Annotated in this window: 50 protein-coding genes, 2 pseudogenes and 1 riboswitch (2 of these 53 only partly in view); of the genes and pseudogenes, 28 read left to right on the plus strand and 24 right to left on the minus strand. The window is 72.6% G+C overall.

The window, feature by feature from the left end:
- Together AB0G63_RS04745 and AB0G63_RS04750 are read left to right on the plus strand one after the other, a co-directional pair.
- Positions 1–1,545, plus strand: the 3' portion of a protein-coding gene (locus tag AB0G63_RS04745; protein WP_360744237.1) for a helicase C-terminal domain-containing protein. 975 nt of this gene lie to the left of the window's left edge; only the last 1,545 of its 2,520 coding nucleotides appear in the window; its start codon lies off the left edge, out of view; it ends in the stop codon at positions 1,543–1,545.
- A 240-nt stretch (positions 1,546–1,785) separates the two neighbouring features.
- Entirely contained in the window at positions 1,786–3,429 is a 1,644-nt protein-coding gene (locus AB0G63_RS04750; protein WP_360744240.1) for a DNA repair helicase XPB, read from the plus strand.
- Between the two features lie 173 nt (positions 3,430–3,602).
- Here AB0G63_RS04750 and AB0G63_RS04755 read toward each other — a convergent pair whose 3' ends face one another.
- Together AB0G63_RS04755 and AB0G63_RS04760 are read right to left on the minus strand one after the other, a co-directional pair.
- A complete protein-coding gene (locus tag AB0G63_RS04755; RefSeq protein WP_360744243.1) occupies positions 3,603–3,980 on the minus strand; it encodes a hypothetical protein in 378 nt (125 codons plus the stop codon).
- An 88-nt stretch (positions 3,981–4,068) separates the two neighbouring features.
- Positions 4,069–4,230, minus strand: a complete 162-nt coding sequence (locus AB0G63_RS04760) for a hypothetical protein (RefSeq protein ID WP_360744246.1) — start codon at positions 4,228–4,230, stop codon at positions 4,069–4,071.
- A 412-nt stretch (positions 4,231–4,642) separates the two neighbouring features.
- Here AB0G63_RS04760 and AB0G63_RS04765 point away from each other — a divergent pair, with 412 nt between their 5' ends.
- Positions 4,643–6,685, plus strand: coding sequence for a UvrD-helicase domain-containing protein (locus AB0G63_RS04765; RefSeq protein ID WP_360744249.1), 2,043 nt, complete (start codon positions 4,643–4,645; stop codon positions 6,683–6,685).
- 73 nt (positions 6,686–6,758) lie between these two features.
- A complete protein-coding gene (locus tag AB0G63_RS04770; RefSeq protein WP_360744252.1) occupies positions 6,759–6,974 on the plus strand; it encodes a hypothetical protein in 216 nt (71 codons plus the stop codon).
- Between the two features lie 49 nt (positions 6,975–7,023).
- Here the strand turns inward: AB0G63_RS04770 and AB0G63_RS04775 are convergent, their stop codons facing one another.
- From AB0G63_RS04775 to AB0G63_RS04790, 4 genes are all read right to left on the minus strand, one after another.
- Positions 7,024–7,716 (minus strand): copper homeostasis protein CutC, encoded by a 693-nt coding sequence (locus AB0G63_RS04775; RefSeq protein ID WP_360744255.1) that lies wholly within the window; start codon positions 7,714–7,716, stop codon positions 7,024–7,026.
- Between the two features lie 121 nt (positions 7,717–7,837).
- On the minus strand, positions 7,838–8,515 hold the full coding sequence (locus AB0G63_RS04780) for a maleylpyruvate isomerase family mycothiol-dependent enzyme (protein ID WP_360744258.1): 678 nt from the start codon (positions 8,513–8,515) through the stop codon (positions 7,838–7,840).
- Between the two features lie 218 nt (positions 8,516–8,733).
- Positions 8,734–8,937 carry a DUF397 domain-containing protein gene (locus AB0G63_RS04785; RefSeq protein ID WP_360744261.1) on the minus strand — a complete coding sequence of 68 codons (204 nt, stop codon included), beginning with the start codon at positions 8,935–8,937 and terminating at the stop codon, positions 8,734–8,736.
- The gene (locus AB0G63_RS04790; RefSeq protein ID WP_360744264.1) at positions 8,934–9,419 is read right to left on the minus strand and encodes a DUF5753 domain-containing protein; all 486 of its coding nucleotides are present in this window, start codon (positions 9,417–9,419) and stop codon (positions 8,934–8,936) included. The genes AB0G63_RS04785 and AB0G63_RS04790 overlap by 4 nt, the downstream gene beginning before the upstream one ends.
- 205 nt (positions 9,420–9,624) lie before the next feature.
- On the opposite strand from AB0G63_RS04790, the gene AB0G63_RS04795 reads away from it, so the two are divergent.
- From AB0G63_RS04795 to AB0G63_RS04815, 5 genes and pseudogenes are all read left to right on the plus strand, one after another.
- Positions 9,625–10,269: a hypothetical protein gene (locus AB0G63_RS04795; RefSeq protein ID WP_360744267.1), complete on the plus strand. Its 645-nt coding sequence runs from the start codon at positions 9,625–9,627 to the stop codon at positions 10,267–10,269.
- 350 nt (positions 10,270–10,619) lie between these two features.
- Positions 10,620–10,958, plus strand: coding sequence for a hypothetical protein (locus AB0G63_RS04800; protein ID WP_360744270.1), 339 nt, complete (start codon positions 10,620–10,622; stop codon positions 10,956–10,958).
- Positions 10,959–11,040: 82 nt separating this feature from the next.
- Positions 11,041–11,745 carry an ABC transporter ATP-binding protein gene (locus AB0G63_RS04805; protein WP_360744273.1) on the plus strand — a complete coding sequence of 235 codons (705 nt, stop codon included), beginning with the start codon at positions 11,041–11,043 and terminating at the stop codon, positions 11,743–11,745.
- Positions 11,746–12,083: 338 nt separating this feature from the next.
- Complete coding sequence (locus tag AB0G63_RS04810) at positions 12,084–14,015, plus strand: FtsX-like permease family protein (RefSeq protein WP_360744276.1); 1,932 nt, start codon at positions 12,084–12,086, stop codon at positions 14,013–14,015.
- A 29-nt stretch (positions 14,016–14,044) separates the two neighbouring features.
- Positions 14,045–14,213: pseudogene (locus AB0G63_RS04815) on the plus strand (metal-dependent phosphohydrolase); the annotation flags it as partial.
- 31 nt (positions 14,214–14,244) lie between these two features.
- Here the strand turns inward: AB0G63_RS04815 and AB0G63_RS04820 are convergent.
- Together AB0G63_RS04820 and AB0G63_RS04825 are read right to left on the minus strand one after the other, a co-directional pair.
- Positions 14,245–15,156 (minus strand): transferase, encoded by a 912-nt coding sequence (locus AB0G63_RS04820; protein WP_360744279.1) that lies wholly within the window; start codon positions 15,154–15,156, stop codon positions 14,245–14,247.
- Positions 15,135–16,421, minus strand: coding sequence for a glycosyltransferase family 4 protein (locus tag AB0G63_RS04825; RefSeq protein WP_360744282.1), 1,287 nt, complete (start codon positions 16,419–16,421; stop codon positions 15,135–15,137). Before AB0G63_RS04825 ends, AB0G63_RS04820 begins: the two co-directional genes overlap by 22 nt.
- A 119-nt stretch (positions 16,422–16,540) precedes the next feature.
- On the opposite strand from AB0G63_RS04825, the gene AB0G63_RS04830 reads away from it, so the two are divergent.
- Entirely contained in the window at positions 16,541–17,629 is a 1,089-nt protein-coding gene (locus tag AB0G63_RS04830; RefSeq protein WP_360744285.1) for a GNAT family N-acetyltransferase, read from the plus strand.
- Here AB0G63_RS04830 and AB0G63_RS04835 read toward each other — a convergent pair.
- Both AB0G63_RS04835 and AB0G63_RS04840 read right to left on the minus strand, forming a co-directional pair.
- Positions 17,599–17,892 carry a DUF4031 domain-containing protein gene (locus AB0G63_RS04835; protein WP_360744288.1) on the minus strand — a complete coding sequence of 98 codons (294 nt, stop codon included), beginning with the start codon at positions 17,890–17,892 and terminating at the stop codon, positions 17,599–17,601. The two genes, AB0G63_RS04830 and AB0G63_RS04835, sit on opposite strands and share 31 nt — an antisense overlap.
- Positions 17,889–18,275 carry a hypothetical protein gene (locus tag AB0G63_RS04840; protein ID WP_360744291.1) on the minus strand — a complete coding sequence of 129 codons (387 nt, stop codon included), beginning with the start codon at positions 18,273–18,275 and terminating at the stop codon, positions 17,889–17,891. The genes AB0G63_RS04835 and AB0G63_RS04840 overlap by 4 nt, the downstream gene beginning before the upstream one ends.
- A gap of 57 nt (positions 18,276–18,332) precedes the next feature.
- Between AB0G63_RS04840 and AB0G63_RS04845 the strand changes: the two genes are divergently transcribed.
- The 6 genes from AB0G63_RS04845 to AB0G63_RS04870 all read left to right on the plus strand — a co-directional run bounded on the left by AB0G63_RS04845 (position 18,333) and on the right by AB0G63_RS04870 (position 27,663).
- On the plus strand, positions 18,333–19,367 hold the full coding sequence (locus tag AB0G63_RS04845; protein ID WP_360744293.1) for a MurR/RpiR family transcriptional regulator: 1,035 nt from the start codon (positions 18,333–18,335) through the stop codon (positions 19,365–19,367).
- A gap of 81 nt (positions 19,368–19,448) precedes the next feature.
- Positions 19,449–20,384 carry an N-acetylmuramic acid 6-phosphate etherase gene (gene murQ / locus AB0G63_RS04850; protein ID WP_360744296.1) on the plus strand — a complete coding sequence of 312 codons (936 nt, stop codon included), beginning with the start codon at positions 19,449–19,451 and terminating at the stop codon, positions 20,382–20,384.
- Between the two features lie 316 nt (positions 20,385–20,700).
- Positions 20,701–26,064 (plus strand): type I polyketide synthase, encoded by a 5,364-nt coding sequence (locus AB0G63_RS04855; RefSeq protein ID WP_360744299.1) that lies wholly within the window; start codon positions 20,701–20,703, stop codon positions 26,062–26,064.
- Positions 26,065–26,382: 318 nt separating this feature from the next.
- A complete protein-coding gene (locus AB0G63_RS04860) occupies positions 26,383–26,952 on the plus strand; it encodes a hypothetical protein (protein WP_360744302.1) in 570 nt (189 codons plus the stop codon).
- A 174-nt stretch (positions 26,953–27,126) separates the two neighbouring features.
- On the plus strand, positions 27,127–27,267 hold the full coding sequence (locus tag AB0G63_RS04865; RefSeq protein WP_360744305.1) for a hypothetical protein: 141 nt from the start codon (positions 27,127–27,129) through the stop codon (positions 27,265–27,267).
- A gap of 216 nt (positions 27,268–27,483) precedes the next feature.
- Positions 27,484–27,663: a hypothetical protein gene (locus tag AB0G63_RS04870; protein ID WP_360744308.1), complete on the plus strand. Its 180-nt coding sequence runs from the start codon at positions 27,484–27,486 to the stop codon at positions 27,661–27,663.
- A 110-nt stretch (positions 27,664–27,773) separates the two neighbouring features.
- On the opposite strand, the gene groL is transcribed toward AB0G63_RS04870, so the two are convergent.
- From groL to thrC, 4 genes are all read right to left on the minus strand, one after another.
- On the minus strand, positions 27,774–29,396 hold the full coding sequence (gene groL / locus AB0G63_RS04875) for a chaperonin GroEL (RefSeq protein ID WP_324783477.1): 1,623 nt from the start codon (positions 29,394–29,396) through the stop codon (positions 27,774–27,776).
- A gap of 378 nt (positions 29,397–29,774) precedes the next feature.
- Entirely contained in the window at positions 29,775–29,978 is a 204-nt protein-coding gene (locus AB0G63_RS04880) for a cold-shock protein (RefSeq protein WP_004986573.1), read from the minus strand.
- 441 nt (positions 29,979–30,419) lie between these two features.
- Positions 30,420–30,695 carry a MoaD/ThiS family protein gene (locus tag AB0G63_RS04885; protein WP_264928251.1) on the minus strand — a complete coding sequence of 92 codons (276 nt, stop codon included), beginning with the start codon at positions 30,693–30,695 and terminating at the stop codon, positions 30,420–30,422.
- Between the two features lie 175 nt (positions 30,696–30,870).
- The gene (gene thrC / locus AB0G63_RS04890; protein WP_360744312.1) at positions 30,871–32,154 is read right to left on the minus strand and encodes a threonine synthase; all 1,284 of its coding nucleotides are present in this window, start codon (positions 32,152–32,154) and stop codon (positions 30,871–30,873) included.
- 18 nt (positions 32,155–32,172) lie between these two features.
- Positions 32,173–32,330, minus strand: a riboswitch (SAM riboswitch).
- A gap of 157 nt (positions 32,331–32,487) precedes the next feature.
- On the opposite strand from thrC, the gene AB0G63_RS04895 reads away from it, so the two are divergent.
- Both AB0G63_RS04895 and AB0G63_RS04900 read left to right on the plus strand, forming a co-directional pair.
- On the plus strand, positions 32,488–33,432 hold the full coding sequence (locus AB0G63_RS04895) for a glucosyl-3-phosphoglycerate synthase (protein WP_360744315.1): 945 nt from the start codon (positions 32,488–32,490) through the stop codon (positions 33,430–33,432).
- 654 nt (positions 33,433–34,086) lie between these two features.
- A complete protein-coding gene (locus tag AB0G63_RS04900; protein WP_360744318.1) occupies positions 34,087–35,478 on the plus strand; it encodes a trehalose-6-phosphate synthase in 1,392 nt (463 codons plus the stop codon).
- Here the strand turns inward: AB0G63_RS04900 and otsB are convergent.
- From otsB to AB0G63_RS04915, 3 genes are all read right to left on the minus strand, one after another.
- Positions 35,466–36,335 carry a trehalose-phosphatase gene (gene otsB / locus AB0G63_RS04905; RefSeq protein ID WP_360744321.1) on the minus strand — a complete coding sequence of 290 codons (870 nt, stop codon included), beginning with the start codon at positions 36,333–36,335 and terminating at the stop codon, positions 35,466–35,468. The genes AB0G63_RS04900 and otsB overlap by 13 nt on opposite strands.
- Before the next feature lie 390 nt (positions 36,336–36,725).
- On the minus strand, positions 36,726–36,959 hold the full coding sequence (locus AB0G63_RS04910; RefSeq protein ID WP_324783482.1) for a DUF3263 domain-containing protein: 234 nt from the start codon (positions 36,957–36,959) through the stop codon (positions 36,726–36,728).
- Between the two features lie 33 nt (positions 36,960–36,992).
- On the minus strand, positions 36,993–38,261 hold the full coding sequence (locus AB0G63_RS04915; protein WP_360744503.1) for an extracellular solute-binding protein: 1,269 nt from the start codon (positions 38,259–38,261) through the stop codon (positions 36,993–36,995).
- A 110-nt stretch (positions 38,262–38,371) separates the two neighbouring features.
- On the opposite strand from AB0G63_RS04915, the gene AB0G63_RS04920 reads away from it, so the two are divergent.
- The 3 genes from AB0G63_RS04920 to AB0G63_RS04930 all read left to right on the plus strand — a co-directional run bounded on the left by AB0G63_RS04920 (position 38,372) and on the right by AB0G63_RS04930 (position 41,648).
- Positions 38,372–39,313 (plus strand): ROK family protein, encoded by a 942-nt coding sequence (locus AB0G63_RS04920; protein WP_360744325.1) that lies wholly within the window; start codon positions 38,372–38,374, stop codon positions 39,311–39,313.
- On the plus strand, positions 39,313–40,593 hold the full coding sequence (gene nagA / locus AB0G63_RS04925) for an N-acetylglucosamine-6-phosphate deacetylase (protein ID WP_360744328.1): 1,281 nt from the start codon (positions 39,313–39,315) through the stop codon (positions 40,591–40,593). The genes AB0G63_RS04920 and nagA overlap by 1 nt, the downstream gene beginning before the upstream one ends.
- A gap of 125 nt (positions 40,594–40,718) precedes the next feature.
- Complete coding sequence (locus AB0G63_RS04930; RefSeq protein ID WP_360744331.1) at positions 40,719–41,648, plus strand: 1-phosphofructokinase family hexose kinase; 930 nt, start codon at positions 40,719–40,721, stop codon at positions 41,646–41,648.
- A gap of 140 nt (positions 41,649–41,788) precedes the next feature.
- Here the strand turns inward: AB0G63_RS04930 and AB0G63_RS04935 are convergent, their stop codons facing one another.
- Together AB0G63_RS04935 and cdgB are read right to left on the minus strand one after the other, a co-directional pair.
- The gene (locus tag AB0G63_RS04935) at positions 41,789–42,727 is read right to left on the minus strand and encodes a carbohydrate-binding protein (protein ID WP_360744334.1); all 939 of its coding nucleotides are present in this window, start codon (positions 42,725–42,727) and stop codon (positions 41,789–41,791) included.
- 120 nt (positions 42,728–42,847) lie between these two features.
- Positions 42,848–44,500, minus strand: coding sequence for a diguanylate cyclase CdgB (gene cdgB / locus AB0G63_RS04940; protein WP_360744337.1), 1,653 nt, complete (start codon positions 44,498–44,500; stop codon positions 42,848–42,850).
- Positions 44,501–44,932: 432 nt separating this feature from the next.
- On the opposite strand from cdgB, the gene AB0G63_RS04945 reads away from it, so the two are divergent.
- Complete coding sequence (locus AB0G63_RS04945) at positions 44,933–45,424, plus strand: flavin reductase family protein (RefSeq protein WP_360744506.1); 492 nt, start codon at positions 44,933–44,935, stop codon at positions 45,422–45,424.
- 652 nt (positions 45,425–46,076) lie between these two features.
- On the opposite strand, the gene AB0G63_RS04950 is transcribed toward AB0G63_RS04945, so the two are convergent.
- Together AB0G63_RS04950 and arfB are read right to left on the minus strand one after the other, a co-directional pair.
- Positions 46,077–46,955, minus strand: coding sequence for a sigma-70 family RNA polymerase sigma factor (locus tag AB0G63_RS04950; protein WP_360744340.1), 879 nt, complete (start codon positions 46,953–46,955; stop codon positions 46,077–46,079).
- A gap of 236 nt (positions 46,956–47,191) precedes the next feature.
- Positions 47,192–47,629, minus strand: coding sequence for an alternative ribosome rescue aminoacyl-tRNA hydrolase ArfB (gene arfB, locus AB0G63_RS04955; RefSeq protein ID WP_360744343.1), 438 nt, complete (start codon positions 47,627–47,629; stop codon positions 47,192–47,194).
- 155 nt (positions 47,630–47,784) lie between these two features.
- On the opposite strand from arfB, the gene AB0G63_RS04960 reads away from it, so the two are divergent.
- The 3 genes and pseudogenes from AB0G63_RS04960 to AB0G63_RS04970 all read left to right on the plus strand — a co-directional run.
- Positions 47,785–48,360, plus strand: coding sequence for a TerD family protein (locus tag AB0G63_RS04960; RefSeq protein WP_360744346.1), 576 nt, complete (start codon positions 47,785–47,787; stop codon positions 48,358–48,360).
- Between the two features lie 382 nt (positions 48,361–48,742).
- Complete coding sequence (locus tag AB0G63_RS04965) at positions 48,743–49,294, plus strand: GNAT family N-acetyltransferase (protein ID WP_360744349.1); 552 nt, start codon at positions 48,743–48,745, stop codon at positions 49,292–49,294.
- 189 nt (positions 49,295–49,483) lie between these two features.
- Positions 49,484–49,848: pseudogene (locus AB0G63_RS04970) on the plus strand (M4 family metallopeptidase); the annotation flags it as partial.
- Between the two features lie 36 nt (positions 49,849–49,884).
- On the opposite strand, the gene AB0G63_RS04975 reads toward AB0G63_RS04970, so the two are convergent.
- Entirely contained in the window at positions 49,885–51,369 is a 1,485-nt protein-coding gene (locus tag AB0G63_RS04975; RefSeq protein ID WP_360744509.1) for a M1 family metallopeptidase, read from the minus strand.
- Positions 51,370–51,376: 7 nt separating this feature from the next.
- On the opposite strand from AB0G63_RS04975, the gene AB0G63_RS04980 reads away from it, so the two are divergent.
- Positions 51,377–51,877, plus strand: a complete 501-nt coding sequence (locus AB0G63_RS04980; RefSeq protein WP_351894224.1) for a hypothetical protein — start codon at positions 51,377–51,379, stop codon at positions 51,875–51,877.
- A gap of 15 nt (positions 51,878–51,892) precedes the next feature.
- Here AB0G63_RS04980 and AB0G63_RS04985 read toward each other — a convergent pair whose 3' ends face one another.
- The gene (locus tag AB0G63_RS04985) at positions 51,893–52,579 is read right to left on the minus strand and encodes a pentapeptide repeat-containing protein (RefSeq protein WP_360744352.1); all 687 of its coding nucleotides are present in this window, start codon (positions 52,577–52,579) and stop codon (positions 51,893–51,895) included.
- Between the two features lie 233 nt (positions 52,580–52,812).
- Between AB0G63_RS04985 and AB0G63_RS04990 the strand changes: the two genes are divergently transcribed.
- Together AB0G63_RS04990 and AB0G63_RS04995 are read left to right on the plus strand one after the other, a co-directional pair.
- Complete coding sequence (locus tag AB0G63_RS04990; protein WP_360744355.1) at positions 52,813–53,793, plus strand: zinc-binding dehydrogenase; 981 nt, start codon at positions 52,813–52,815, stop codon at positions 53,791–53,793.
- Between the two features lie 89 nt (positions 53,794–53,882).
- Complete coding sequence (locus AB0G63_RS04995) at positions 53,883–55,367, plus strand: MFS transporter (protein WP_360744358.1); 1,485 nt, start codon at positions 53,883–53,885, stop codon at positions 55,365–55,367.
- A gap of 132 nt (positions 55,368–55,499) precedes the next feature.
- On the opposite strand, the gene AB0G63_RS05000 is transcribed toward AB0G63_RS04995, so the two are convergent.
- On the minus strand, positions 55,500–56,021 hold the final stretch of the coding sequence (locus AB0G63_RS05000) for an FAD-dependent oxidoreductase (RefSeq protein ID WP_360744361.1). The gene runs 888 nt beyond the window's last position; only the last 522 of its 1,410 coding nucleotides appear in the window; its start codon lies off the right edge, out of view — the gene reads right to left on this strand; it ends in the stop codon at positions 55,500–55,502.

Genomic DNA, 56,021 nt, shown 5'->3' on the forward strand with positions numbered 1-56,021 from the left:
CTGGACGTGCCCGAGCCCGTCGCCGCCTTCTGGCTCGAACTCGCCTACGCGGCGGGCCTGCTCGCCTCCGACGGGGAGGCCGACGAGCGGTACGCGGCGACCCCGGCCCACGACGAGTGGCTGCAACGCCCGCCCGCCGAGCGCTGGGCGCAGCTCGCCCGGGCGTGGCTGACGGCGACCCGGACGCCGGGGCTGGTCGGCGGGCGGGACGCGAAGGACCGCACGCTGTCGGCGCTCGGGCCGGGGCTCGACCGGTCCGCGGCGCCCGAGGTACGGCACCGGGTGCTGACCCTGCTGGCCGGGCTGCCGGAGGGCACCTCGCCGTCCGCCGGTTCGGTGCTCGCCCGCCTGGACTGGGAGCGCCCGCAGCGCCGGGACGACGACCTGCGCGCCCGGCTGGCCCGCTGGGCGCTGTCGGAGGCGGAGACGCTGGGCGTCACCGGCCGGGGCGCCCTGTCCGCGCACGGGCGGGCGCTGCTGGGCGCGCCCGCGCCGAGGAAACCCGGGCCGGGACCGGAGCCGGAGCCGGCGGGCCCCGGCGACAAGCTGCCCGTGCACCACGTCCTCCACGCGCAGGCCCCCGTCGAGCCCCTCTCCCCCGCCGAGCAGGCCACCGCCGCGGCGGCCGCCGCCCGGCTGCTCGCCCCGCTGCTGCCGGAGCCGCTGGACCACGTCCTGCTGCAGGCCGACCTGACGGCGGTGGCGCCCGGCCCGCTCCAGCGGCCGCTGGCCGACCTGCTCGGCGTGCTCGCCGACGTCGAGTCCAAGGGCGGGGCGACGGTCTACCGCTTCACCCCGGCCTCGGTACGGCGTGCCCTGGACGCCGGCCAGACCGCCTCCGACCTGCACGCCTTCCTCGCCGCGCACTCCCGCACGCCGGTGCCGCAGCCGCTGGCGTACCTGATCGACGACGTGGCCCGCAGGCACGGCCATCTGCGGGTCGGCGCAGCCTCGGCGTACGTGCGCTGCGACGACGACGCGCTGCTGAACGAGATCCTCGCCGACCGGCGCGCCGCCGCCCTGCGCCTGCGCCGCCTCGCGCCGACCGTGCTGGCCGCCCAGGCCGCCCCGGCGGCCCTGCTGGAGGGGCTGCGGGCGATGGGCTTCGCGCCGGCCGCCGAGTCGGCCGAGGGCGACGTGGTGATCACCCGCGCCGACGCGTACCGCACCCCGCCGCGCACCGCGCCGGAACCGGTCCCGGAGGGCCCGCCGACGCCGGACGCCACGCTCCTCGCGGCCGCGGTCCGCGCCGTCAGGGCCGGCGACCTGGCGTCCACGGCGCCGCGCAAGCAGGCCCCCGCGGCGAACGGCGAGCTGCCCCGCACCGGTTCCGCCGAGACCCTGGCCACCGTGCAGGCGGCCGTCCTGACCGGCGAGACGCTGTGGATCGGGTACGTCAACGCCGAGGGCACCGCGAGTCAGCGCGTCATCGCCCCGATCCGCGTCGAGGGCGGCTTCGTGACGGCGTACGACCACACGGCGGACGAGGTCCGCACCTACCCGCTGCACCGCATCACGGGGGTCGCCGAACTCGCGGACGACTGACGGCGCTCGGGAGGCCGAGGGGGCTCGGGAGGCCGAGGGGGCTCGGGAGGCCGAGGGGGCTCGGGAGGCCGAGGTGGCTCGGGAGGCCGAGGTGGCTCGGGAGGCCGAAGGGGCTCGGGAGGCCGAAGGGGCTCGGGAGGCCGAAGGGGCTCGGACGACCGGTGGTGACCGGACGACCAGCGGTGATCACCGGCCGATAGGGCACACTGGACGTTTGGCCGCTCGGAAGGGGTCTCGCAGGTGAACGGTCCACTCATCGTCCAGTCCGACAAGACGCTGCTGCTCGAGGTCGACCACGAGCAGGCCGACGAGTGCCGTCGGTCCATCGCGGCGTTCGCGGAGCTGGAGCGCGCGCCGGAGCACATCCACACCTACCGGGTGACGCCGCTCGGCCTGTGGAACGCGCGCGCGGCCGGGCACGACGCCGAGCAGGTCGTGGACGCGCTCGTGCAGTACAGCCGTTACCCGGTGCCGCACGCGCTGCTGGTGGACGTCGCCGAGACGATGGACCGTTACGGCCGGCTGACCCTCAGCAAGCACCCGACGCACGGACTGGTGCTGACCAGCACCGACCGGCCGGTGCTGGAGGAGGTGCTGCGCTCGAAGCGGATCGCGCCGCTGGTCGGGACGCGCATCGACCCGGACACCGTCGCCGTGCACCCCTCCGAGCGCGGGCAGATCAAGCAGGTGCTGCTCAAGCTGGGCTGGCCGGCCGAGGACCTCGCCGGTTACGTGGACGGCGAGGCGCACCCGATCGAGCTGAACGAGGACGGCTGGGCGCTCAGGGCGTACCAGAAGCAGGCCGTGGAGAACTTCTGGCACGGCGGCTCCGGTGTCGTCGTGCTGCCCTGCGGGGCCGGCAAGACGCTGGTCGGCGCGGGGTCGATGGCGCAGGCCAAGTCGACCACCCTGATCCTGGTCACGAATACCGTCTCCGCCCGGCAGTGGAAGCACGAGCTGGTGAAGCGCACCTCGCTGACCGAGGACGAGATCGGCGAGTACAGCGGGACGCGGAAGGAGATCCGGCCCGTCACGATCGCCACCTACCAGGTGCTGACGACGCGGCGGAAGGGCGTCTACCCGCACCTGGAGCTGTTCGACTCCCGCGACTGGGGCCTGATCGTCTACGACGAGGTGCACCTGCTGCCCGCGCCCGTGTTCAAGTTCACCGCCGACCTCCAGGCGCGGCGGCGGCTGGGGCTGACCGCGACCCTGGTGCGGGAGGACGGCCGCGAGTCGGACGTGTTCTCGCTGATCGGCCCGAAGCGGTTCGACGCTCCGTGGAAGGAGATCGAGGCGCAGGGCTACATCGCGCCCGCCGACTGCGTGGAGGTCCGGGTCAACCTCACGGACTCGGAGCGGCTCGCCTACGCCACGGCCGAGACGGAGGAGAAGTACCGCTTCTGCGCGACCACCGCGACCAAGCGGAAGGTGACCGAGGCTCTGGTGCGACGGTTCGCCGGGCAGCAGATCCTGGTCATCGGGCAGTACATCGACCAGCTCGACGAGCTGGGCGAGCACCTGGACGCGCCCGTCATCAAGGGCGAGACGTCCAACGCGCAGCGGGAGAAGCTGTTCGACGCCTTCCGGGAGGGCGAGATCAGCGTGCTGGTGGTGTCCAAGGTCGCGAACTTCTCCATCGACCTGCCGGAGGCGACGGTCGCGATCCAGGTGTCGGGGACCTTCGGGTCGCGGCAGGAGGAGGCACAGCGGCTGGGACGGGTGCTGCGGCCCAAGGCCGACGGCCACCAGGCCCACTTCTACTCCGTGGTCGCCCGCGACACGATCGACCAGGACTTCGCCGCCCACCGGCAGCGCTTCCTGGCCGAGCAGGGGTACGCCTACCGGATCGTGGACGCGGACGAGATCCTCGCGGAGAGCTGAGCGGTCCGGCCGCTCGGAGCATCGGAGCGGTCCGGCCGCCCCGTCGGAGTCCGGGAGCGGTCCGGCCGCTCAGGGCCGGGCGGGCCGGTGGCTCACGGCCGCGCGGGCCGGTGGCTCACGGCCGCGCGGGCCGGTGGCTCAGGGCCGGGCGGGCCGGTGGCTCAGGGCCGGGTTCACGGTGCCGGAAGCGTGAACACCAGCACCAGGACGAACAGCGGCGGGAGCACGGTGACGACGGCGGCGACCACGCGGGCGGTCGACCAGCGGCGCTTCCAGGGCAGGGCCCACGCGGCGATGCAGGCGAGGACGGCCAGCGGGCCGCCGTAGGTGAGGATGCCGTAGACCACGTCGAGCTGCGTGATGAGTGCCGAGCAGTCGTCGTGGCCGCAGCCGTCGGTCGCCATGGCGGACATGCCGCCGATGAGGAGCGCGGCCGGGCCGAGGAACACGAACAGGACCGTCGCGATGAGCGGCGCCACCCAGGCCCGGCGGTCCCGCGCGTCCGCGTCCGGTCTGGGGAGGGGTTGTGCCGGGTTGTGCTGTGTTGTCATGCGCGCAGTAAAGCAGGCCCGTGGGCAGCGGGGCGCCGGTGCCCCTGCTCATCCCGCGGGTGGGCTCGTACTCAGTTCGGCGCGGGGGTCACTTACGGAGCACGCCCGGGTCCTCGCCGTACTCGCCGAGGACGGCGACGCTGAAGGCGGCGCCGACGAAGACCTTTATCGCGTGCAGGACTTCGGCGAGGCGGTGGAGGCGTGGGTGGTGGCTGTGCGAAGGGGCCGGGTGGAAGGTTGCTGCACTCATGTCTCCATGGTGGCGTTCCGGACATAAGGTCCGCATCGGTCCACGGAGCGAACCGCAGACGGCGCCGCGTAGTACCCCGGTCTGACCCGCTCCTCCACCGGGGCTGCCGCGTCCCCTAGGGGATCAGGGGATCAGAGGACCAAGGGACCAGAGGACCACGGAGTCGGGGGATCACCGGGCCGGGCGGCCGGGCTGCCGGAAAACCGGTTGGCGACCGCCCGCGGGCCTGGCCTAGAATCTCCGCTCTTGCCCGCCTCCCGAACACGGAGCGCCGCCGTCCGGACGGAAACCGGCCGGTATCCCGCAGCCAGTCACGCCCGCACGCCCGTCATGCCGAGTCATGCCGGTCGTGCCGGTCACGCATGTCACGCATGTCTCGCATGTCACGCCGCAGGCCTTCGGAGGCACCCCCTTGTCCACGCCCGTCGACGATCCCCTCTCCCGTGAGCGCTCCCACCTCGCCGCCTCCCGGGCCGCCCTGCGGGCCATGCGCGAGGACGTCGAGTCGCTCGACATCAGCGACGTCACCGCGAACTGGGTCAACGCCGAGGTGCTGGCCCGCCAGATCGGCGAACGCATCAAGGCGCTGGCCGACCTCAGCGACACCCCGCTGTTCTTCGGCCGCCTCGACTACCTGCACGCCCCCGGCGCCGATCAGGCCGAAGGGGCCGAAGGGGAGAGGTTCTACATCGGACGGCGGCACGTGCACGACGCCGACGGGGACCCGATGGTGATCGACTGGCGCGCGCCGGTCTCGCAGCCGTTCTACCGGGCGTCGAAGAAGGACCCGATGGACGTCGCGCTGCGCCGCCGCTTCGGCTACACCGGCGGCGACCTCACCGCGTACGAGGACGAGCACCTGTCCGACCCGGCCGAGGCGGCCCGCACCAGCAAACTGCTCCAGCAGGAGATCGAGCGCCCGCGCGTCGGCCCGATGCGCGACATCGTGGCGACGATCCAGCCCGAGCAGGACGAGATCGTCCGCAGCGGGCTGGGCGGGACCGTGTGCGTGCAGGGAGGTCCGGGCACCGGGAAGACCGCCGTCGGCCTGCACCGGGTCGCCTACCTGCTGTACGCGCACCGCGAGCGGCTGGCCCGCACCGGCACCCTCGTCATCGGGCCGAACCGGTCCTTCCTGCACTACATCGAGCAGGTGCTGCCCGCGCTGGGCGAGCTGACGGTCCGGCAGGCCACGGTCGACGACCTGGTCGCGCGCGACGTGGAGGTGCGCGGCACGGACGACGCGGCCGCGGCGGTCGTGAAGGGCGACGCGCGGATGGCCCAGGTGCTGCGGCGGGCCGTGTACGCGCACGTGACCATGCCGGCCGAGCCGGTCGTCGTGGTGCGCGGCTCGCGCCGCTGGCGGGTGCCGGCGTACGAACTGGAGGAGATCGTCCGCGAGTTGCTGGAGCGCGACATCCGCTACGGCGCCGCCCGCGAGGCCCTGCCGCAGCGCGTCGCGCACGCGGTGCTGGTGCAGATGGAGCGCTCCGGGGAGGCCCCGGACGACCGGGTGCAGGACGCGGTGGCCCGCAACAGCGCGGTGAAGGCGGCCGTGAAGGCGGTCTGGCCGCCGGTGGACCCGGCGAAACTCGTGCTGCGCCTGCTCACGGACGCGGACTTCCTCGCGGAGCACGCCGACGGCCTGCTGAGCGAGGACGAGCAGAAGACGATCCTGTGGGCGAAGCCGGTGCGGTCGGTGAAGTCGGCCAGGTGGTCGCCGGCCGACGCGGTGCTGATCGACGAGGCGCGGGACATCGTGGAGCGCACGCCCTCCCTCGGCCACGTCGTCCTGGACGAGGCGCAGGACCTGTCCCCCATGCAGTACCGGGCGGTCGGGCGGCGCTGCAGCACCGGTTCGGCGACCGTCCTCGGCGACCTCGCGCAGGGCACCACGCCGTGGGCGACGCGGAGCTGGGACGAGGCACTGGCCCACCTCGGCAAGACGGACGGCGTGATCGAGGAGCTGACGGCCGGTTTCCGCGTGCCGACGGACGTGATCACGTACGCCTCCCGGCTGCTGCCGCACATCGCGCCCGGCCTGACGCCGGTCGCGTCGGTCCGTGAGAACCCGGGCTTCTTCGAGGTCCGCCGGGTCACGGACACCGCCGAAGTGGTCGCCGCGTGCGAGGAGTCGCTGCGCAACGAGGGCTCGACCGGCCTGATCGCCGCCGACGCCCGCGTCCCGGCGCTGGCCGAGGCGCTGGCGGCGGCGGGCATCGCCCACCTGGCCCCCGGCGAGGAGACGACGGCCGAGACCCGCCTGACCCTGGTCCCGGCCTCGCTCGCCAAGGGCCTGGAGTACGACTACGTCGTCCTGGACGAGCCGCAGGCCGTGGTCGACGGCGAACCGGACGAACGCACGGGCCTGCGCCGCCTGTACGTGGCCCTGACCCGAGCCGTCTCCGGTCTGACCGTCACCCACACGGCCCCGCTCCCATCCCAGCTGACATGACCACGGACGCAGGGCCGGCCCGCGGGCACGCGACGGGTGATGCGCCGCGCACACCTACCGGGCCTGGATCACCATGCGCACGAACCCCGGGCCGGCCACCGAGACGCCCCGGCACCACCGTCTCAAGGGCGGCCTGGCACATGGCACCCACCGCGGGCAGACCTGCGAGCAGTGGCGGATCGAGGTGACCGGCGGCGGCCGCGTCTGGTACCTCCTCGACACCGCCCGGGAGGCCTGCTGGATCACCTTCGCGGGTACGGGGCACCCGCGAGCCACAGACCGGCACTGAATGCCGAGGGACCGGCACAGGACAGCGAGGGGGGCAGGCTTGCGCCGGCTCAGGCGTCGTCCAGGGCCGTCCGCCATTCGGCCACGGCCGCCTTCGACACCTGAGCCTGCCAGCCGCCCGGGCGCGCGGCGCTGCCGATGTGGAAGGCGTCGATCCCGGCGGAGCGCAGGCGCGGTACGTGGTCCAGGCGGAGTCCGCCGCCGACGAGGATCCGCTGCTCGTACCCGGGCTCCCCGCCCCGCTCCGCCTCGGCGAGCAGGGTGGGGAGTCCGTCGTCGACTCCCGCCGCCGACCCGGCCGTCAGGTAGGCGTCCAGCCCGGGCAGGCCGTCCAGTTGTTTGCGCAGGGCGTCGCGGTCGGCGGCGCGGTCGATCGCCCGGTGGAAGGTCCACGCGCAGCCGTCCAGCCCGGCGACGACCCGTTCGACGGCCGCCAGGTCGGCCTCCCCGGCGTCGTCGAGGAAGCCGAGGACGAACTCGTCGGCCCCGGCGTCCCGCAGCCGCCCGGAGGTCTCGACGAGCCGTTCGACGTCCCCGGCGGCGAAGCCGTCGCAGAGCCGCAGCATCACGCGCACCGGGATGTCGACGGCGGCGCGGACGGCGGCGACGGTCGTGGTCGACGGGGTGAGCCCGTCCGCCGACATGTCGGTGACCAGTTCGAGACGGTCCGCACCTCCGGCCTGGGCGGCGACGGCGTCCTCGGTGTCGAGGGCGATCACCTCCAGGACTGCACGCTTGCTCATGGGACCCCATTCGTCGGCATTCATCGGGCGGTTACAGGTCTAGTCCAATCACCCATTGAAGACTACGCCCCGCCCCCGTCGCCACACCGCCGTCCCTGAGCCGCCCCTCAGCCGCCGCCGTTCACCCGAAGATGTTCAGCTCCCCTTCCCCGGCCCCGGCCAGCTCGTACGACGCCCCGGCCGCCGAACGCCCCGCGTACAGCCGTACGAGGGTGGGGGCGTCGCCGATGAAGCGGGCGGGCGGGCGCTCCCCGCTCACGTCGCCCAGCCGCAGCGGCTCGTCCAGGTCGTCGAGGTCGGCGTGCAGCGGCGGCCGTCCCTCCTTCCGGGTCACGTAGGCCAGCAGCGCCAGCGCGGCCGGCAACGGCCGCCCGCCGTACGCCCCCGGCTCCCCCAGCGCCTCGCGCACGTCGCCGCCGTGCACCCATTCCCCCAGCGCGATCTTGTCCAGCAGCCCGCCGGACGCGGCGATCACCGGCCCGGCCTCGGTCATCCCGCGCTCCAGCTCGTCGACCACCTGCTGGTGCGTCCAGCCGGCCCGCTCGGCGATGTCGCGGTCGTTGGCCGCGGGCGAGAACACGTCCTTCTCGTACCGGCTCTCCACCACCCGCATCAGCGCGGAGGAACAGTGCGCCAGCACGTCCCGCACGCTCCAGCCCGGACACGCGACAGCCGGACGCGTGAAGTCCGCGTCCGGCCGGGCCCGCAGCAGCGGGATCAGCGCGTCACGCTCGGCGGCCAGCAGCCGCCCGGGCAGTTCGGGGTCTCGTACGTCGGAAACATCCGCAGGAGTCGTCATGGAGGTCACGCTAGTCCCGACACCGTGACATGTCCCGGACCGGAAACCGCGTCCCGCAGGCCCTGATTTACCGGAAAGCACTCGGGCCGCCCCCGAAGGAGCGGCCCCAGGACCTGGTGCAGCCATATGCACCTTGTTCTGTTTGCCACGGCCGATGCTGCCAATGCGGCCAGCCACGGCCAAGGCAAGCGTCACGCAGTGTTGACGTTGCTTTTCGGTCAATGACGACGGATGGCGTGGTCCACGAATGCGGACCAGGCGGCGGGGGCCACGCTGAAGGCGCCCCGGCCGGTGTCCTTGGAGTCGCGGACGTGGACGGAGCCGGGGAGGGCGGCGACCTCGACGCACTCGCCACCGGCGCCACCGCTGTGACTCGACTTGAACCAGTGGAGCGCCTGGGCCTGGAACTGCTCGGTGTTCATAGGTCTCCTTGCAGCAACTTCTCGATATGGCGCACGGATTCGGCAGGGGACAGCGCCTGTGCCCGCAGGATTCCATACCGCACGGCGAACCCACGTACGCTTTCCCGCTTGGTGATCACGCGCCCGTTGGCCTGACTCTCCACATAGGCGACCTGCTCCCCGCCCTCCGGGGTCATCATCGTGAACGGCCCGTCCGCGCCCGCGTGGTCGACCACCCGGGTCGGCATGACCTGGATCTCGACATGAGGGTTGTCGGCGACGAGCAGGATGCGCTCCAACTGGCCGCGCAGCACGCTCACACCGCCGAACGGCCGCTCCAGCACGGACTCTTCGATGACGAAACTGAGCGTGGGCGCCGGCTTACGCTCGTAGAGCTTGTGCCGGGCCATCCGCGCCGCCACCATCTGCTCGATCTCGTCATCGCGCCGTCGGGGCCGCCACACGGTGAACATGGTCCGCGCCTGCTCCACCACCTGCACCATGGGCTGCCCCTCTCCCTCAGCGACCGGCACCGGCCGACACTCATGGCGTCCCCGCGGCAACGCTGAGTAAGGGGACCGCTGCTGGGCACGGTACGCGTGGAGCGCCACCGCCACTCCCGTGAATGACCGGGACCCCCCCATCGAGTGCACCGGCCCCCGCGGCGGCGGGAGCGGGCGAGGGTGCGCGCCGGGGCAGAATGGCCGCATGGCCGATCTCGACGTCCTGCGTGCCCGTTTCGTCCGCACCTTGGAGGGGGTCCGGTCCGGGGCCGGCGGTCCCGACCCGTCGCCGTACGCCGCCAACCTCCTCGCCCGCTGGCAGGAACCGCAGCGCCACTACCACACGCTGGCCCACCTCACCGCAGTCCTCGACCACGTCGACACGCTGGAGGAGTACGCCGCCGACGCCGACATCGTCCGCCTGGCCGCGTGGTTCCACGACGCCGTCTACCTGCCCGACCGCTCCGAGAACGAGGAGCGCTCCGCCCGGCTCGCCGAACGCGCCCTGCCCGAGGCCGGGGTGGCGCCGGACCGGACGGCCGAGGTGGCCCGGCTGGTGCGGCTCACCGTCACGCACGCCCCGGAGCCCGGCGACGCGAACGGCGCGGTGCTGTGCGACGCCGACCTCGCGATCCTCGCCGCCCCGCCCTCCGCGTACGCCGCGTACACCGCCGCCGTCCGCGAGGAGTACCACTTCGTGCCGAACGACGCCTTCCGCGCGGGCCGTTCCGACATCCTGCGCCAACTCCTCGCTCTGCCCAGCCTGTTCCACACCCCGCGCGGGAAGCGGGAGTGGGAGGCGACGGCCCGCTACAACCTCACCGCCGAGCTGGAGATGCTGTCGCTCTGACTACCCGGCGCTCCGACTCCCCGGCTCACCCGACGGGTGTCACCTCGACGGACAGGTCGTTGTCGACCGCGCAGTAGGGACGCACCATCACATCCCCGACCGCTGCCGACGTCGCCTTCAAGAACACCCGCATTCAACGTCGTTGAGGAATGCCGACGTCTGATCAATAGTGATGAGGCCCGAGGCGCATGACGCGGCCTCGAAGTCGGTTGTTGCGCTCGCACACGGCCCGCCGTGAACAAGACGGTCGCTGACGAGCGCGCCAGCTGCCTCAACGAAAGCAGTGGGCGCGGCGTTGCCCCGCCGCGCCCACACTCACTATCGCAGTCCACCTCAGCAAAGGAGTCCTCATGCGAAAGCGTGCAGGCATAGTAGTGGGTCTCTTTGCCGCCTCTGCCCTCGTGGTCGGAGTTCCGTCCGCAGAGGCGAAGGTGTGCGCCTACAACAGCTGCTCATACGCCATCAACAGCTGGAAAGCTGCCAAGATCTGCGATGGCGACAAGGACGGCAACTATGTCGAGAGCAACTACTACCGCGACAGCGGTAGCCACGGAACCGTTTCGGAGCACAGCGGCGTGGGTCACTGCAACGCGAGCGGTGACAGTACCAACCTCGTCTACCGTCACCAGGCCCACCAGATCCGTGACTTTGCCCCGGACGCCTGGTCCAGCTTCGAGTACCGCTACTAGAAACTGACGGTGCTGGTGCGGGGCGTGAGGCCCCGCACCAGCACCGTGCAGGGTTGGTGAACCGAGGAACCGGAGTTGCCCTATGCCCCCCACATCCACCGGCGTTCACGCGCGGGATCTGCACTACGAGATCGCCAATCGAGTGATCCTGGACTCACTGACACTGCACGTCGCCAGCGGTGAAAGCGTAGCCATCACGGGACCCAGCGGATGCGGCAAGAGCACTCTGCTCAGCTGCCTCGCAGGGCTCACGCCCCCAATCCGCGGCACCGTCACCGTCGACGGCTACGAGGTCACCGCTCTGTCACCGGGGCGAAGGGCCGCCGTCCGTCTCAAGACCATCGGCATGGTCTACCAGTTCGGCGAGTTACTCCCGGAGCTGAGCCCTCTGGAGAACGTCGCTCTTCCCGCCCTGATGGCCGGCGCTCCCGCGGCGGAGACATATGCCTGGGCACAAGTGCTGCTCAACGATCTGGGGGTTGCCTCCGTCGCGGGCACAGACAGCGGATCGCTCTCGGGCGGGGAGCGCCAGCGAGTCGCGGTGGCCAGGGCCTTGATCGGCAAGCCACGCGTGATTCTCGCCGACGAGCCCACCGGAGCACTCGACGGCGAGACCTCCGACACCGTCGCTGATCTGTTGTTCACCCTTCCCGCAACGCACGACTGTGCTCTCATCGTCGTCACCCACAATCCGGACGTCGCCTCCCGGGCCGACCGCGAGCTCGCCATGCGTGACGGAAGGCTGCACCCAGCCCACGAGGGCAACAGCGCGGTGAGGCAGCGATGATCACGCCCACCGACGCCGAGATCGTCACCGGTTCACCTCGCGCCAAGTCCCCACTTCGTGTACCCACAGGGCGAGGAGGACGCCTCCGAGTCGCGCTGGCCGTCGGCCACCGCGCCGGTAAAGGAAGCGGCGGCGGACTACACCGAGCGTCGTTGGCGTGCGCGGCGTTCCTCGCGCTGTTGACCCTGTGGGTCTCGGCCGTGGCCCATACAGTGCACACAGAGCGCGACCACAGGATGACGGACCGCAATCCCATCCCGGTAGCCCAGAGTGACACTGGCGCCGCAGTGGCCCGATGGTGGGAGCGACCGGACACGGTCGGCGACCGCAGTGTGTCCGTGATCTTCGTGCGCGAGATTCGTGCAGGCACACCGCCCCCTCCGGGGCTGGACCGGTGGCCCAAGCCCGGTGAGGCTTTCCTGTCTCCGTCGCTCCTCTCGGCGGCTCCCGGAATGGAGCGCCGATACGGATCGTTCGCCGGAACCATCGGTCGAGACGGGCTTGCCGATGCCGCCGAACTCATTGCATACGTCAACCCGTCGCAGTCGGGATTCTTCAAGCAGGTCTTCGAGCCGAACTCCTACGTGCGCGGCTTCGGCAACCCAAATCAGGCAATGTTTTTCGTGAGCAGCCATCAGTTCGACCGCGGAATCGCCGAGCTGGATCTGCTCATCCTGCTCATGGCGGCCCTCCCGTGCACAGCCCTGATCCTTGTGGCAGTGCGCAGCCGAGCCGATACCCGGGACCGCCGTCTCGCGCTTCTCGACGCGCTGGGGGCGCCGACCCGCGTCCGCGCTCTCGTCCTGGCAGGGGAGTCGTGGAAGCCCATCGCGGCCGGAGCTGTCGCGGCGTTTGCCGTCCTCTCCGCCCTGTCGTGGACCTCACCCACCTTGCCGTTCACCGGCTACCAGGTGTGGTCGCACGACCTACGTGCGGCCCTGCCCAGCTTGCCCGCCCTGAGCCTCGGCGTCTTCGTCTGCTTGGTCCTGCTCACCGTCCTGGCGGGAATCCGCAGGCCCCGCAGGACTGGCACCAGGCCGACCCGGCAACACAATCGGACGGCCCGCTGGCCCCACGTCCTCTTCGTTCTCGGGCTGACCGTCGCCACCTGGGGATCCGAACACCGTCAGGTGGAGGGGCGTTTCGGCTTCGTCGCCGGTTCCGTCGTGGCGCTGATCGCACTTCCCTACTCGGCTTCACACCTAGCACGAGTGCTTGGCCACCGGCTCGCCGAACGAGGCGGCACCAAGGGAGATCCCGTACGCATCGTCGCCGGACGCTGGCTCGCGGCACGCCCGGCGACCCTGGCACGCCTCAGCGCCGCCCTCGTGGTCGGTCTCGGACTCGTCACCATCGGGCAGGTCCTGACAACGCAGTTCACCGGCCCGGCAGCTGAGGCATGGGATCGCTACCAGGCTTCCGGGGCCGAGCTCGTCCAGGTCCGCTCTCGCGACATACCGGCGACCGCCGCAGGTTTCACCACGGCCCTGGGTCCGGAAAATGTCCTCCGGTACTCGCCGGAACCGGGCACTTCAGCCGAGTCGCCGAGGGTGCGACTCACGGGCCCGTGCAAGAGTCTCCGCGCCCTCGGGCGGATGGCTTCGTGTCCCTCCACACCGAAGTCCGCAAGAGACGTCTTCACCCGGCTCACCGCGGCAGGCACGAATGTACTGCGGGACGGCGACCTGGTCAGCGCTCCCATTGCCTCCGTGTGCACCTGCCAGGCGCCGTCGGGTGGCGACAAGACTCTCTACGGCTTCCTGGTCCTCAACCCGGACGGCGATGCAGGGCTCGGCCGCATCAAACAGGCCGCCTACCAGCACCTGATCGGTCCCATGACCGCGTTGCCCGGCCAGTCCTGGTATCTCGGATCGGCCGCCCAGGCCGCCCAGACGCGCTGGCTGCTCGACATCGCTCTGATCGGGCTTGCCGCCCTCGCCGCCGCAGGCGCGTTGGGAGCGGCAGGAATCTTCCTGGAGCAGGCGCGTGCGCTCGGCCCGCTGTCCGCGTTCCGTACGGACCGGCGGTTCTACAGTGGCGTCGCTGCCTGGAACATGGCGATCCCGCTGAGCGTGGTCGGGGTGGTAGGTGCTGTGGTGGCAGCTCTACTCGGCGGCTTGCTGATCAACCTCGGGAAAGGAGGGTGGATGTCACTGCCGCTTCTTCTCGTGGGTCTGGCCGTGGTTGCGCTGGCAGGCTCGCTGGTCGCCCTGGTCTGTGGCGGCGTTGCCGCTCGCCATGCGGTCGCCTGGCAGCCACGAGGCGACTGATTCCTGGTCGACGCTGCCGACATCGCCGACAACGTGCCCTGCCCGAGGCCGGGGTGGCATCGGACCGGACCGCCGAGGTGGCCCGGTCCGGTGCGGCTCACCGTCACGTACGCCCCGGAGCCCGGCGACGCGAACGGCGCGGTGCTGTGCGACGCCGACCTGGCGATCCTCGTCGCCCCGCCCTCCGCGTACACCGCCACCGTCCGCGCTGTCGCTCCGACTCCCCGGCTCACCCCACGGGTGTCACCTCGACGGACAGGTCGTTGTCGACCGTGTAGTAGGGACGCACCACGACGTCCCCGACCGTTGCCGCCGGATAGACGAAGATCTCCTTACGGTCGGCCAGGTCGTCCAGCAGCCGGCCGATCCGGACGGCGGGGACCTCCGCGACCTCCGCGACCTCCGCGACCTGCGGGCGGGACGAGAACTGGACGGCGAGGTCCCAGACGTGGCTGCCGGCGCCGTTGCCGGCGGCCAACTCGCCGTAGTCCACAGTGAAGGAGAAGCGCCGGCCGTCGCTCCCGGCCCGGGGTTCCACCGTCCGCAGGACGCCGTCCCGGCCCCGCCGGCGCAGTCGTACGGCGGCTGTCCCGGGCAGCGGGCCGGCGCCGTGCAGCCGGGCCCTGACGGTCATCGAGCGGTCCGTGACCTCGATGCGCTCCACCTCCGCGTGGGCGGCGCGCAGCCAGGTCCGTACGGCGAGACAGCCGTCCTTGGTGGCGTACGGAATCCGCACGGCCACCGGCGCCGGCACCTCGCGGAGGGGGCCGCCGACCAGGGCCCGCAGGTCACGCAGGCCGGGGCGCACCCGCTGCGGCGACGCCCCCGGACCGGGGACGAGGTACACGTCCCACCGTCCCTCGGCGAGGGCGGGCCGCGGCTCCAGGACGGCGTGCCTGCGGTCGTCGCCGTCCGCCGGTTCCGGATCGAGGAGCCGCAGGGTCACCTCGGGCTGCCCCTTCTCGGGCTGCCCCTTCTTGGGGCGCAGCCGCAGCAGCAGGTACGGCGCCGGGGAGCCGGTGGCCGTGTCCGGCTGGAGCCGGAAGGTGATGCGGCCGTCCGCGTCGACCGTGCAGTCCGCGCGCGGTTGCGGACCGGGTGCGGTTCCGGGGGCCTCCGTCATCGCCGTGCCCTCCGCCATCGCCGTCCCCTCCGTACCGTGCACAGTGCGCTGCTGCCCAGTACGCGGGCGGCGTCCTGGGCGGCGTAGCCGCGGCCGGTCAGGGCGCGGCGTATGCGGGCCCGGTCACGTGCGGCCGGCCTACGCCCGCTCCTCCTCGCCGACAGCGCCTCCTCGATCAGGTCCTCGGCCTGCCGCACGACGGCGGCCGGCGCGAACCGCCGCGCGTTCTCCATGGCCGTACGCCCCATGCGGCGGCGTAACTCGTCGTCGCGGACGAGTTCCAGCAGCGCGGCGCCCAGCGCGTCGCGGTCCCCGACCGGAACCAGCCGGCCGTCGGCGCCGTCTTCGATGATCTCGCCGGGACCGTGCGGGCAGTCGGTGCTCACCATCGGCAGTCCGCACCGCATCGCCTCGACGATGGTCATGCCGAACGACTCGAAGTCGGACGCGGCCGCACCGATCGAGCCCTTGACCCACTCCGCCTCCAGGGGGGCCGCGGCGCCCATCAGGAAGACGTTGTCGTACAGGCCGAGGCGCTCGATGAGCCGCCGCAGCCGGCCGCGTTCCTCGCCCGTGCCGTAGATGCGCAGCCGCCAGTCGGGGCGTTCGGCGGCGACCAGGGCGAACGCCTCGATGAGCAGGTCGTAACGTTTCCCCGCGACCAGGCGGCCGGCCGCTACCACCACCTTGGCGGTGCCGTCGGAGGCCGGCAGCACCGGATCGGGGACGCTGTTGGGCAGGGCCTGCACGCGGACCCCGGGCAGCCACATCTTGCGCCGGTAGGCGGCCGCGTCCGCCTCCGTGACCGTGGTGAGCACGTCGAGCCCGCGGTAGGCCCGGCGCAGCGCGGTGCGCAGCCGGGGCGAGTGGCGGTCGAGGGCGAGGTGCTCCTGCCCGACCCGGACGACCCGGCGCGGGGCCTGCAGCGCGAGATGGACGTTGAGCCCCGGCCGGGTGCCGATCACGGCGTCGGCGTCGACGGACTCGAGGTACCGGCCGATCCGCTCGTCGGTCAGCTCGCTGTACTGCCGGTGGCGGTACTCCGCGGCGGGGAACACCCGCGCCGCTCTGAGATGCAGCGGATGTTCCTTCTCGTGCCGCAGATCCACCAGCGCCCGCAGGGACACCTTCGGGTCCAGGACGAGCTGCGGCTGCTCGCGGTGCCGCAGCACCGAGACGATCTCCACCTCGTGCCGTTCGGACAGCGCCCGGGCCAGGTTGAACGTCGTGGTGTTCGTGCCTCCGATCCCGTAGGCGTTGTGAATGAGGAAAGAAATCTTCATGGCGGACTAGATACCGGCAACTCGCTTGCCGGTTGCCGGTGTTACCGCTCCGTTGCACCGGCGGGAGGGCCGGTGGTAACTCGCGTGCGCGCCGGAGGCGTCCGCAATAGCGTGCCCCCATGGGAGACATGGGCGCAGAACGGGTGGAGCAGGCCGCGGCCGGCGCGGTGGCGCTGCTGCGGGCGGCCGCGGACCGCGACTGGGACGGGGTGCGGGCGGGCACGCTGGAGTGGAGCTGCCGCCGCACCGCGGAGCACATCGCGGGTGATCTCCTCGCCTACGCGGGGCAGTTGGCGGGGCGCGCGCAGGAGGCGTACGTCCCCTTCGAGATCGTGCTCGACGAGGGCACCGACAACGCGGGCGCCCTGGACGTGATCGAGACGGCCGGCGCCCTGTTCACCGCCGCGATCCGTACCACTCCGCGCGAGGTGCGCGCCTTCCACCCGTACCCGTTCCGCAGCGCCAACCGCGAGGGCTTCGCGGCGATGGGCGTCGCCGAGGTGCTGCTGCACACGCACGACATCGCGCTGGGCCTGGGTCTGCCGTACGAACCCGCCTCCGAGCTGCCGGAGTTCGTCCTCACCCGGATCTTCCCGCAGGTGCGTCCCGGCCCCGACGCCTGGCGCACCCTGCTGTGGGCCACCGGCCGCGGCGAGCTGCCCGGCCGCGCCCCGGTCACCGAGTGGCGCTGGCAGAACGACCTGGTCCTGCCCGCCGGCCGCCTCGTCCTCCAGGGCGTCACCCCGGCGGCCGCCGCCGACCTGGCCGCGGGCGGCGACGGCGGCTTCCCGTGGCTCGCGGGCGGCCCGTACGAGGGCACGCGGGACGCCGCCGGGATGATGCTCAAGGCGTACGAGACGGGCGTGCACCGGCCGGAGTTCGGCATGTTCGTCCTGGTGCGCCGGGAGGACGGCCGCGCGATCGGCGGCATGGGCTTCCACGGCGTCCCGGACGAGGAGGGCCGCGCGGAGATCGGCTACGACCTGGTCGAGGCCGCCCGCGGCAACGGTTACGCCACCGAGGCCCTGCGCGCCCTCGCCTCCTGGGCGCTGGCCCGCGACGACGTACGCGCGCTGCTCGCGGTCGTCGACCCGGACAACCTGCCGTCCCAGGCGGTCGTCACCCGCGCGGGTTTCCGCAGGGTGAGCGAGGACGGCGAGGACACGGACCGGCTCGCCTACGAGCTCGCCTCCGCACCGGGGAGCTGAGCCGCCCGCCGCTTCCGTCGCCGCAGACCCGCCGTCGTGAGGAGGCGTACCACCTCGCGGCTGCTGACCTGGACCGCGCCCGCGGCCACCGCGTCCGCGTAGCGGTGCGACGGGACGTCGTAGTGGTCGCGTTCGAAGGCGCGGCGGGGCAGGGCCAGGCCGTCGGCGAAGGCGCGCAGTTCCTCGTAGGAGACGTCGCTGATCAGGTGGGACCACATGCGTCCGTGTCCGGGCCAGGCGGGCGGATCGATGTAGACGGTCACCTGGGCGGCGTCCCGCCCGTGACCGGTCCGAGGGAGCCCACGGCCGCCACCCGTACGCCCGCCTTGTGGCACACCCAGTGCGGGTCGGCGCCGAGTTCCGGCTCGATGTCGAGGGCGTGCGGGTCGCCGGAGCCGCAGACCGGGCACAGCGGCCAGCGGCCGTGGCGTTCGAGCAGGGCGTCCTGGACGTCCTGGGCGACCAGCCCGGCGACGAACTCCGCGCCGTCCGGCCACTGCTCGACCCACCAGCGCCGCTGGACGACGGCGTCCTCGACGAGGGACACCACGTCGGCCTCGGCGACCCCGTCCGCGACCAGGTCGGCGAGCACCAGGGCGCGTGCCGCGTGCAACGCCTGCTCCAGGGGGCTGATGGTGGGGTCCATGTCTCCCATTGTGCGCAGGCTTGACCACGACACCGAGCCGAAAATATCTTTCAGGGTGTGACCCAGGACGCGAAGGAAATTTTCGCGACAGCCGCTCCGGGCGGGGCGACGGCACCCCCGGCGCACCCCGCGCACCCCGCGCGCCCGGCGCAACCGGCGCCCGCCGCGCCGCCGGCGCACCCCGCGCACCCCGGGCGCCCCGCGCCCGCCGCGTACCCCGCGCCACCCGCCCCCGCCGCCCTCGCGGCCAAGGTGCGCACGCTCGCGCCGTCCATGACCCGCTCCATGCAGCGCGTCGCCGAGGCCGTCGCGAGCGACCCGGCCGGCTGCGCGGCCCTCACGGTCACCGGCCTCGCGGAGCTGACCGGCACCAGCGAGGCGACCGTCGTCCGCACGGCCCGGCTGCTCGGCTACCCCGGCTACCGGGACCTGCGCCTCGCGCTCGCCGGGCTGGCCGCCCAGCAGCAGTCCGGCCGCGCCCCCGCCATCACCACGGACATCGCGGTCGACGACCCGATCGCCGACGTCGTGGCCAAGCTCGCCTACGACGAGCAGCAGACCCTCGCCGACACCGCGGCCGGCCTCGACACCGTGCAGCTGGGGGCCGCGGTCACCGCGGCGGCGGCCGCGCGCCGCATCGACGTGTACGGCGTCGGCGCGTCCGGGCTGGTCGCCCAGGATCTGGTGCAGAAGCTGCTGCGGATAGGGCTGATGGCCCACGCGCACAGCGACCCGCACCTCGCCGTCACCAACGCCGTGCAGCTGCGCGGCGGCGACGTCGCCATCGCCATCACGCACTCCGGGTCGACCGGGGACGTCATCGAGCCGCTGCGGGTCGCCTTCGAGCACGGGGCGACGACCGTGGCGATCACCGGGCGCCCCGACGGCCCCGTCGCCCAGTACGCCGACCACGTGCTGACCACGTCCACCGCCCGGGAGAGCGAACTGCGCCCGGCGGCCATGTCGTCCCGGACCAGTCAGCTCCTGGTGGTGGACTGCCTGTTCGTGGGGGTGGCGCAGCGGACGTACGAGACGGCGGCGCCGGCGCTGTCGGCGTCGTACGAGGCGCTGGCCCACCGGCACCGGCGGTAGCCCCCGCGCGTCCTCCTCACCGAGCAGCTGAGCAGCCGAGCAGCCGAGCACGCCGTACCCCCCACGAAAGAGCCGCCCGCCATGACCTCCACGCCCGACCCCCGTGCCCTCCGCGCCGAGCTGGAGAACCTGACCACCGAGGCGTTCCGCCCCGACCTCGCCGAGATCGACCGGCTCCCCACCCTCGACATCGCGCGGCTCATGAACGCCGAGGACGCCACCGTCCCGGCCGCCGTGGCCGAGCGGCTGCCGCAGATCGCCGCCGCCATCGACGCCGTCGCCGAGCGCATGGCGCGCGGCGGCCGCCTGGTGTACGCCGGTGCGGGGACCGCCGGGCGGCTCGGCGTGCTGGACGCCTCCGAGTGCCCGCCGACCTTCGACACCGCCCCGGGACAGGTCGTCGGCCTGATCGCGGGCGGCCCGGAGGCCATGGTCACCTCCGTCGAGGGCGCGGAGGACTCCGCGCGGCTCGCCCGGGACGACCTGGACGGCCTCGCGCTGACCCCCGCCGACACCGTCGTCGGCGTCTCCGCCTCCGGCCGCACCCCGTACGCCGTCGCCGCCGTGCGGCACGCCCGCCGGCTGGGCGCGCTGACCGTCGGCCTGGCCTGCAACCCCGGCAGCCCGCTCGCGGCCGCCGCCGAGCACGGCATCGAGATCGTCGTCGGCCCCGAACTGCTCACCGGCTCCACCCGCCTGAAGGCGGGCACCGCGCAGAAGCTCGTCCTGAACATGCTCTCGACGATCACGATGATCCGGCTGGGCAAGACGTACGGGAACCTGATGGTCGACGTGCGCGCCTCGAACGAGAAGCTGCGCGCCCGCTCCCGGCGGATCGTCGCCCTCGCCACCGGGGCGGGCGACGAGGAGATCGAGCGGGCGCTGACGGCGACCGGCGGCGAGGTGAAGAACGCGATCCTCACTCTCCTGGCCGGCGTCGACGGCCCCACGGCCGCCCGCCTCCTGGAGGAGTCCGGCGGCCACCTGCGCGCCGCGCTGGCATCCGCGGACGGCTGACCGGCCTGACAAAGCCGCGGTGATCAGCCGTCGGCCCCGCGACACCATGAGTTCATCCGGGTCCGGTTCGAGCCGGAGCCGTAATTGAGTAAACAATACTCAATTGACCAAGATGAAAAGACGCGGGAACTATTTCCCCGCCAAGCGGCGTCTGAGGTCCCGAGCGCATACGGAAGATCCTCGGGTCCAGACGGACGGGACCGATCGGAAAAGCCGATGAAGACGGTCATCGGCCGCGTCCGGTTCGCTTCATTTCCCTTTTCCGGGCCGGGATTTCAGGGGACCTGGCCCTCCAATAACTCACGGGGTGCAGTTGATGAAGGAACATGAACCGATCGCCATCGTCGGTATCGGTTGCCGCTTTCCCGGATCCAGCGGTCCGCGTGAACTGTGGGATCTGCTCACGGCGGGTGCGGATGCGATCTCCGAAGTTCCCGGCGACCGATTCGACATAGAGGAGTTCTACGACCCCCGGCCGGCCACGCCGGGAAAGACCACGACCCGGTGGGGCGGCTTCGTCGACGGCGTCGACGAGTTCGACGCGGGATTCTTCGGGATAGCGCCGCGGGAGGCCGGGAAGATCGATCCGCAGCACCGCCTTCTGCTGGAGGTCGCCTGGGAGGCCGTGGAGGACGCCGGTCTCACTCTCGAGTCGCTCAGCGGGAGCAGCGCCGGTGTCTTCATGGGGGTCGTGAACAACGACTTCGGGGACCGGCAGTTCGGCGGTGACACCGCCGAACTGGACGTCTACAGCGCCGCCGGGAGCGCCCGCAGCGGCGCCGCGGGCCGCATCTCCTACGCGCTGAACCTCAAGGGCGTGAGCGTCGCTCTGGACGCCGCCTGCTCCTCCGGCCTGGTCGCCGTGCACATGGGCTGCCAGTCCATCCGCACCGGATCGTGCGACGTCGCGCTGGCCGGCGGTGTCAATGTGATCCTGAACCCCGATCACAGCGTCAGTTTCTCGCAGGGCGGCATGATGGCTCCCGACGGGCGGTGCAAGGCGTTCGACGCCCGTGCCGACGGATATGTGCGAAGCGAGGGAGCCGGTGTAGTCGTCCTCAAACGGCTCACGGCCGCGCTCATGGACGGGGATCCCGTCTACGCGGTGATCCGGGGCGGCGCCTCCAACAACGACGGAGGCAGTGACCTGTTCATGAAGCCGAGCGTCGCGGGCCAGAGCGACGTACTGCGCCTGGCCTACCAGGACGCGGGAGTCTCCCCCGGCGCCGTCGACTACGTGGAGGCGCACGGTACCGGCACGTCGGTGGGTGATCCGGTGGAGCTGGAAGCCCTGGGCACGGTGCTGGGGGAGGGACGTCCGCAGGACCGGCCCCTGCTCGTCGGGTCGGTGAAGACCAACATCGGGCACCTCGAGGCGGCGGCCGGTCTCGCCGGCATCATCAAGGTGGCTCTGGCACTCAAGCACGGCAGGATCCCCGGCAACCTCCACTTCGAGACCCCGAACCCCGACATCCCGTGGGACCGGCTGCCCGTTCGCATCCCCACCGAGCTCCAGCCCTGGCCTTCGGATCCCGCCTCCCGGTTCGCCGGCGTCAGCAGTTTCGGCATCGCCGGCACGAATTCCCATCTCGTGCTGCAAGGACCTCCGGCGATGGAGTCGGCCGAGCCGGAAACGAATGAGGCGGACGAGGCGGACGAGGCGGACGAGGAGACGGGCCTCCCCCGCGATCTCATCGTCACCGTGTCGGCGCGGAGCCGCAGTGCTCTGCGCGCCACCGCCGGGCGGTACGCGCAGGCCCTCGTCGACAGCGACCTGACCCTGGTCGACGTGTGCCACACCCTGGCCAGGCGACGTACCCACCACGACTACCGGCTGGCGGTGCCCTGCGACAGCCTGGATCAGGCGCACGCCGTGCTGAGCGCGTTCAGCGAGGGACAGGTCACCGACGGCGCCGTCACCGGCACGGTGACGGAGACCGTCAACCGCGCGGTGTGGATATTCCCCGGTCAGGGGGCGCAGTGGCCCGGGATGGGAACGGACCTGCTCGGCGAACCCGCCTTCCGCGAGTCGATGCTGGCCTGCGCGGACGCGATGCTTCCCCACCTTGGCTGGTCGGTGGTCGACCGCCTCACCAGCGGCGAAGCGCTCGTCGACGTGGACGTCGTACAGCCGGTCTCCTTCGCTCTCCAGGTCTCGCTCGCCGCCCTGTGGCGTTCCTGGGGTGTCACTCCGGACGCGGTCATCGGGCACTCCCAGGGCGAGATCGCCGCGGCCCATGTGGCGGGCGCGCTGACGCTGGAGGACGCCGCTCTCCTCGTGTGCGGCCGCAGCCGCCTGCTGAAGTCGGTGACCGGGCACGGCACCATGGCCGCGGCGGCGATGTCCCTTCAGGACGCCGAGAAGGCACTGCTTCCCTACGACGGCCGGGTGGTCGTCGCTGCCGAGAACGGCCCCGAGTCGGTCGTCCTCGCCGGCGACACCGCCGCCGTGGACGAACTGGTCTCCGCGCTTCAGGCGCAGGACGTGTTCGCCCAGAAGGTGCGGGTCGACTACGCGTCCCACAGCTCCCACATGGACGTCCTCCGGGCAGAACTCGGTGACGTGCTCTCCCCCGTCGCGCCGAGGCCGGCGGCCGTCGCGATGTACTCCACCGTCACCGGAACGCTGCTGTCCGGTGAGGAGCTGACCTGCGACTACTGGATCAGAAACCTTCGGCAGCCGGTGCTGTTCCGTCAGGCGGTGGAGCGCGCGGCCGAGGACGGGCACACCGGCTTCCTGGAGATCAGCGCCCATCCTCTTCTCGTGCAGGCCACGCAGAAGACCGCCGAGTCACTGGGGCATTCGCCGCTGGTCGTCGGCTCGCTCCGGCGTGACGAGCCGGGCCGGCCCACCCTGTCCCGCACGCTGGCGGCCTGGCACACGGCAGGCCAGAGGGTCGACTGGTCGGCTCAGTACCTCCCGCGAGGCGAGCACGTCGCGCTGCCCGGCTACCCGTGGGAGCACGAACGGCACTGGAACCCCGCGGCCGAACGGTCCGTCCCGGCGGCACAGCCCTCGGGCGGAAGCCCTCTGACGGAGGGCACACCTCACCCGATCATGGGGCGTCCCACGCCGCTGGCGGTCGAGCCGGGGACGCTGGCCTGGACGTTCCGCCTCGGCCTGGCCACACTTCCCTACATGGCCGAGCACCGCGTGCACGGCACCACGGTGTTTCCGGCCACCGGATACGTCGAACTCTTCCTGGCCGCCGCCGACGAGGCCACCGGTGCCACGCGGAACGGGTATCCCGTCGAGATCCGGGACATCCGGTTCCTGGACACCTTCTTCTTCGACGAGGACAACTCCGCCCTCGTGCAGGTGCTCGCACGCCGACGCGACGACGACCTGGAACTCACATGCCACGTGGCCACGGAAGAGGGTACGGCCGTAAGCAAGTGGGTGTGTCTGGCGACCGCGCGGACACCCGCTGCCGCTGGTCCGCTTCCGTCGCCGGCGCCCTGTCCGAAGGTGCCCGAGGACGCCGTTCCGCTGCCGGTCGACGAGCACTACGGGGCGATGCGCCGGCGGGGTGTCGAGCATGACGGGCCGTTCAGGGCGATCAGCTCCGTGCGGCAGGCCCCGTCGCACGTCGCGACGCAACTGGACACCACTGTGTCCGGCGAATACCGCACCCCCCACTACCGGGTGCATCCCGCTCTCGCGGACAGCTTCTTCCAGACGATGATGCCGATGCTGCCGTCCCGGACGGGTGATGACAGCTACCTGCCGACATCCATCGACCGTGTCGTTCACCGCACCCCGGTCCCGCTCGGCGGCACTCTGCGGGCTCATGCCGAGCGCCGCTCCGCCGACGACGACGTGGACTTCCTCGTCGCCGACCTGACGCTCGCCGGTGAAGAGGAAGTCACCCTGCTGGAGGTCGAGGGGCTGCGCGTGCAGCGCCTGGAACGCGAGCTTCCCGAGGTGGCCGAGCGTCGCGCGAGCGACCTCGCCCACGTCTCCCGATGGGAGCGCCTGGCCCCGCTGCCCAAGCCCCGTGGTGCGAAGGCACAGCGCTGGATCGTCATCGGTGACGGGACGCCGGAGGCCGCCGGTCTGTGCCGGCTCATGCGCGAACGCAGCGGCGGATGCGAACTTCTCGCGGCAGACGGGCAGTCCCTGCGCGAGCAGTTGCTCATCGCCCTGAAGGAGGGGTCCTGGGCCGGTGTCGTGCATCTGGCTGCGCCGGCGACGGATGCCCAGGGCGACCTCGACCAGACCGCTACGGCGCTGACCGTCCTCCAGGCGGTGACGGAAGCCCAGCTGACCACCTCTCCGAGGGTCTGGCTCGTCACCCGCGGGGCTCATGCGGTCGTTCCGGGTGACCGATGGACGTCTCCCCAGCAGGCCGCCGTCTGGGGGCTCGGGCGAACGGCCATGTACGAACTCCCGGACCTCAGGTGTTCCCTCGTCGATCTCCCGGCCGATCCGGGCGGCGCCGACCTGCGGGGCCTGTGGAACGAGATCAGCGCGGACGTCGAGGAGGACGAAGTCGTCCTGCGCGGCACCTCCCGGTTCGCACACCGGGTTGTGGCGCACCCGCTCACGCCGTCCGAGCCCGGCCCCCTCTTCCGCGACGACTCGACGTATCTCGTCGCCGGGGGCCTGGGCGGAGTGGGTCTGCGAGCCGCGCGGTGGATGGCCGAGCAGGGGGCACGGCACCTCGTGCTCCTCGGGCGCCACGGCGCGGACGACGCCGTGCTGCCGGAGCTGGAGGCGCTGCGCGCGAAGGGAGCAGGCGTTCACGCCCTGCGGGCCGACATCTCCGACCGCGCGAGGCTGAGCGAGGTACTCGACTGGGTGCGCCAGAACCTGCCGCCGCTTGCCGGCGTCATCAACTCGGCCGTGGTGCTCGATGACCGCACCATCACCCAGCTCGACGGCGAGAGCCTGACCGCCACCTCGGCGCCGAGGATCGACGGCACCCGCAACCTCGACGAACTCACCGCCGACGACCCGATCGACTTCTTCGTCCTCTTCTCGTCCGCGGCCTCGCTCATGGGGTCCCCCGGGCAGGCCAACTACTCCGCGGCGAGCGCCTTCATGGACGCGATCGCCTGGAACCGGCGTCTGCGCGGCCGGCCGGCGCTGACCGTCAACTGGGGCCGCTGGGACCAGATCGGAATCGCGGCGCGGGACACCGCTTCGAGCGAGCGCTTCGCGTCCCGGGGCCTCGCGGCCATGAGCCCGGACGTGGCGCTCAACGCGCTAGGCAGGCTCATCGGGGAGTGGACCCCTCAGGCGGCGGTGATGTCCCTGGACCTCGAACAGTGGACCAAGTTCTTCCCGTCCCGCGCCAAGTCTTCCGCGTTCCGTCAGTTCGGAGGAGCGGGCAGCTCACCCGCGGAGGCACAGGACGCGGCCGAGCAGAACGCGGAGTCGGGGCGGCTGGACCGGGAGGCGGTCCTCCAGGCGGACTCCGGTGTCCGGGAGAAGCTCCTCACCGCCTACTGCCAGGAACAGCTCGCTTCCGTCCTCGGGCTCACCATGGACAGGGTGGACGATGCCGTCTCGATCAAGCGTCTGGGGGTGGACTCGCTGATGTCGGTGGAACTGCGGGCGCGTATCGCCGCGGATCTGGCTGTCAGCGTCCCCGTGGCCAAGATCCTGCAGGGACCGTCTCCCCGGAAGCTCGCTCAGCACATCGCGGGCGCGTTGGGCGACAGCCCGTCGCGTTGACCGGCCGGTGCGGTTCCGGCGCCTGGTCCTCGACGGGCCAGGCGCCGGAGCCACGGATAGGCTCCGGGCCTGCCGGTGATCCCACCGCGCCGCCCGCGACACGGCGAAGGCCGCGGGGGCGGCGATGGTGTCTTCGGGACCAACGCCAGGGCCGCCGCCAAGAAATTCCAGACCCTGATGAACAACGCGTTCGGCTACGCCATCGCCATCGACGGCATCGTCGGCAGCGAGACCTGGCCCGCGCTGCGGTGGTACGCCGAGTACAACGCCTGAGCGGCCGTCATTCGGCCGGTCGGGGACGTGGCGCAGACTGATCCCATGAACCACGCCCAGCTCACCGCCCTCGGTCGCGCGCTCCGTCTGCTCGGGGAGCACGGCGAAGCGCTCGGGGCCGACACCCCCGACGCCAAGCTGCACGAGGTCAAGGCCGATCTGCGCCGGGCCCTCGACCTGCTGGAGGACAGTGTCAGCGGCGCCGCGCCCAGCACCCGCTGCCCCGAGCACCCCACCGGTCCGGTCGACGAGAGCGCCCCCGACCTGTGCCTGCTGTGCGAGACCCGGCGCCGGGCCGCTCGCCGTGCCGAGTACAACGGCGGGCCGGTGCCGCAGGCCCCCGCCGAGCCCGTCCCGTCCCGCTACGGCGTGCGCGCCGACCGCCCGCAGCCCCAGCAGCGGTGGCTGCCGGAGCTGTGGAACGGGCAGGAGTGGCAGTTGTGCGGGACGCCCCGGCGGGACCGGCGCGAGGCCGAGCTGTACCTCGCCGCCCAGCGGCGCGGCCCCCGCCCCGCCATGGCGTACCGGCTCGTGCACGAGTTCACCGACTACGAGGTGCTCCGCGTGTGGGGCACGCCGGTCAGGGTCGACATCGAGCCGATGGGCAATCCGTAGCCGCCGTCCGCCCGGCCGTTACCGGGCCCACGGGCCCGCGGGCCCGCGGTCCCGCCTCGGCGCGTATCCGCTTGTGGCGCACACCGAGGGGCGGCACCCCCTGTGCCCCGGCAGCAGGGGATGCCGCCCGCCGCCGGGCCGCGCTACTTTCGCCGGCGGGGCGTAGGAGTCGTCGTGGGCAGTGCCGTCTGCGGCGTCCACCACGCCTGCTCGCTGCTGGAGAGCGGCATCCTGCGGGCCGAGCGGACCGGCGACTGGGCGGGTGCGATCGAGGCCTTCTCCCGGGCCTGGGAGGTCCGGCCGCAGCGCCTGTAGGCCTGCTACGAACTCGCCTCCCGGCTGCGCCGGAAGGGCCGTCACCGCACCGCCCACGCGGTCCTCGCCGCGGTCGTCGGCCGGCCGGAGCCGGAGGACCTGCCCTTCGTCAAGCCCTGGGTCTACCGTTGGGGACTGCTGTTCGAGTACTCGATCGCCGCGTACTGGGTGGGTGACCACGCCCAGGCGTTGCGGGCGTGCGACATGCTCCTGGCGATGCCCGACCTGCCCGCCGCCGTCCGCCGCCAGGCCGAGATCAACCGCGAGTTCTCGGTCCGCCATGCCGTGGCCGTCCCTCAGCCGGCCGCCGCCGCCCGGCGGCCGGAGGCCGCGTCCGCGGCCCGGTCGGGCAGGGGCGCGAGGAACCGCCGGGGCGGCAAGAGCCGCAAGAAGTAGGCGGGCGGCACGGCCCGGACACGACAGCCCGGACAACGCCCGAGGGCGGCACCCCCTGCGAGCGCAGGGGGTGCCGCCCTCGGAAAGGACAGCTCGATCCGTGAGGCGGATCAGAAGTCCATGTCACCGCCCGGCATGCCGCCGCCGGCGGGCGCGGCGGCCTTCTCCGGCTTGTCGGCGATGACGGCCTCGGTGGTGAGGAACAGCGCGGCGATGGAGGCGGCGTTCTGCAGGGCGGAGCGGGTCACCTTCGCCGGGTCGATGATGCCCTCGGCGATCATGTCGACGTACTCGCCCGTGGCGGCGTTCAGACCGTGGCCGACGGCCAGGTTGCGCACCTTCTCCACGACGACGCCGCCCTCGAGACCACCGTTGACGGCGATCTGCTTCAGCGGGGCCTCCAGGGCCAGCTTCACGGCGTTGGCGCCGGTCGCCTCGTCACCCTCGAGCTCCAGCTTCTCGAAGACCTGGGAGGCCTGCAGCAGGGCCACGCCACCACCGGCGACGATGCCCTCCTCGACGGCCGCCTTGGCGTTGCGGACGGCGTCCTCGATGCGGTGCTTGCGCTCCTTGAGCTCCACCTCGGTGGCGGCACCGGCCTTGATGACCGCGACACCGCCGGCCAGCTTGGCCAGGCGCTCCTGCAGCTTCTCGCGGTCGTAGTCGGAGTCGCTGTTCTCGATCTCGGCGCGGATCTGGTTCACGCGGCCCGCGACCTGGTCGGCGGAGCCGGCGCCGTCGACGATGGTGGTCTCGTCCTTGGTGATGACGACCTTGCGGGCGCGGCCCAGGAGGTCCAGGGTCGCGTTCTCCAGCTTGAGGCCGACCTCCTCGGAGATGACCTCGCCGCCCGTGAGGATGGCGATGTCGCCGAGCATGGCCTTGCGGCGGTCGCCGAAGCCCGGGGCCTTGACGGCGACGGACTTGAAGGTGCCGCGGATCTTGTTGACGACCAGGGTCGACAGGGCCTCGCCCTCGACGTCCTCGGCGATGATCAGCAGCGGCTTGCCCGACTGCATGACCTTCTCCAGCAGCGGGAGCAGGTCCTTGACCGAGGAGATCTTGGAGTTGGCGATCAGGATGTACGGGTCGTCGAGGACGGCCTCCATACGCTCCATGTCGGTGGCGAAGTACGCCGAGATGTAGCCCTTGTCGAAGCGCATGCCCTCGGTGAGCTCGAGCTCCAGACCGAAGGTCTGCGACTCCTCGACGGTGATGACGCCTTCCTTGCCGACCTTGTCCATCGCCTCGGCGATGAGCTCGCCGATCTGCGTGTCGGCGGCGGAGATGGAGGCCGTGGAGGCGATCTGCTCCTTGGTCTCCACGTCCTTGGCCTGCTCCAGCAGGGCGGCGGAGACGGCCTCGACGGCCTTCTCGATACCGCGCTTGAGTGCCATCGGGTTGGCGCCGGCGGCTACGTTGCGCAGACCCTCGCGCACGAGCGCCTGGGCGAGCACGGTCGCCGTGGTCGTACCGTCACCGGCGACGTCGTCCGTCTTCTTGGCGACTTCCTTGACCAGCTCGGCGCCGATCTTCTCGTACGGGTCCTCGAGTTCGATCTCCTTGGCGATGGAGACACCATCGTTGGTGATCGTGGGGGCGCCCCACTTCTTCTCGAGGACGACGTTGCGACCCTTGGGGCCGAGCGTCACCTTCACGGCGTCCGCGAGCTGGTTCATGCCGCGCTCGAGGCCGCGCCGCGCCTCCTCGTCGAACGCGATGATCTTGGCCATGTGAAGTGGTCCCTCCAGGACTGGGGGTGATTCCTTCGGACCGCGCCCGCGCCCGCGACGGACGGCTCGCCTGCCTCGTGGTTCCTTGCCCCACCCGGCCTGCGGGCCTCACCGACCCGGTCCTTCGTTGTCACTCTCACCTTCAGAGTGCTAACGCCAATGATTAGCACTCGACCCCTCCGAGTGCAAGACGCGCCCGCGGAGCGGGCTCGTTGGGGGGTGGCGGTCGGGTGACGGGCGGGAGCAAGACGCGCCCGCGTTGCGGGCGGGGGCTTCCTCGCCCGCGAACGTGCGTGCGGGCAGGACGAAGGGCCCGTACCCCGGGAGGTACGGGCCCTTCGACGGAAGACGTCGCTGCGGTTCGGTCGGTCGCGCGTATCAGGCGGTGACGCGCACCATGTCGGCCTGCGGGCCCTTCTGGCCCTGCGAGATCTCGAACTCCACCCGCTGGCCCTCTTCCAGGGTGCGGTACCCGTCCATCTGGATGGCGCTGTAGTGGACGAAAACATCCGCACCACCGTCGACCGCGATGAAGCCGTACCCCTTCTCCGCGTTGAACCACTTGACGGTGCCCTGAGCCATGCCTAACTCCCCTATTACTGGCCCTTGCACGGACCCGCACTTCGCGGATCCGGGTCAGACCTCACCCCCCACGGATTGGGGGCGTGCGCCGGAACGCGTCGACCGCGGCCGAATGTATCTGCCCAACTGCCGTCTGCAACAGGTCAGTCGGACGAGAATTCCGGACGGAAGGGGTCCGGAATGTAGTAAGAATTCCCCCGAATTCAGGGCAAGTCGGGCCGCACATAAAGAGCGAATGGCGCAAAAGACTCGCACACTTTGGCTATTTCTCGACGCATCGGAGCGGGCACTGATCGCGTCCGGCGCGCGGAGCCGGGGGTGGGTTCCCCAACTGTACCGCGCTCAACCATACAGAATTGCCCCCTCCGCTTCTCTCACGGAGGGGGCAATCGGTCAGAACTCTGCGTCACCGTCGTTACCGGCGGTAAACGAACGGCCAGGTCAGCCGCCCGCGACGGCCGGGATGATGGAGACGCCGGCCCCGTCGGGGGTGACGGTCTCCAGGCCCTGCTCGAAGCGGACGTCGTCGTCGTTGACGTAGACGTTGACGAAGCGGCGCAGCTTGCCCTGGTCGTCCAGGACGCGGGCGGCGATGCCCGTGTGGTTCTTCTCCAGATCCGCGATGACCTCGGCGAGGGTCGCGCCCTCGGCGGGGACCTCGGCCTGACCGCCGGTGTAGGTGCGCAGGATGGTGGGGATGCGAACGGTCACGCTCATGCGGTTTGACCTCCAGTGACTACAAGACTACTTTGCGTTTCGGCCGCCGGGCCGGCGGTTTCGGCCTGTGGAGCCGGCGTAAGACCTCGGCTTGGGTCCGGCCCGGGGGCGGTCGGCCGGGAAGCAGGAAGCCCAGCGGGTGACCACTGGACTCCCCGGGACACCGAGGAGGAGGTCAAGCGAGGCCGGCCTCTCGGAACGACTCAAGGTTGGGGCGGATGGTCGCGGTGAGGCCGGTGCCGGCCACCGCGTCCAGCGTCTTCAGGCCGTCGCCGGTGTTGAGGACGACGGTGGTCTTCGTGGGGTCGAGGACGCCGTTGTCGATCAGCTTCTTCGTCACGCCGACCGTCACGCCGCCCGCCGTCTCGGCGAAGATGCCCTCGGTCCGGGCGAGCAGCTTGATCGCGTCGACGACCTGCTCGTCGGTGACGTCCTCCACGGCGCCGCCGGTGCGGCGGGCGATGTCGAGGACGTAGGGGCCGTCGGCCGGGTTGCCGATGGCGAGGGACTTGGCGATGGTGTCCGGCTTCTGCGGGCGGACCACGTCGTGGCCGGCCTTGAAGGCGGTGGACACCGGCGAGCAGCCCAGCGCCTGCGCGCCGAAGATCTTGTACGGCTTGTCCTCGACGAGCCCGAGCTTGATCAGCTCCTGGAGGCCCTTGTCGACCTTGGTGAGCTGCGAGCCGGAGGCGATGGGGATGACGATCTGGTCCGGCAGCCGCCAGCCGAGCTGCTCGCACACCTCGTACGCCAGGGTCTTGGACCCTTCCGCGTAGTACGGCCGCAGGTTGACGTTGACGAAGCCCCAGCCCTCGCCGGCCGGGTCGCCGATGAGCTCGGAGCAGAAGCGGTTGACGTCGTCGTAGTTGCCCTCGATGCCGACGAGGTCGCCGCCGTAGATGGCGGCCATGACGACCTTGCCCTGCTCCAGGTCGTGCGGGATGAACACGCAGGAACGGAGGCCGGCGCGGGCGGCCGCGGCGCCGACGGCGCCGGCCAGGTTGCCGGTGGAGGAGCAGGAGAGGGTGGTGAAGCCGAAGGCGCGGGCGGCCTCCAGGGCCTGGGCGACCACACGGTCCTTGAAGGAGTGCGTCGGGTTGCCGGAGTCGTCCTTCACATACAGCCCGCCGGTCACGCCGAGCTCGCGGGCGAGGTTGTCGGCCTTGACGAGCTTGGTCCAGCCCGGGTTCAGGTTGGGCTTGTCGGCCACGTCCGCGGGGACGGGCAGCAGCGGCGCGTAACGCCAGATGTTCGCGGGTCCCGCCTCGATGCGCCTGCGGAGCTCCTCGGTGTCGTAGGCCGAGAAGTCGTACGCGATCTCCAGCGGGCCGAAACACTCCTCGCAGGCGAAGACCGGTCCGAGGGGGACGCGGTGGCCGCATTCGCGACAGGACAGAGCCGCGGCGGGGCCGAGGTCTACGGTGGAGTCCGTGGTGCTTGCAACAGTCTGCACAGCCATGTGAGGCGAGGCCCTTTCTCCTCATCTTCCTCACGACGCATCTCGCCGTGAGACGGATTTGGCACCTTCCCTAGCCGGGAGCCTCGCGCGGCGATCAACGGTGATCGGTACGAGAACCGGCTGGAGGGTTGCCGGGGCTTCATCGGGCCGTGTCCCTCTGCCCCTCTGGATGAGCGGTATTCGGTTGTGAGCGCGTGGCGACCCCCGACATGCGATGGTCATCAGCGTTGTTCAAGACTGTAACCGAAGGCCAGGACAGTTGAGATAGCCGTCCGAACCGCGAGATGGATCACAGGGTCCGCTCGCCGAGAGAACGCAGAGGAGCCGCGCACTGTGCTGAACGAAGTCGAGCGCTGGCTGGAAACCCGCTCCTGGTCCGTGACCGACCGGCCGCTGCACATGGTCCTGGCTGCCAAGCAGCGCACGGGCCAGTCGGTCAGTGTCGTGCTGCCCGCGCTCAACGAGGAGGGGACGGTCGGCGACATCGTCGCGGTCATCCGTCACGACCTCATGCAGCAGGTCCCGCTCGTCGACGAGATCGTCGTCGTCGACTCCGGGTCCACCGACCGCACGTCCCAGGTCGCCGCGGCGGCGGGCGCGCGGGTGGTCCACCGCGACGACATCCTGCCGCGCATACCCGCCGTCCCCGGCAAGGGGGAGGTGCTGTGGCGCTCCCTGCTCGTCACGAGCGGGGACATCGTCTGCTTCATCGACGCCGACCTGAAGGAGTTCTCCTCCGACTTCGTCTCCGGGATCGTGGGCCCGCTGCTCACCGACCCCGGGGTCGATCTGGTCAAGGCGATGTACGACCGTCCGCTCGGCGGCGCGGCGGGCCAGGGCGGCCGGGTCACCGAGCTGATGGCGCGCCCGCTGCTGAACATGCACTGGCCGCAGCTGGCCGGGTTCGTGCAGCCGCTCGGCGGCGAGTACGCCGCCCGCCGCAGCCTGCTGGAGCAGTTGCCCTTCCCGGTCGGCTACGGGGTGGAGCTGGGCATGCTGGTCGACGCCCTGCACCTGGTGGGCCTGGACGCCCTCGCCCAGGTCGACGTGGGCGTGCGCAAGCACCGGCACCAGGACGGGCAGGCGCTCGGCCGGATGGCCGCCGCGATCTACCGCACCGCCCAGCTCCGTCTGGCCCGCGGCCACCTCATCCGGCCCGCGCTCACCCAGTTCGAACGCGGCGAGGACGGTTTCGAGCCGCGCACCTACTCCGTGGACACGGAGGAACGGCCGCCGATGGCGGAACTGGCGGAGTACCAGACCCGCAAGGTGGCGTGAGCGCTCCGCTGGTGGTGCGGCGGCATGCCGTGCCGTGCCGCGGCATGCCGGCGGGCGTCTGCCGCGCCGTCGTGGCCGGTCGCGCAGTTCCCCGCGCCCCTACGGAGCGCTGCCAGGCCGCCACGAAGGTGCCACCGACCCTGCCGCGCCGCGCCGTCAGTCGTCTGCCGCACCGTCGTGGCCGGTCGCGCAGTTCCCCGCGCCCCTACGGGCGCTGCCAGGCCGCCGCGAAGGTGCCACCGACCCTGCCGCGCCGTCAGTCGTCTGCGGCACCGTCGTGGCCGGTCGCGCAGTTCCCCGCGCCCCTACGGGCGCTGCCAGGCCGCCGCGAAGGTGCCACCGACCCTGCCGCGCCGCGCCGTCAGTCATCTGCGGCACCGTCGTGGCCGGTCGCGCAGTTCCCCGCGCCCCTTCGGGCGCTGCCGGGGCGCCGTGGGCTTGCGGGTGGCGGCGTCCGTCGGCCGGATCTGGCGTCTCGCGACACTCGTGCGGGCGGGGAAACCGGACGCACGTTTGAGCAATCCGCGGCCGGGCTAGTTTGGGCTTATGGCTTCCTCGGCTTCCCCTTCCCCTTCTGCTTCTCCCTCCCCTGCCGCTTCCCCGTCCCCTTCCGCCTCCTCGTCCGCTGGTTCCGCGCGCGGTGCCGCTCATCAGGTGCTGGTCGCGTCCAACCGCGGGCCCGTTTCGTACCAGGTGCGGGAGGACGGCTCGCTGTTCGCCAAGCGGGGCGGGGGCGGACTGGTCTCCGGTCTGTCGGCCATCGGGCCGGAGGCGGGCGCCCTGTGGGTGTGCTCCGCGCTGGGTGACGGGGACAGAGAGGCGGTGCGCCGCGGGGTCGGCGAGGACGGCGTGCGGATGCTGGACGTCCCGGCCGACGTGCACGCCGACGCCTACAACGGCATCGCCAACTCGGTGCTGTGGTTCGTGCACCACATGCTGTACCAGACGCCGTTGGAGCCCGTCTTCGACGCGGAGTTCCGGCGCCAGTGGGCGGCCTACGAGACCTACAACCGGGCCTTCGCCGAGGCGCTGGCCGAGGAGGCGGCCGAGGGCGCCGCGGTGCTGGTGCAGGACTACCACCTGTGCCTGGTGCCGGGGATGCTGCGGGAGCTGCGGCCGGACCTGCGCATCGGGCACTTCTCGCACACGCCGTGGGCGCCCGACGCGTACTTCCGGATGCTGCCGGACGACATCCGGGTCCAGTTGCTCCGCGGCATGCTCGGCGCCGACCGGCTCGGCTTCCTCACCCGCCGTTGGGCGGACGCGTTCACCGCGTGCTGCGCGGACCTCCCCGGCGGTCTCGGCGACACGCGGATCGGCGTGCACGGCCTCGGCGCGGACGCGGACTTCCTGCGCGCCCGCTCACGCGAGACGGACGTCGAGGAGCGGATGACGGCCCTGCGCGAGGAGATCGGCGCGGGACGCCGGACGATCGTCCGGGTCGACCGGACCGAGCTGTCGAAGAACATCGTGCGCGGGCTGCTGGCCTACCGGCAGCTCCTCGACGACCGCCCCGAGTGGCGGGAGCGGGTCGTGCACGTCGCGTTCGCCTACCCGTCGCGGCAGGACCTCGCCGTGTACCGGGACTACACCGCCGAGGTGCAGCGGCTGTCGCGGGAGATCAACGAGCGGTACGGCACGCCGGGCTGGACGCCGGTCCTGCTGCACGTCGAGGACGACTTCGCCCGCTCGCTGGCCGCGTACCGGCTGGCCGACGTGGCGCTGGTCAACCCGATCCGCGACGGCATGAACCTGGTCGCCAAGGAGGTGCCGGTCGTCTCCGACGCCGGGTGCGCGCTGGTGCTGTCGCGGGAGGCGGGGGCCTTCGCGGAGCTGGGCGTGGACGCGATCACGGTCAATCCGTACGACGTGGTCGAGACGGCGCGGGCGCTGCACGAGGCGCTGACGATGCCGGCGGAGGAGCGGGCCGCACGCTCGAAGCGGCTGGCCGAGGCGGCGACCGCGCTCCCCCCTGCCCAGTGGTTCCTGGACCAGCTGAACGCGCTGCGCGAACCGGGTGGGCCGGGCAGCGGTCAGCCGAGCTGATCCGCGAGCGCGCTGAGCAGCCGTACGACGCCTGCCGGGCCGTCCACCACGACGTCGGCGCGCTCCCGCAGCTCGGTCACCTCGTCGCTGCCGCTGCACACCAGCAGCCCGGGGACGCCGTCGGAGCGGAGCTTGTCGACGGCGGCGAAGGCGGGCAGGTCGCCGAGGTCGTCGCCGGCGTAGAGGACGGCGCCGGCGGAGACGTCGCGCACGTATTCGAGCAGGGCGACGCCCTTGTCGATGCCGGGCGGGCGCAGTTCGAGGACCAGGCGGCCGGGTTCCACGACCAGGCCGTGGCGGGCGGCGAGGCCGGCCAGCGGTTCGCGCAGCGCCTCGAAGGCGGCCTGCGGGTCGCCGGCGCGGCGGGTGTGCACGGCGACCGCCCGGCCCTTCTCCTCGATCCAGGTGCCCTGCCAGGCGCCGATCCGGTCGAGGAACCCGGGCAGCTCGGCCCGGACGGCGGCGACGCCGGGGTCCGGGGCCGGGGCGCTGACCCGGCCGCTGGCCGCGTCCCAGCGTTCGGCGCCGTAGTGGCCGAGGACGACGAGGTGCTCCAGGCCGGGGACGCCGGCGAAGCCGCCGTAGCGGACGGCGACACCGGCCGGGCGGCCGGTGACGACCGCGACGGCGGCGACCTTCGGGGCGAGGGCGGCGAGCGTGGGGACCGCGTCCGGGTGAGCGCGGGCCTGCTCGGGGTCGGCGACGATCGGGGCGAGGGTGCCGTCGAAGTCGAGGGCGATCACCGACTTCTCGGGATGCGCGAGAACGGCGGCGAGTCCGTCGCGGCCGGCAGCCGTGACGGGCGTCGGCAGAGGGTCCTGGGGGTGCGTCGAGTCCGTGTCCGTATGGATGCCCATACGGTGACCCTAACCGCGCGACCCACCCCGCACGCCTGCCCGACGACACGTCACAGCCGCCCCACCGCGAACGCCCTCGCGAACCCCAGCGCCTCCAGCACGGGCGCCTGCCGGCACGCGGGCGCTGACGGCGGGAGTGCCTGACGGCGCGCGGGCAGGGGGCTCGGGCGCCGGGGCACACGCACGCGCCGGGCCGCACGCCCCAGGTGCAGTGACGGGCGCTGGGGCGCCGCGCCGACACCCGGGGGCAGAACAGCCCATTCCCCTGGCCCCGGCTGCCCGAGGCGGCTCGACGGCCCCGGCTCGCGGGTACTCGGCGGCGGGCTCGGTGCCGTCGGTGGGCGGGCCCGGGGAGCACCTGGTGGGCGGCTGTGCGGCCGCGTGGGGGGTTCAGCGTTCTGTTCTGCGGTGGGCGCGTACTCGTCTGAGCCGGTTGACCGTGACCGGGTCGTGGGCGAGGGCGCGTTCGTCGTCCAGGAGGGCGTTGAGGAGCTGGTAGTAGCGGACGGGGGCCAGGCCCAGTTCCTCGCGGATCGCGCGCTCCTTCGCGCCGGGGCCCGGGAAGCCGCGGCGTTCCAGGGCGAGGATCGCCTGCTCGCGTTCGCCCAGCTGGTCGTGGTCCATGTCCGGCACGGTAGCTCCCGCCGCCGACAGCGCCTACCGGGCGCGCTGCGCCGCGGACGCCGTCGCCTGGAGCCGGCCGAGGACCGCCGCCGGGCTGCCGCCGGGGGCGACGGCCTGGCCTATGCGTCTCTTGACCGCCGCGGCGACCTGGGCCCAGGAGGTCTCGCCGACCGGGTAGAGCTTGGAGAGCGGGAGTTCGGTGAGGAACGGCTTGAGGGCCGCGTCCTGGCCGGCGGCGCTCATCGCCTCGGACGCGGAGGTGGTGACGGGCAGCAGGTCGTACTCGCGGGAGAAGGCGAGGACGTTCTTCTCGCTGTAGACGAAGTCGAGGAAGTCGCCGATCTGCTCGGCGTGGCCGTTCTTCTTGAAGGCCATCATCCAGTCGGCCACGCCCAGGGCGGCCCTGCTCCCGCCGTTCGCTCCGGGCATCGGCACCATGCCGAACTTCACGCCCTTCTTCCCGGCCGTCTGCATCAGCGAGGGGTGCCCGTTGAGCATGCCGACGTCGCCGTCGGCGAAGGCGGCGAAGGCGTCGGCGCGGTTGAGGCTGCCGGGTGCGACCGGGCCGGTCAGGCCCTTGCCGACCAGTTCGTCCTTGAGCCAGGTGAAGGTGCGGACGTTCTGCGGGGAGTCGAGGGAGTAGGTGCCGAAGCTGTCCGTGTAGTCGCCGCCGCCGCTCAGCAGCCACTGCAGCGTCTCCGCCTGCGCCTCCTCCGGCCCCAGCGGCAGCGCGTACGGGTACTTCACGCCCCGGTCCTTCAGCGCCCGGGCGTCGGCGGCGAGCTGGTCCCAGGTCGTCGGCGGGGTGAGCCCGGCCTGCTGGAAGAGGGTCTTGTTGTAGAACAGCAGGCGCGTGGACGCGGCGAACGGCATGCCGTACTGGACGTCCTTGACCTGCCCGGCGGTGACGAACTGGTTGGCGAAGTCGGCCTGGGTGTTGATGGAGAGCAGGTCGTCGGCCGGGTAGAGCAGGCCCCGGTCGGCGTAGTCGGCGTACGCGCCGATCTGCGCCATGTCGGGGGCCCGGCCGGCGGCGACGAGCTGCTCGACCTTGCGGTCGACGTCGTTCCAGGAGTAGACGCTGACCTTCACCTTGACGCCGTCGTGCGCGCTCTCGTACTCCTCGGCCAGGCGGTCCCAGTACTTCCGGGAGCTGTTGGCGGCGGAGTCGCCGTAGTCGGCGGCGACCAGGGTCAGCGTGACGTCGTCCGCCGGGCCTCCGGAGAGGCCGCAGCCGCCGAGGACCACCGCCATGCCCAGCGCGGACGCCACCGCGATCGTTCCTGTCCCGCGCCGCTGCACCGCTCGTGACCTCACCTTCGTACCGTCGCCGTTGATCATCTGGAGATGATAGGTCTACACCACGCGAATGGACTAGACCTCTTGCGGGTCGGGGGGTCACACTGTCCTGCGTGAGACACGTCATCGCCCTCGATGTGGGCGGCACCGGGATGAAGGCCGCCCTGGTCGGAGCGGACGGCACCCTGCTGCACCGGGCCCGCCGGGCGACCGGACGCGAGCGCGGACCGGACGCCGTCGTCGAGGGCATCCTCGGCTTCGCCGCCGCACTGCGCGACCACGGTGTCGAACACCTCGGCGAGCCCGCTCTCGCCGCGGGCGTCGCCGTCCCCGGCGTGGTCGACGAGGCGCGCGGCACGGCCGTCTACGCGGCCAACCTCGGCTGGCGCGACGTTCCCCTGCGCGACCTGCTCGGCGCGCGGCTCGGCGTCCCGGTGGCCCTCGGCCACGACGTGCGCACCGGCGGCCTCGCCGAGGGCCGGATCGGCGCGGGCGAGGGCGCCGACCGTTTCCTGTTCGTGCCGCTCGGCACCGGCATCGCGGGCGCCATCGGCATCGCGGGCGGGGTGGAGGCGGGCGCGCACGGCACCGCGGGCGAGATCGGCCACATCGTGGTGCGCCCCGGCGGGGCCCCGTGCCCGTGCGGGCAGCGCGGCTGCCTGGAGCGGTACGCGTCCGCGGCGGCCGTCGGCGAGGCGTGGGCGGCGGCCTGCGGGAGGGCGGACGCGGACGCGGCGGACTGCGCCGCGGCCGTCGCGGCCGGCGACCCGGACGCCGTCGGGGTCTGGCGGCACGCCGTGGACGCGCTCGCCGACGGACTGGTCACCGCGCTCACCCTGCTGGACCCGCGCACGATCGTCATCGGCGGCGGGCTCGCGGAGGCGGGGGAGACCCTGTTCGCGCCGCTGCGGGAGGCCGTCCGCCGGCGGGTCACCTTCCAGGCCCTCCCGCCGATCGTCCCCGCGGCCCTCGGCGACACCGCCGGATGCCTCGGCGCCGGGCTCATGGCCTGGGATCTCCTCGAATCCACCGACCGTACGGAGGTAACCACCTGATGGCCCCTAGAAAGGTTCTAGCCGGTGCCCGGGTGGTGCTGCCCACCGGGATCGTGGACGACGGCCGGGTGATCGTCGAGGGCACCCGGATCGCGGACGCGGCCCCCGCGGGCTCGGCCTCGGCGGGCGCGGCCCCCGCGAACTCGGCCTCCGCGGGCTCGGCCTCCGCGGGCTCGGCCTCCGCGGGCTCGGGGAGCACGCACGCGGAGACCACGGCGGCCAAGGCCTTGGACGCCGAGGCCATGGACGCGGAGACGGTGGACGTCACCGGCCACTGGCTGGTCCCCGGCTTCGTCGACATGCACAACCACGGCGGCGGCGGGGCCTCCTTCACCTCGGGCACGGTCGACGACGTCCTCAAAGGCATCCACACCCACCGCCTGCACGGGACGACCACGCTGGTCGCCTCGACCGTCACCGGGGACATGGACTTCCTCGTGCGGCGCGCCGGGCTGCTGAGCGAGCTGGCCGAGCAGGGGGACATCGCCGGCGTCCACTTCGAGGGCCCCTTCATCTCCCCGTGCCGCAAGGGCGCCCACTCCGAGGAACTGCTGCGCGACCCGGATCCGGCGGAGGTCCGCAAGCTGATCGACGCGGCGCGCGGCCGGGCGAAGATGGTCACCCTCGCCGCCGAACTGCCGGGCGGGATCGACTCCGTACGGCTGCTCGCGGAGCACGGTGTGATCGCGGCGATCGGGCACACCGACGCGACCTACGAGCAGACGGTGCAGGCCGTGCGGGCGGGCGCCACGGTCGCCACGCACCTGTTCAACGCGATGCCGCCGCTCGGCCACCGTGCCCCCGGCCCGATCGCCGCGCTGCTGGAGGACGAGCGGATCACCGTCGAGCTGATCGACGACGGCACGCACCTGCACCCGGCCGCCCTCCAGCTGGCGTTCCACCACGCGGGGGCGGCGCGGGTGGCGTTCATCACCGACGCCATGGACGCGGCCGGCTTCGGCGACGGGCGCTACATGCTCGGCCCGCTGGAGGTCGAGGTCGCGGGCGGCGTGGCGCGCCTGGTGGAGGGCGGCTCGATCGCGGGGTCGACGCTGACGCTGGACCGGGCCTTCCAGCGGGCGGTGACGGTCGACGGGCTGCCCGTGCAGGACGTGGTCGCGGCCGTCTCCGCGAACCCGGCCAGGCTGCTGGGCGTGGACGACCGCGTGGGCTCGCTGGAGCCCGGCAAGGACGCCGACCTGGTGCTGCTGGACGCGGAGTTCGCCCTCAAGGGCGTCATGCGCCGGGGCGAATGGGTGGTCGATCCGCAACTGGGATGATCTGTCCGGCTGTTGGCGGCGGCGGTGTCCTGGGAGAATGGAAGGGCCGCCGCCCGTCCGGCACGACCGGGCGCCGGCGCAGACAGATCAAAACGCACACGCACTTCCGGGGGAGGTCGGCCCAGGTGATCCTCACGGTCACGCTGAACACCGCTCTCGACATCACCTACCGCGTCGGGACGCTGCGCCCGCACGCCTCCCACCGGATCGCCGAGGTGACCGAACGGCCCGGCGGCAAGGGCGTCAACGTGGCGCGGGTGCTGGCGGCCCTCGGGCACGAGACGACGGTCACCGGCTTCACGGGCGGCGCCACCGGGCGCCTGCTCCAGGAGCGGCTGACGGCCACCGCGGGTGTGGTGGACGCGCTGGTCCCGGTCGAGGGCGCGACCCGGCGCACCGTCGCCGTCGTCGACGAGCGCACCGGCGACACCACCCAGTTCAACGAGCCCGGTCCGCACATCACGCCCGCCGAGTGGTCCGCGTTCCTGGACGCGTACGAGGACCTGCTGGCGTCGGCGTCCGCGGTGGCCCTGTGCGGCAGCCTGCCGCCGGGCGTCCCGGTGGGCGCGTACGCCGGGCTGGTGCGGACCGCGCGGGCGGCCGGGGTGCCCGTGCTGCTGGACACCAGCGGGGAGCCGCTGCGCCGCGGGGTCGCCGCGCGCCCCGACCTGATCAAGCCGAACGCCGACGAGCTGGCCGAGCTGACCGGTTCCCACGATCCGCTGCGCGCCACGCAGGACGCCCGCAGGCGCGGCGCCCGGGCGGTCGTGGCGTCCCTCGGCGCGGAGGGCCTGCTGGCGACGGCCCCGGAGGGCCTGTGGCGCGCCGCGCCGCCGGCCCGCGTGCACGGCAACCCGGCCGGCGCGGGCGACTCGGTGGTCGCCGGCCTGCTGTCGGGCCTGGTCGAACAGCTCCCCTGGCCCGACCGCCTGGCCCGCGCGGTCGCCCTGTCGGCGGCCACGGCAGCGGCCCCGGCCGCAGGCGAGTTCGACCCCACGACGTACCACGCCCTCCTGACCCACGTGGCAGTAACCGGCCTGGCCACCGCAGCCTGACCACAGCCTCCCTGAAAGACCACACGAAACGGCCCGGCAGCGCCCCGAAGGGGCGCGAGGAACTGCGCGACCGGCCACGACGGCGCCGCGGACGGCGGACGGCGGACGCCGTTTCCGGCCAACCCGCGGAGCGCGGAGCGCTACCGCTTGACCTGGCCCGCCTTCAGCCACAACTGGTCCAGCAGCACGTCGCACTGGTCGCCGTCCTGGCAGGACAGGCTGATGGTGTTCGAGCCCTTGTTGAGGCTCGGGTAGGCGTACGTCTGCGTCCAGCCCTTGGCGTAGTCGCCCTCCGAGGCCTTGGCGAAGTTGCCCAGGTTCAGCTTGCTGCCGAAGACCTTGCCGTTGATGGTGAGCGTCATGCTCTGGTCCTTGCCGGGGACGCTGTAGCCCGCGAAGAGGGTGTAGACGCCGGCCTCGGGGATGCCGTCGACGGTCCAGGTGACCGAGGCGCCGACGTTGTTGAGGCCGGTGACGTATATGCCGCCGTCGGCGCTCGCGCCCTCGACGTCGGATGCCGTCGTCACGCCCGGCGCGAGGTTGAGGGCCTTCGCGTCGATCTTCGGCAGCTCCGTCTGCGCCGCCTTGCTGGCGCTCGGGGACGTGCTCGGCTCGGCGCTCTGGGAGGCGGTCGGGGTCGCGCCGCCGTCGCCCGCGTCGTCGTTGCCGGAGTCGCCGCCCAGCATGGCCACGCCGATGCCGATGACGACCGCGGCGACCACCGCGATCGCGCCGATCAGCAGCCCCTTGGTGTTGGGGCCGCGGCCGCGCCCGCCGCCGCCCTGCGTCTGCTGCCGGCCGGTGGGAGCGCCGCCGGGAAGGGTCTCCGGCGCGGCGTAGTGGGCGTTCGGCTGGCCGTAGGCGCCCTGCTGCTGCGGGGCCTGGCCGTACGGCGCGGTCGGGGCCGTCGGCTGGCCGTACTGGCGCTGGCCGACCGCGCGCACCCGGTTGACCGAGTTCGGGTAGCCGTAGCCGCCACCGGAGGGCGGCTGGGCTCCGTTGGCCTGCCCGTCGGCGTAGAGGTAGCCGAACGGGTCGTCGTCCTCGGGCGTGCTGGCGCCGTTGTTGCCGGACGTCATCCCTTGGTACTCCTCAACAGGTGCGGGGCGGATGCGATACGTGAGGTCGGATGGCGAGCCTACCCCCACCTGATGACCCGAACGGGTGACGCAGCTCGCATCACCTCGCTGACCTGCGGGTCATCCCGCCCGTCTGTGCTGTTTGGGACGAGATCGTTTCTCTACGTACATCCGCTCGTCGGCGGACTTCAGCACTTCGTCGGCCGTCATGCCGCAGTGCGCCCAGCCGATGCCGAAACTGGCGCCGACGCGCATGGCCCGGCCGTCGACCCGGATGGGCTGGATGATCTCGTTGCGCAGGCGGACGGCGAGGTCCTGGGCGTCGGCCCGGCCGAGCCCGTCGGCGAGCACGACGAACTCGTCGCCGCCGAGGCGGGCGACGGTGTCGCCGTCGCGCACGCCCCGGGTGAGCCGCCGGGCGACCTCGATGAGGACCGCGTCGCCGGCGTTGTGCCCGAACCGGTCGTTGATCGACTTGAAGCCGTCGAGGTCGCAGAAGAGGACCGCGAGACCCTTGGTGCCGTCGTCGCGCTCGCCCTCGGGGGCGATCGTGTGCACGTGGTGGTCGTAGGCGTCGTAGTGCTCGGCGTCCGGCCGGAAGTCGAAGCCGTGGCCGCTGGATTCGTATGCGGGGTGGCCGTAGGCCGCGTCCAGGGACGCCGGGGCGTCCGGCTGGGCGGGACGCCGGCACAGCCGGGAGGAGAGGCGGGAGCGCAGCTCGGCCGAGTTCGGCAGGCCGGTGAGCGAGTCGTGGGAGGCGCGGTGGGCGAGCTGCAGCTCGCGGCGCTTGCGCTCCTCTATGTCCTCGACGTGGGTGAGCAGGAAACGGGGTCCGTCGGCGGCGTCGGCGACGACGCTGCTGCGCAGGGACACCCAGACGTAGGTGCCGTCGCGGCGGCCGAGGCGCAGCTCCGCACGGCCGCCCTCGGCGGAGGTGCGCAGCAGGGTGCCTATGTCCTCGGGGTGGACGAGGTCGGAGAAGGAGTAGCGGCGCATCGCGGAGGCGGGGCGGCCCAGCAGGCGGCACAGCGCGTCGTTGGTGCGCAGGATACGGCCGTGCTGGTCGCCGCCCAGCTCGGCGATGGCCATGCCGGAGGGGGCGTACTCGAAGGCCTGCCGGAAGCTCTCCTCGCTGGCCCGCAGGGCCTGCTGCTCGCGTTCCAGCCGCACCAGCGCGCGCTGCATGTTGGAGCGCAGCCGTGCGTTGCTGATCGCGATCGCGGCCTGGAAGGCGTACATCTGGAGCGCTTCGCGGCCCCACTCGCCGGGGCGGCGGCCGTTGCGCGGCCGGTCCACGGACAGCACGCCGATCAGCTCGCCGGGGGAGCCGCCCGGCACGCCGGGGGTGTACATGGGCGCGAAGAGGCGGTCGGAGGGGTGCCACTCGTCCTCGAAGCGGGGCGCGGGCCCGTCGGTGTACCACTGCGGCACGTCGTCGTCGTCGAGGACCCAGCCCTCGGTGTGCGGGATGAAGACCAGGTCGCCCCAGCGTTCGCCCATGCTCAGGCGGCGCTCCCAGGAGTCGCGGGAGCCGACGCGGCCGGTGATCAGCGCCTCGGCGGCCGGGTTGCCCGCGAAGGCGGCGACGACGAGGTCGCCGTCCGGGCGCACCAGGTTGACGCACGCCAGCTCGTAGCCGAGGCCGTTGACCACACCGTCGGCGACGGTCTGCAGCGTGTCCGCCAGGCTGCGGGCGGTGTTCATGTCCGCCATGACCTGATGCAGTCGTCGCAGGGTCGTGAGACGGACGTAGGGCTCCGACTCGGTCTCCATGCTCGCCCTCCCCCCGAGACCTCGCAGCGAATCAAGGGTGCTCATCGGCGCTTGTGGTTCAGTGGTGCCCTTGCATCTTCCCCGCCACTGAATCACAGCGCGCTCCCCACCCGGTACACAGGGTCAACAATTAATGCTTCTTGTGACTCAAGTCACAGCAAAAGATGAACAATTGAGTGGTGTTTCCGCGTTTTAGCTGTGCGTTTACCGAAAGCAAGCTTTGCGGCCCTGTGGAGATGCCACACAAGGGTACGCGGCGGATTGGTCCGGTGGTCCTAGGACCGGACTGGTTCCGGGGTCCGATGCGGTTCCCGGTGAACGGAGATTAGCGTTTCCGGTGTGTCCCACACTCCTGCCGCTCCGCCCCGTTCCGTTCCGCTGCCCGCCGCCCGGCATGCTGAGGGGGTGAGCAACGACGAGTTCCGGGCCGCGATGTCCCGGCTGGCCGCGGGCGTGGTCCTGGTGACCGCGCAGGAGCCGCCGCTGGACCCCGACGACGCCTCGGCGCCGCCCGGCGAGGACGTCGGCATGACGGCCACCGCCTTCATGTCGGTGTCGCTGGACCCGCCGTTGGTCCTGGTCAGCCTGCGCGAGGGCTCCCGCATGGACGACCTGCTCGCCGAGCAGCCGCTGTGGGCGGTGTCGGTGCTGTCCGAGAGCCAGCGCCACATCGCCGGCCGCTTCGCCATGAAGGGCCGCGTCAGCGACCGGCTGCTGTTCGCCGACATCCCCCACGTCCGCGGCCGGATCAGCGGATCGCCCCTGGTGGGCGGCGCCCTGGCGACCCTGGAGTGCCGCACCGAGCAGCGGGTGACGGCGGGTGACCACACGCTGGTGATCGGCCGCGTCCTGGCGGCGGACCTGCCGAGCGCGGAGGGCGGCCCGCTGACGTACTTCCGCGGCCGCTACCGCCACCTGGGCTGAGCCGGCCCCACCGCCTGGGCGGGAGCGGTGCCGTGCCGGCCTCCCGAGAGCGGCGGGGGGAGGCCGCGGCGGCCCTGCGCCGGGTTCGCTGCCGGGCTCACGCCCGCGCCCGGGGGCGGCCCCGGTGCCACCCCCGGGCGCGGGCGGGGCAGGCGCGCGTGGCAGCCGCCCGGGCTGGGCTTGGCCGAGCCGGCACCCACGGCCCGGCCGGGCAGGGGCCGGAGTCGGCCGCGACCACCCGGTAGCCGCCTGAACAGGGACGACGTCGAACGGCCACCCGTGCCAGTCACCACCTGGGCCCGCACACCACCGCCGCCGAGCCGTGACCGCCGGGCCGCCGCCCGGACATGACCGACGCACCCCCTTGCCTGCCGCCCTTGCCTGCCACCCGGCCCGGCAGTCGCGCCCGGCAGCCCGCCCAGGGCGACATCGGCCCGGAGCCGACACCCGCCCGGCGGTCGCCCGGCAGCCGCCCGCCGAAGGCCGACGCCGAACGGGCCCGCTTCCGGGGCCCGCCAGGCAAGACCTGTGCCGGAACAGGCACCCCGCACCCGGCAGCCGCCCGGACAAGGCCCGCCCCGAGCCCGCCCCGGCGCCCGAGCCCGACGCCCGTGCCCGGCGCCCGTGCCCGGCGCCCGAGCCCGGTGGCCGCCTATACGAGGCTGATGTCGAGCCGGGACACTCGCTCGGGGGCGGTCGCGATGTCCAGCACGGCGATCCGGCTCCGTACGAACGTGAAGGCCAGGGCCCGTTCCACGCGCCCGTCGACCAGCACCACGAGGCCCGAGGCGCCGTTCACCAGGGCGGGCCGCGCCACGCGCGCCAGGCCGGCGAAGCGCGCCGCGTTCCGGGCCACCGCCGCCGCGCCGGCGGTCACCCCGGCCTCGGTCCGCGCGAGGACGTCCGGGTCCAGCACCGCCACCAGCCCCTCGAAGTCGCCCTCCCGGGCGGCGGCGAGGAAGGCGTCCACGACCTCCCGCTGCCGCGCCAGGTCGGCGTCCGGAGCCTCGGCCCCCCGCACCCGGCGCCGGGCCCGGCTGGCCAGCTGCCGGACCGCGACGGGGGTACGCCCGAGGATCGCCGCGATCTCCTCGAACGGCACCGCGAACAGGTCGTGCAGCACGAAGGCCAGCCGTTCGGCGGGCGTCAGCGTCTGCAGGACGACCAGCAGCGCCACGCCCACGGAGTCGGCGAGCAGCGCGTCCTGCTCGGGGTCGCCGGGGGCCGTCACGGCGGCCGGCACGGTGGTCTCCAGCGGTTCCTCCGCGCGGGACCTGCGGGAGCGCAGCATGTCCAGGCAGACCCGGCCGACCACGGTCGTCAGCCAGCCCGCGAGGTTGTCCACCTGCCGGGTGTCGGAGCGGCTGAGCCGGAACCACGCCTCCTGGACGGCGTCGTCGGCTTCCGCGACCGAGCCGAGCATGCGGTGGGCGACGGCGTGCAGACGGCTGCGGTGGGATTCAAATCGTCGAGCGAGGAATTCCGTGGTCTCCGCGTCGTTTCCGGCGTTCGGGAATTCGTCGTCGTCCATTCGGTCACAACTCCTCGTGTGGCGGCGGCCGGTCTCGACGACAGGACGAACGGGACGGGGAGGATGTGACATCGGCCGCATTGTGCGGCAGGAGGAGAGAGGGCACGGCGATGTTTCCCGGCGGAACAAAAGGCGTTCGGTAAACGGACCGCGATGTCCATGGGGCATCGCGGTTCACGTCCGGCGCGGTTCACGTCCGGCGCGGTTCACGTCCGTGCGGTTCACGTCCGTGCGGTTCACGTCCAGTCGCGGCCGGAGCGTCCGCGCTTGGTGTCCGAGCGCTGCTTCTTCTCCCGCAGCCGGCGCTCGTTGATCCCGCGGGGAATCCGGGTCGGCCGGCGCGGCTTCGGCGGCGGTGCGGTGGCCTCGGCGAGCAGGGCGGCGAGACGGACGGCGGCGGTCTCGCGATTGCGCCACTGAGAGCGGTGCTCGGAGGCGCTTACGGTGACGACGCCGTCGACCAGCCGCCCGGCCAGCCGCTCCAGCGCCCGCTGCTTCCACACCTCGGGCAGCGCCTCGGTCGCGGCGAGGTCGAAGCGCAGTTCCACCTGGGTGTCGCTGGTGTTGACGTGCTGTCCGCCGGGTCCCGAGGAGCGCGAGAAACGCCACATGAGCTCGGCCTCGGGGAGCGAGACGGAGCCGCGGATCAGGTAGGGACCGGACATGGGCTCCATGTTCCCGGCTCTGTCCGGTCCACGTCACCTATTTTTCGGCTGGTAAAAGAGGTAAAGAGATCCGGAACCATACGAACCTCTCTCGGCGTTCATCAGGGGTAGCTGTAGCTTTCGATACGCACCGCGTACGCAACGAGGGAAGGGACTCCCGAACCATGGCTGTAAGCCTGTCCAAGGGTGGCAACGTCTCGCTCACCAAGGAGGCTCCGGGCCTGACCGCCGTCACCGTGGGTCTTGGCTGGGACGTCCGTACCACCACCGGTACCGACTTCGACCTCGACGCGTCCGCGATCGCGGTCAACGCGCAGGGCAAGGTCTACTCCGAGGCCCACTTCGTCTTCTTCAACAACAAGCAGACGCCGGACAACACGATCGTCCACACCGGTGACAACCGCACCGGCGAGGGCGCGGGCGACGACGAGGCGATCAACGTCAACCTCGCCGGTCTCCCGGCCGACATCGACAAGATCGTCTTCCCGGTCTCCATCTACGACGCCGAGAACCGCTCGCAGAACTTCGGCCAGGTCCGCAACGCCTACATCCGCATCGTCAACCAGGCCGGCGGCGCCGAGATCGCCCGCTACGACCTGTCGGAGGACGCGGCCACGGAGACGGCGATGGTCTTCGGCGAGCTGTACCGCAACGGTGCGGAGTGGAAGTTCCGCGCGGTCGGCCAGGGCTACGCCTCCGGCCTGGTGGGCATCGCCCAGGACTTCGGCGTCAACGTCTGACGCACGTCCGACGCGTCCGACGCACGTCCGACGGCCATCTGCCGCACAGAGCGCTGAGCGAGGCCCCCGGCCAAACGGCCGGGGGCCTCGGCGTCGGCCGCCGTCCCTCGCCCAGGCCCTCGCCCCGCACCCGCACCTGCGCCGCATCCCCGTCCTCGTCCCCGTCCCCGTCCCCGTTCGCGTCCGCGTCCGCGCGACGAACGCCGTCCAGGCGGTCCGGGCACCCGCTCCAGGGCGGTCCTGAGCGGGCCGCCTAGCATGAGTGAGGGTGACCACACCGGCCCCGGCAGACACGAGGAGCGAGCGCCATGACCATCGCACCGGGCGACGCGCGGCGAGGCGCCTCCCGCCTCTTCCGGGCCCTGCGGGTGGAGCGCGAGCAGTGACCGGCGGGCCGCCGGTTCACGGCATCTTCCTCGAGCGGCTGTCGCCCGCCGACGGCGCCCTTCCCGGTGAGCTGCTGACCGAGCTGACCCGTCTCTACGCCTCCAACCGGGAGTTCCACGCCCTCAGCGGCGATTTCCCCGACCCGGACGACATCCGTCCGGAGCAGGTGGCGGCCGCGCTGGCCGACGAACTGGCGCATCCGGACGTCGAGGTACTGCTGGCCCGCAGCGGCGGGCGGGTGGTCGGCATCGTGATCACGCTCGCCCGCCATCCGGACCCGGCCGACCCGGACCCGTGGATCGGTCTGCTGATGGTGGACGCGGACGTGCACGGGCAGGGGTTCGGGCGGCGGATCGCGCGGAGCGTCGAGGACGGCTTCCGCGCGGCGGGCCGGGACGCCGTACGACTGGCCGTGCTGGAGGACAACCTCAGGGCCTTCGCCTTCTGGACCTCCCTGGGCTACGAGGTGATCGACCACCGCGAGGACCGGCAACTCGGCCGGCCGTGCGCGGTGTTGCGCAAGGAGCTGTCCGCCCCGCCCGCGTGAGCCGCTCCCCGGGGAGCCGCCGGAGGTCCTGACCGCCGGTGAACCTCCGCCGCACTCCCCCGAGTTCCGGAGACACCGTCCGCCCTTGATGGCGCTCTGTCAAAAGGCCGGTCGGGATGTCACTCTCTCCTCGCTCGCCGCAACGCTGTGCCCCAGCCGTGTCCCTCCGTGCCCCCACCACGAGGGCACAAGCCCAGCAAGGACGGCTCCTCCGCCGGCTACTGGTCCCGCACGGTCGCCCGGCTCGACGTGCACTACTCGTCCGGCGTGGCGAACCACTTCTTCTACCTGCTGTCCGAGGGCAGCGGCGCGAAGACCGTCAACGGAGTGTCCTACAACTCCCCCACCTGCAAAGGCGCCCGCTCGCCGGCATCGGCCGGGCCAAGGCCGAGCAGATCTGGTACAAGGCCCTGACGACGTACTTCACCTCCTCGACCGACGACTACGCGGGGGCGCGGGTCGCCACCCTCCAGGCGGCGAGCGACCTGTACGGCGCGGGCAGCGCGGAGTACCGGACGGTGGCGGCGACCTGGACGGCGGTCAACGTCAACTAGCCTCCAGATCAGAGGAGTTCGGTGCCGGGCCGTCCGTCACGGGCGGTCCGGCCTGCCCTGTCCGTACAGCCAGTCGTCCCAGACGCGGGTGAAGTCCTTCCGCGGCGCGGTCCTCTCCACGTACGCCGTGAAGTCGGCGGTGTCCGCGTTGCCGTGGCGGTGGGCGGCGGCCCAGCCCCTCAGCAGGGCGCGGAAGGCGGTGTCGCCGACGGTCCGGCGGATCTCGTGCAGGACCATCGCGCCGCGCTGGTAGACGGGCGTGCCGGACAGGTGCGCGGCGTCGCCCGGCTCGGCGGGCGGGAAGTCCCACAGGCCGGGGTACTCGTCCTCGCCGTGGGCGTACAGCGCGTCGAAGGTCCGCTGGGCGCTCGGGCCGCCGTGGTCCTCGTCCCACAGCCATTCGGCGTAGGTCGCGAAGCCCTCGTTGAGCCACATGTCCCGCCAGGTCCTCGGGGTGACGGAGTCGCCGAACCACTGGTGGGCGAGTTCGTGGACGAGGGTCCCGACGTCCGGGGCCTGGGGGAAGACCGGCCGGTTCTGGGTCTCCAGGGCGTAGCCGACGTCGGGCGCGGCGTCGACGATCGCGCCGGTGGAGGAGAACGGGTACCGGCCGAAGGCGTCCTGCGCCCAGGCCATGATCTCGGGGATGCGCGCGAGCACCGGGCGGCTCGCCGCCGCCTCGGCCGGGTCGACGGCGACGTACACCGGCAGGCCGTCGCGGGTGGTGGAGCGGCGGACGGCGTAGCGGCCTACGGCGAGGGTGGCGACGTAGCTCGCCATGGGCTCGGCGGTGTGCCAGGTGAACCTCGTCCGGCCGCCGCGGGTGGTCTCGCCCGTCAGCTCCCCGTTGGACACGGCCCGCAGGCCCTTCGGCACGGTGACGGCGAGGTCGTAGGTCGCCTTGTCGGAGGGGTGGTGGTCGCCGGGGAACCAGGTCATGGAGCCGGTCGGCTCGCCGAGCGCGAGGGCGCCGTCGGCGGTGGGCAGCCAGCCCTCCCGGGTGCCGTCGGGGTCGGTGAGGGTCTCGGGGGCGCCGGAGTAGCGGACGGTGACGCGGAAGGTGTGGTGGGCGTCGAGTCCGTCGTGGGGACGGACGGTGAGTTCCTGCCCGGCCCGGCTGAAGCGGGCGGGACGGCCTTCGACGGTGACGCCGTGGACGTCCAGTCCCTTCAGGTCGAGGTCGAACGCGGACAGGTCCCGCGCGGCGCGGGCGGTGAGGGTGGCGGTGCCGGTCAGGCGGGGGCGCGGGCCGGGCTCGTAGGCGAGGTCGAGGGCGTAGTGGGTGACGTCGTACCCGCCGTTGCCCGCCTTCGGGTAGTACGGGTCGTGGACGCCGGAGCCGCCCGGGGCGCCGTGCACGCCGCCGCCGCACGCGGTCAGCACGAGGGCGAGGCAGACGGCGGGGACGGCATGGACGGCATGGACGGCATGGACGGCATGGACAGAAGGGGCAGTCGTGGTAATCGGGGCGAGCGGTGCAGACCGGGACACGTCAGTGATCCTAGGGGGCCGTGACACCATCTCGTACGTGCTCGACATCGGCTACGCCCTCTCCAACCGCTTCCCGGATCCGCCGCAGACGGACTACCGGCGCGTGGACGTCCACACCCTGCGCCACGACCTGTTCTGCGGTGACGTCTATCTCGCCGACACCAAGTCGGACCGGGAACTGTCCACAGCCTGGGGATGGGTGCCGGTGCTCGACTTCGCGTGGGCGCTGTGCGACATCGTGGAACGGCTGGACCGCGACCCGGCGGGCTCCCGCGCCGCCCGCCCCCAGCACGCCGAGCTGGACTTCACCGAGTCCACGGACCGCATGCTCTTCGAGCGCCGCTTCGGCTGGGTGGACGTGGAGGCCGACTGGATGCCGGCGGAGGAGCCCCCGCTCACCTTCTCCCACGCCGAACTGCGCCGCGAGGCACGCGACTTCCTGCACGACCTGATCGCCGACCTGGTGGACCTGCACGAGGACCTCGGCGAGAACCCGGCCGTCTGGACGCTCCAGGCACGCTTCCCCCGGGTGCCGTGAGCCCTGGACCGGCTCTCAGGCCTCCACCCGGATGCCCAGCTGGGCCGCCAGCACCGGCGCCAGGTCCAGCAGCTGGGCCGGGCTGATCACCGCGCCCGCCAGGCGGTCCACGCCCCGGGCGATGCCGACCGCGGCGGCCGCTCTGAGGTCCACGTCCTTCAGCACCGCCGCGGTCAGGTCGGCCTCCTTCAGCACGCAGTCGACGAACTCCACCCGCTCCAGGCGGGCGCCGTAGAGGTCCGGTTCCACCAGGACGCAGCCCTCGAAGACGACGTCCTTGAGCTTCGCGCCGCGCAGGTTCAGGTAGTCGATCTTGCCGCCGCGGACCACGACCCGCTCCAGCACGGCGCCGTGCAGCTGGGTGCCGCCCAGCCGGGCGTCGATCAGCTCGACGTCGCGCAGGGTGGCCTCGGCGAGGTCCGTGCCGACCCCTCTCGGCGCCGTCAGCACCGAGTCGAGCAGGCGGGCGTGGCGCAGCCGCGTCCCGTCCAGCGCGCACCCCGTCAGCGCGCAGTCCAGGAAGCGGGCGCCCCCGCCGTCCTGCCCGGCGAGGTCGGCCCGGCCGAACTCCAGCCCGTCGTAGTCCCCGTCCGGCTCCAGCCCGCCGTCGTCGTACGGCCGCAGCGGCGGCAGCCGCAGCTCCGGCCGGCGCGCGCCCTTCACTGTGCTCCCACCGGTCGCGCCGGCCCTGGTCCTCACCATGCCCCCCATGCTGCACCCCGCCACTGACAATCGCCCTGACCGGCGAGAACGGCGCATGTCACATTCCGGGCGCGCGGTGCGTCGTATCCCCGGACACGTCCTCGGACGAGCGATCCGGCAACAGCTCCGGCGGGGCCGGCGGACGCTTGACCTCAAGCGAGCCTGAGGTTGAAGAGTGAGCTTGTCCGGCAGGAAGCGTTCGGTCGACAGCCGTGGTTGACGAGGAGCACCGCATGCGCGCCATCCGCCTTCACGCCTTCGGGCCGCCCGAGAACCTGCGCCTGGAGGAGGTCGACGACCCCCTGCCGGGCCCGGGCCAGGTCCGCGTCGCCGTCAGGGCGGCGGGGGTGCATCTGCTCGACACCGCCCTGCGCGAGGGCGCGCGGGGCCCGCTGCCCGAGCCGGTGCGGCTGCCCACCGTGCCGGGCCGCGAGGTGGCCGGCGTCGTCGAGTCGCTGGGCGAGGGGGTGGCCCGCCTGTGGATGGGCAGACGGGTGACCGCCCATCTCTGCTTCGCGCCCGGCGGGTACGCCGAGCTGGCCGTCACCGACGTCGACCGGGTGCACGAGATCCCCGCGAACCTGGACTTCGCGCAGGCCGTCGCCATGATCGGCACGGGCCGCACGGTGATGGGGATCGTGCAGTTCGCCGAGTTCGGCCCGGACGCGGTGGTCGTGATACCGGCGGCCGCGGGCGGCGTCGGCGGCCTGCTCGTGCAGTACGCGAAGAACGCCGGCGCCCACGTGGTGGGCCTGGCCGGCGGGGCGGAGAAGGCCGCGCGGGTGCGGGCCGGCGGGGCGGATCTCGCCGTCGACTACACGGACCCGGGGTGGGCGGAGAAGGTCCGCGCCCACCTGGGCGGACGGCACGCCACCCTCGTCCTCGACGGGGTGGGCGGTGAGGTGGCCCGCGCGTGCGTCGCCCTGCTCGGGCCCGGCGGCAGGCACCTCGTCTTCGGCTGGTCGGCCGAGGGGATCCGCGACGGTCGGCCGCACCTCGTCGACGGCGTCTCCGAACAGGTCCTGGGCCCCGTGATGATGCGCAGGGCCGGCGGACCGGACCCCATGCGCACGCTGGAGCTGCGCGCCCTCACCGAGGCGGCGGCCGGACGGCTGGTCCCGGCCGTGCAGCGCTTCCCGCTCGGCGAGGCGGCGGCCGCGCACCGGGCGCTCCAGACGCGCCGGACGACAGGAAAGGTGGTGCTGGAACCGTGAGCGGTCACAAGTCCCCTGCGGATGCAACGGGTACCGATCCGTGGTCTTCTGGCCGGGTGAGTGCACCCCGAACAGGCGAGTCCGCCCGCGTGGACGCCCCTCCCGCGGCCGCCGATCCCCGGCGCTGGTGGGGCCTGGTCGTCATCGCGCTCGCGCAGCTGATGGTCGTCCTCGACGCGACCATCGTGAACATCGCGCTGCCCTCCGCCCAGCACGACCTGAACATGTCCGACGGCAACCGCCAGTGGGTGATCACCGCCTACACGCTGGCCTTCGGCGGGCTGCTGCTGCTCGGCGGCCGGATCGCCGACCTGGTGGGCCGCAAGCGCACGTTCGTCTTCGGGCTGGTCGGCTTCGCCGCCGCCTCCGCGCTCGGCGGGGCCGCCACCGGCCAGGGCATGCTGTTCGGCGCCCGCGCCCTGCAGGGCGTGTTCGCCGCCGTCCTGGCGCCGTCCGCGCTGTCCCTGCTGACCACGACGTTCACCGACCCCAAGGAACGCGGGAAGGCCTTCGGTATCTACGGCGCCCTCGCCGGCAGCGGCTCGGCCATAGGCTTCATCGTCGGCGGGCTGCTCACCGAGTACCTGAACTGGCGCTGGTGCCTGTACGTCAACGTCCCCATCGCGGTCGTCGCCGTCTTCGGCGCCTTCGCCCTGCTCCACGACCGGCCCGGCCACGCGGGCGTCCGCCTGGACGTGCCGGGCGTGCTGCTGGGCTGCGGCGGGCTGGTGGCGATCGTCTACGGCTTCAGCGAGGCCCAGCCGCGGGGCTGGACCGACCCGCTGGTGCTGGCGCTGCTCGCGGGGGGCGTCGTGCTGCTGGCGGCGTTCGTGTGGTGGCAGACCAGGGCGCCGGTACCGCTGCTGCCGCTGCACATCGTGCGCGAGCGCAACCGCGCGGGCTGCTTCCTGACCATGGCGCTCGCCGTGATCGGCATGTTCGGCCTGTTCCTGTTCATGACCTACTACCTGCAGGACGTCCTCGGCTACTCGCCGGTGCGGACGGGGCTCGCCTTCCTGCCGCTGACCGCGGCGATCGTCGTCGGCTCCACGCAGATCGCGGCCCGGCTGCTGCCGCACGTCGCCCCGCGCGCGCTCCTGGTCCCCGGCATGGTGCTGGCCGCGGGGGGCATGCTGCTGCTGACGCGGATGACGGTGCACTCCTCGTACACCACCGAGATCCTGCCCGCGCTGCTGCTGATGGGCGTCGGCATGGGTCTGACCTTCATGCCGGTCTTCTCCACCGCCACCGCGGGCATCGCCCCGCAGGACGCGGGCGTGACCTCGGCGACCGTCAACACCGCCCAGCAGGTGGGCGGTTCGATCGGCACCGCGCTGCTCAACACGATCGCCACCAGCAGCGGCACCGCCTATGTCGCCGCCCACCTCCACGACCCCGCCCAGAAGGCCCTGGTCACCCAGGAAGGCGTCGTGCACGGCTACAGCGTCGCCATCGGGTGGGGGGCCGGCATCATGCTGCTCGCCGGCCTGGTCGCGGGCCTGATGGTGACGCTCCGGGCGCCCCGACACGGGGCGGCTGAGGAGCCCGTGGCGGAGGCGGAGGCCGCGCGCTGATGCTCCGCCGGGTGCCGCGCTGTCCCTGGGCCTTCGGCCGTCCGGCGCAGCGTCGTGGCTGAGCGCGCAGTTCCCCGCGCCCCTACGACTACGGGGCGCGGCCGGCCGGAGCGGCCATGGAGCCCGGCGCTGTCAGTGGCGGCCTGCCACTCGGTCGGCCAGGCGGGCCAGCCGGGAGGACTCGGGGCTGTGCGTCGTGCTCTCCCGGCGGTCCGCGGCGCGGTAGGTGGCGTACATGCCGTGCACGCCCAGCCAGCGCAGCGGCTCCGGCTCCCACTTGCGGACCCGGTGCCCGACCCACGGCAGCCCGGTCAGCTCGGTGCGGCCGCCCTGGCCGGAGTCGAGCCGCACCAGGTCGCGCAGGGTGCGGGCGGCGAGGTTGGCCGTGGCCACGCCGGAGCCGACGTAACCCCCCGCCCAGCCGAGCCCCGTCGAACGGTCCAGGGTGACCGTGGCGCACCAGTCGCGCGGCACCCCGAGGACGCCCGACCAGGCGTGCGCGACCGCCACCCCGGCCAGCGCCGGGAAGAAGCGGACGAGGATCTCGCGCAGCGCCTCGACCGTCGCCTCCTGCGTCCGGCCGTCGTTGTCGGTCCGCGACCCGAAGCGGTACGGCACCCCGCGTCCGCCGAGCGCGATCCGCCCGTCGGCGGT

The sequence above is a fragment of the Streptomyces sp. NPDC020996 genome (genome assembly GCF_040641355.1).
Classification (GTDB): Bacteria; Actinomycetota; Actinomycetes; order Streptomycetales; family Streptomycetaceae; genus Streptomyces.

Excerpts from the sequence above, each read along its gene's own strand:
- otsB (WP_360744321.1), bottom strand. The coding sequence starts at position 36,335 with ATGGGCATCCATACGGACACGGACTCGACGCACCCCCAGGACCCTCTG.
- AB0G63_RS04885 (WP_264928251.1), bottom strand. The coding sequence starts at position 30,695 with ATGAGCGTGACCGTTCGCATCCCCACCATCCTGCGCACCTACACCGGC.
- AB0G63_RS04755 (WP_360744243.1), bottom strand. The coding sequence starts at position 3,980 with ATGACAACACAGCACAACCCGGCACAACCCCTCCCCAGACCGGACGCG.
- arfB (WP_360744343.1), bottom strand. The coding sequence starts at position 47,629 with ATGGAGCCCATGTCCGGTCCCTACCTGATCCGCGGCTCCGTCTCGCTC.
- AB0G63_RS04855 (WP_360744299.1), top strand. The coding sequence starts at position 20,701 with ATGAAGGAACATGAACCGATCGCCATCGTCGGTATCGGTTGCCGCTTT.
- AB0G63_RS04775 (WP_360744255.1), bottom strand. The coding sequence starts at position 7,716 with ATGAGCAAGCGTGCAGTCCTGGAGGTGATCGCCCTCGACACCGAGGAC.
- AB0G63_RS04825 (WP_360744282.1), bottom strand. The coding sequence starts at position 16,421 with ATGAAGATTTCTTTCCTCATTCACAACGCCTACGGGATCGGAGGCACG.
- AB0G63_RS04800 (WP_360744270.1), top strand. The coding sequence starts at position 10,620 with ATGCGAAAGCGTGCAGGCATAGTAGTGGGTCTCTTTGCCGCCTCTGCC.
- AB0G63_RS04760 (WP_360744246.1), bottom strand. The coding sequence starts at position 4,230 with ATGAGTGCAGCAACCTTCCACCCGGCCCCTTCGCACAGCCACCACCCA.
- AB0G63_RS04830 (WP_360744285.1), top strand. The coding sequence starts at position 16,541 with ATGGGAGACATGGGCGCAGAACGGGTGGAGCAGGCCGCGGCCGGCGCG.
- AB0G63_RS04795 (WP_360744267.1), top strand. The coding sequence starts at position 9,625 with ATGGCCGATCTCGACGTCCTGCGTGCCCGTTTCGTCCGCACCTTGGAG.
- AB0G63_RS04950 (WP_360744340.1), bottom strand. The coding sequence starts at position 46,955 with ATGGACGACGACGAATTCCCGAACGCCGGAAACGACGCGGAGACCACG.
- AB0G63_RS04880 (WP_004986573.1), bottom strand. The coding sequence starts at position 29,978 with ATGGCTCAGGGCACCGTCAAGTGGTTCAACGCGGAGAAGGGGTACGGC.
- AB0G63_RS04935 (WP_360744334.1), bottom strand. The coding sequence starts at position 42,727 with ATGACGTCCGGCAACAACGGCGCCAGCACGCCCGAGGACGACGACCCG.
- AB0G63_RS04860 (WP_360744302.1), top strand. The coding sequence starts at position 26,383 with ATGAACCACGCCCAGCTCACCGCCCTCGGTCGCGCGCTCCGTCTGCTC.
- AB0G63_RS04910 (WP_324783482.1), bottom strand. The coding sequence starts at position 36,959 with ATGGACCACGACCAGCTGGGCGAACGCGAGCAGGCGATCCTCGCCCTG.
- AB0G63_RS04785 (WP_360744261.1), bottom strand. The coding sequence starts at position 8,937 with ATGAACACCGAGCAGTTCCAGGCCCAGGCGCTCCACTGGTTCAAGTCG.
- AB0G63_RS04985 (WP_360744352.1), bottom strand. The coding sequence starts at position 52,579 with ATGGTGAGGACCAGGGCCGGCGCGACCGGTGGGAGCACAGTGAAGGGC.
- cdgB (WP_360744337.1), bottom strand. The coding sequence starts at position 44,500 with ATGGAGACCGAGTCGGAGCCCTACGTCCGTCTCACGACCCTGCGACGA.
- groL (WP_324783477.1), bottom strand. The coding sequence starts at position 29,396 with ATGGCCAAGATCATCGCGTTCGACGAGGAGGCGCGGCGCGGCCTCGAG.
- thrC (WP_360744312.1), bottom strand. The coding sequence starts at position 32,154 with ATGGCTGTGCAGACTGTTGCAAGCACCACGGACTCCACCGTAGACCTC.
- AB0G63_RS04960 (WP_360744346.1), top strand. The coding sequence starts at position 47,785 with ATGGCTGTAAGCCTGTCCAAGGGTGGCAACGTCTCGCTCACCAAGGAG.
- AB0G63_RS04870 (WP_360744308.1), top strand. The coding sequence starts at position 27,484 with ATGCCCGACCTGCCCGCCGCCGTCCGCCGCCAGGCCGAGATCAACCGC.
- AB0G63_RS04770 (WP_360744252.1), top strand. The coding sequence starts at position 6,759 with ATGCGCACGAACCCCGGGCCGGCCACCGAGACGCCCCGGCACCACCGT.
- AB0G63_RS04945 (WP_360744506.1), top strand. The coding sequence starts at position 44,933 with ATGTCCCGGCTGGCCGCGGGCGTGGTCCTGGTGACCGCGCAGGAGCCG.
- nagA (WP_360744328.1), top strand. The coding sequence starts at position 39,313 with ATGGCCCCTAGAAAGGTTCTAGCCGGTGCCCGGGTGGTGCTGCCCACC.
- AB0G63_RS04790 (WP_360744264.1), bottom strand. The coding sequence starts at position 9,419 with ATGGTGCAGGTGGTGGAGCAGGCGCGGACCATGTTCACCGTGTGGCGG.
- AB0G63_RS04780 (WP_360744258.1), bottom strand. The coding sequence starts at position 8,515 with ATGACGACTCCTGCGGATGTTTCCGACGTACGAGACCCCGAACTGCCC.
- AB0G63_RS04805 (WP_360744273.1), top strand. The coding sequence starts at position 11,041 with ATGCCCCCCACATCCACCGGCGTTCACGCGCGGGATCTGCACTACGAG.
- murQ (WP_360744296.1), top strand. The coding sequence starts at position 19,449 with ATGACCTCCACGCCCGACCCCCGTGCCCTCCGCGCCGAGCTGGAGAAC.
- AB0G63_RS04990 (WP_360744355.1), top strand. The coding sequence starts at position 52,813 with ATGCGCGCCATCCGCCTTCACGCCTTCGGGCCGCCCGAGAACCTGCGC.
- AB0G63_RS04975 (WP_360744509.1), bottom strand. The coding sequence starts at position 51,369 with ATGGTGTCACGGCCCCCTAGGATCACTGACGTGTCCCGGTCTGCACCG.
- AB0G63_RS04840 (WP_360744291.1), bottom strand. The coding sequence starts at position 18,275 with ATGGACCCCACCATCAGCCCCCTGGAGCAGGCGTTGCACGCGGCACGC.
- AB0G63_RS04820 (WP_360744279.1), bottom strand. The coding sequence starts at position 15,156 with ATGGCGGAGGGCACGGCGATGACGGAGGCCCCCGGAACCGCACCCGGT.